At 37.7% G+C, this 51856-nt stretch carries 59 protein-coding genes, 1 tRNA gene and 1 pseudogene; 10 read left to right on the top strand and 51 right to left on the bottom strand.

What is annotated here, in order from left to right:
• Positions 1-518: 518 nt before the first annotated feature.
• The 7 genes from PQ474_RS19785 to PQ474_RS19760 all read right to left on the bottom strand — a co-directional run bounded on the left by PQ474_RS19785 (position 519) and on the right by PQ474_RS19760 (position 5179).
• A complete protein-coding gene (locus tag PQ474_RS19785; RefSeq protein ID WP_273847098.1) occupies positions 519-734 on the bottom strand; it encodes a DUF3231 family protein in 216 nt (71 codons plus the stop codon).
• Between the two features lie 49 nt (positions 735-783).
• Positions 784-906 carry a hypothetical protein gene (locus tag PQ474_RS19780; RefSeq protein ID WP_273847093.1) on the bottom strand — a complete coding sequence of 41 codons (123 nt, stop codon included), beginning with the start codon at positions 904-906 and terminating at the stop codon, positions 784-786.
• A gap of 266 nt (positions 907-1172) precedes the next feature.
• The gene (locus tag PQ474_RS19775) at positions 1173-1478 is read right to left on the bottom strand and encodes a HesB/YadR/YfhF family protein (RefSeq protein WP_273847092.1); all 306 of its coding nucleotides are present in this window, start codon (positions 1476-1478) and stop codon (positions 1173-1175) included.
• A 347-nt stretch (positions 1479-1825) separates the two neighbouring features.
• Positions 1826-2740, bottom strand: coding sequence for a chemotaxis protein (locus tag PQ474_RS19770; protein ID WP_273847090.1), 915 nt, complete (start codon positions 2738-2740; stop codon positions 1826-1828).
• A gap of 168 nt (positions 2741-2908) precedes the next feature.
• Complete coding sequence (locus PQ474_RS19765; RefSeq protein WP_273847088.1) at positions 2909-3655, bottom strand: SurA N-terminal domain-containing protein; 747 nt, start codon at positions 3653-3655, stop codon at positions 2909-2911.
• 247 nt (positions 3656-3902) lie between these two features.
• Positions 3903-4187, bottom strand: a complete 285-nt coding sequence (locus tag PQ474_RS26770) for an iron-sulfur cluster assembly accessory protein (RefSeq protein WP_446685389.1) — start codon at positions 4185-4187, stop codon at positions 3903-3905.
• A gap of 53 nt (positions 4188-4240) precedes the next feature.
• The gene (locus tag PQ474_RS19760) at positions 4241-5179 is read right to left on the bottom strand and encodes a dipeptidase (RefSeq protein WP_273847086.1); all 939 of its coding nucleotides are present in this window, start codon (positions 5177-5179) and stop codon (positions 4241-4243) included.
• Between the two features lie 99 nt (positions 5180-5278).
• Between PQ474_RS19760 and PQ474_RS19755 the strand changes: the two genes are divergently transcribed.
• Positions 5279-5713, top strand: coding sequence for an Hsp20/alpha crystallin family protein (locus PQ474_RS19755; RefSeq protein WP_273847084.1), 435 nt, complete (start codon positions 5279-5281; stop codon positions 5711-5713).
• A 14-nt stretch (positions 5714-5727) separates the two neighbouring features.
• Entirely contained in the window at positions 5728-6066 is a 339-nt protein-coding gene (locus PQ474_RS19750) for a YppG family protein (RefSeq protein WP_273847082.1), read from the top strand.
• Between the two features lie 2 nt (positions 6067-6068).
• Here PQ474_RS19750 and PQ474_RS19745 read toward each other — a convergent pair whose 3' ends face one another.
• From PQ474_RS19745 to metA, 5 genes are all read right to left on the bottom strand, one after another.
• Positions 6069-6272 carry a hypothetical protein gene (locus tag PQ474_RS19745; RefSeq protein ID WP_273847080.1) on the bottom strand — a complete coding sequence of 68 codons (204 nt, stop codon included), beginning with the start codon at positions 6270-6272 and terminating at the stop codon, positions 6069-6071.
• 147 nt (positions 6273-6419) lie between these two features.
• Entirely contained in the window at positions 6420-7586 is a 1167-nt protein-coding gene (locus PQ474_RS19740; protein WP_273847077.1) for an MFS transporter, read from the bottom strand.
• 16 nt (positions 7587-7602) lie between these two features.
• Complete coding sequence (locus PQ474_RS19735; RefSeq protein ID WP_273847075.1) at positions 7603-7731, bottom strand: hypothetical protein; 129 nt, start codon at positions 7729-7731, stop codon at positions 7603-7605.
• On the bottom strand, positions 7728-8945 hold the full coding sequence (locus PQ474_RS19730) for an EAL domain-containing protein (protein ID WP_273847073.1): 1218 nt from the start codon (positions 8943-8945) through the stop codon (positions 7728-7730). The genes PQ474_RS19735 and PQ474_RS19730 overlap by 4 nt, the downstream gene beginning before the upstream one ends.
• A 328-nt stretch (positions 8946-9273) precedes the next feature.
• Positions 9274-10197, bottom strand: a complete 924-nt coding sequence (gene metA, locus PQ474_RS19725; RefSeq protein ID WP_273847070.1) for a homoserine O-acetyltransferase MetA — start codon at positions 10195-10197, stop codon at positions 9274-9276.
• A 185-nt stretch (positions 10198-10382) separates the two neighbouring features.
• On the opposite strand from metA, the gene PQ474_RS19720 reads away from it, so the two are divergent.
• Positions 10383-11042, top strand: coding sequence for a reverse transcriptase-like protein (locus PQ474_RS19720; protein WP_273847069.1), 660 nt, complete (start codon positions 10383-10385; stop codon positions 11040-11042).
• 307 nt (positions 11043-11349) lie between these two features.
• On the opposite strand, the gene PQ474_RS19715 is transcribed toward PQ474_RS19720, so the two are convergent.
• From PQ474_RS19715 to PQ474_RS19660, 12 genes are all read right to left on the bottom strand, one after another.
• Positions 11350-11448 (bottom strand): MerR family transcriptional regulator, encoded by a 99-nt coding sequence (locus PQ474_RS19715; RefSeq protein ID WP_273847096.1) that lies wholly within the window; start codon positions 11446-11448, stop codon positions 11350-11352.
• Between the two features lie 367 nt (positions 11449-11815).
• Entirely contained in the window at positions 11816-12307 is a 492-nt protein-coding gene (locus tag PQ474_RS19710) for a YajQ family cyclic di-GMP-binding protein (protein ID WP_273847067.1), read from the bottom strand.
• Between the two features lie 447 nt (positions 12308-12754).
• Entirely contained in the window at positions 12755-13603 is an 849-nt protein-coding gene (locus PQ474_RS19705) for a PHP domain-containing protein (protein WP_273847064.1), read from the bottom strand.
• Between the two features lie 8 nt (positions 13604-13611).
• Positions 13612-14100, bottom strand: coding sequence for a DUF4352 domain-containing protein (locus PQ474_RS19700; RefSeq protein WP_273847062.1), 489 nt, complete (start codon positions 14098-14100; stop codon positions 13612-13614).
• A 103-nt stretch (positions 14101-14203) separates the two neighbouring features.
• Complete coding sequence (nadE, locus tag PQ474_RS19695) at positions 14204-15052, bottom strand: ammonia-dependent NAD(+) synthetase (protein WP_273847060.1); 849 nt, start codon at positions 15050-15052, stop codon at positions 14204-14206.
• Positions 15053-15083: 31 nt separating this feature from the next.
• Entirely contained in the window at positions 15084-15395 is a 312-nt protein-coding gene (locus PQ474_RS19690) for a hypothetical protein (protein WP_273847058.1), read from the bottom strand.
• A gap of 157 nt (positions 15396-15552) precedes the next feature.
• Positions 15553-15789 (bottom strand): small acid-soluble spore protein Tlp, encoded by a 237-nt coding sequence (gene tlp / locus PQ474_RS19685; RefSeq protein WP_273847057.1) that lies wholly within the window; start codon positions 15787-15789, stop codon positions 15553-15555.
• Positions 15790-15851: 62 nt separating this feature from the next.
• Entirely contained in the window at positions 15852-16283 is a 432-nt protein-coding gene (locus PQ474_RS19680) for an acyl-CoA thioesterase (RefSeq protein WP_273847054.1), read from the bottom strand.
• 11 nt (positions 16284-16294) lie between these two features.
• Positions 16295-18628: an AAA family ATPase gene (locus tag PQ474_RS19675; RefSeq protein WP_273847051.1), complete on the bottom strand. Its 2334-nt coding sequence runs from the start codon at positions 18626-18628 to the stop codon at positions 16295-16297.
• 44 nt (positions 18629-18672) lie between these two features.
• Positions 18673-19602 carry a DMT family transporter gene (locus PQ474_RS19670; protein WP_273847049.1) on the bottom strand — a complete coding sequence of 310 codons (930 nt, stop codon included), beginning with the start codon at positions 19600-19602 and terminating at the stop codon, positions 18673-18675.
• 63 nt (positions 19603-19665) lie between these two features.
• Entirely contained in the window at positions 19666-21267 is a 1602-nt protein-coding gene (locus PQ474_RS19665; RefSeq protein WP_273847048.1) for a copper resistance D family protein, read from the bottom strand.
• Positions 21267-21833 carry a copper resistance CopC family protein gene (locus PQ474_RS19660; protein ID WP_273847046.1) on the bottom strand — a complete coding sequence of 189 codons (567 nt, stop codon included), beginning with the start codon at positions 21831-21833 and terminating at the stop codon, positions 21267-21269. The genes PQ474_RS19665 and PQ474_RS19660 overlap by 1 nt, the downstream gene beginning before the upstream one ends.
• A gap of 163 nt (positions 21834-21996) precedes the next feature.
• Here PQ474_RS19660 and PQ474_RS19655 point away from each other — a divergent pair, with 163 nt between their 5' ends.
• Positions 21997-22638, top strand: a complete 642-nt coding sequence (locus PQ474_RS19655) for a TVP38/TMEM64 family protein (RefSeq protein WP_273847045.1) — start codon at positions 21997-21999, stop codon at positions 22636-22638.
• A 24-nt stretch (positions 22639-22662) separates the two neighbouring features.
• On the opposite strand, the gene PQ474_RS19650 is transcribed toward PQ474_RS19655, so the two are convergent.
• The 6 genes from PQ474_RS19650 to acnA all read right to left on the bottom strand — a co-directional run bounded on the left by PQ474_RS19650 (position 22663) and on the right by acnA (position 27505).
• A complete protein-coding gene (locus PQ474_RS19650) occupies positions 22663-23121 on the bottom strand; it encodes a VanZ family protein (RefSeq protein ID WP_273847043.1) in 459 nt (152 codons plus the stop codon).
• Positions 23122-23308: 187 nt separating this feature from the next.
• Positions 23309-23455 carry an acid-soluble spore protein N gene (locus tag PQ474_RS19645; protein WP_273847040.1) on the bottom strand — a complete coding sequence of 49 codons (147 nt, stop codon included), beginning with the start codon at positions 23453-23455 and terminating at the stop codon, positions 23309-23311.
• A 47-nt stretch (positions 23456-23502) separates the two neighbouring features.
• On the bottom strand, positions 23503-23643 hold the full coding sequence (locus tag PQ474_RS19640; protein WP_273847038.1) for an FbpB family small basic protein: 141 nt from the start codon (positions 23641-23643) through the stop codon (positions 23503-23505).
• 57 nt (positions 23644-23700) lie between these two features.
• Positions 23701-24402 carry a DUF421 domain-containing protein gene (locus PQ474_RS19635; RefSeq protein ID WP_273847035.1) on the bottom strand — a complete coding sequence of 234 codons (702 nt, stop codon included), beginning with the start codon at positions 24400-24402 and terminating at the stop codon, positions 23701-23703.
• A 78-nt stretch (positions 24403-24480) separates the two neighbouring features.
• On the bottom strand, positions 24481-24624 hold the full coding sequence (locus PQ474_RS19630) for a hypothetical protein (RefSeq protein ID WP_227936062.1): 144 nt from the start codon (positions 24622-24624) through the stop codon (positions 24481-24483).
• A gap of 163 nt (positions 24625-24787) precedes the next feature.
• A complete protein-coding gene (gene acnA / locus PQ474_RS19625) occupies positions 24788-27505 on the bottom strand; it encodes an aconitate hydratase AcnA (RefSeq protein WP_273847032.1) in 2718 nt (905 codons plus the stop codon).
• 285 nt (positions 27506-27790) lie between these two features.
• Here acnA and sspO point away from each other — a divergent pair, with 285 nt between their 5' ends.
• Entirely contained in the window at positions 27791-27922 is a 132-nt protein-coding gene (gene sspO, locus PQ474_RS19620; RefSeq protein WP_273847030.1) for a small acid-soluble spore protein O, read from the top strand.
• Positions 27923-27981: 59 nt separating this feature from the next.
• Here sspO and PQ474_RS19615 read toward each other — a convergent pair whose 3' ends face one another.
• Positions 27982-28107 (bottom strand): hypothetical protein, encoded by a 126-nt coding sequence (locus tag PQ474_RS19615; protein WP_273847028.1) that lies wholly within the window; start codon positions 28105-28107, stop codon positions 27982-27984.
• Positions 28108-28216: 109 nt separating this feature from the next.
• Between PQ474_RS19615 and PQ474_RS19610 the strand changes: the two genes are divergently transcribed.
• A complete protein-coding gene (locus tag PQ474_RS19610) occupies positions 28217-28354 on the top strand; it encodes a small acid-soluble spore protein P (RefSeq protein ID WP_273847026.1) in 138 nt (45 codons plus the stop codon).
• A 259-nt stretch (positions 28355-28613) separates the two neighbouring features.
• On the opposite strand, the gene PQ474_RS19605 is transcribed toward PQ474_RS19610, so the two are convergent.
• The 3 genes and pseudogenes from PQ474_RS19605 to PQ474_RS26425 form a co-directional block, all read right to left on the bottom strand.
• The gene (locus PQ474_RS19605; protein WP_273847024.1) at positions 28614-29105 is read right to left on the bottom strand and encodes an acyl-CoA thioesterase; all 492 of its coding nucleotides are present in this window, start codon (positions 29103-29105) and stop codon (positions 28614-28616) included.
• 3 nt (positions 29106-29108) lie between these two features.
• Positions 29109-30515: an L-seryl-tRNA(Sec) selenium transferase gene (selA, locus tag PQ474_RS19600; protein WP_273847022.1), complete on the bottom strand. Its 1407-nt coding sequence runs from the start codon at positions 30513-30515 to the stop codon at positions 29109-29111.
• 87 nt (positions 30516-30602) lie between these two features.
• Positions 30603-30794: pseudogene (locus PQ474_RS26425) on the bottom strand (Rdx family protein); the annotation flags it as partial.
• Positions 30795-30971: 177 nt separating this feature from the next.
• On the opposite strand from PQ474_RS26425, the gene selD reads away from it, so the two are divergent.
• Positions 30972-32021, top strand: coding sequence for a selenide, water dikinase SelD (selD, locus tag PQ474_RS19595; protein ID WP_390186786.1), 1050 nt, complete (start codon positions 30972-30974; stop codon positions 32019-32021).
• 41 nt (positions 32022-32062) lie between these two features.
• Here the strand turns inward: selD and PQ474_RS19590 are convergent, their stop codons facing one another.
• The gene (locus PQ474_RS19590; protein ID WP_273847017.1) at positions 32063-32788 is read right to left on the bottom strand and encodes a hypothetical protein; all 726 of its coding nucleotides are present in this window, start codon (positions 32786-32788) and stop codon (positions 32063-32065) included.
• 576 nt (positions 32789-33364) lie between these two features.
• On the opposite strand from PQ474_RS19590, the gene PQ474_RS19585 reads away from it, so the two are divergent.
• Positions 33365-33838 (top strand): hypothetical protein, encoded by a 474-nt coding sequence (locus PQ474_RS19585; RefSeq protein WP_273846991.1) that lies wholly within the window; start codon positions 33365-33367, stop codon positions 33836-33838.
• A gap of 689 nt (positions 33839-34527) precedes the next feature.
• Here the strand turns inward: PQ474_RS19585 and phnC are convergent.
• From phnC to selB, 5 genes are all read right to left on the bottom strand, one after another.
• Complete coding sequence (gene phnC, locus PQ474_RS19580) at positions 34528-35262, bottom strand: phosphonate ABC transporter ATP-binding protein (RefSeq protein WP_273846987.1); 735 nt, start codon at positions 35260-35262, stop codon at positions 34528-34530.
• Positions 35263-35276: 14 nt separating this feature from the next.
• Positions 35277-36038, bottom strand: coding sequence for a phosphonate ABC transporter, permease protein PhnE (gene phnE / locus PQ474_RS19575; RefSeq protein WP_273846983.1), 762 nt, complete (start codon positions 36036-36038; stop codon positions 35277-35279).
• 13 nt (positions 36039-36051) lie between these two features.
• Entirely contained in the window at positions 36052-36999 is a 948-nt protein-coding gene (gene phnD, locus PQ474_RS19570; RefSeq protein ID WP_273846981.1) for a phosphate/phosphite/phosphonate ABC transporter substrate-binding protein, read from the bottom strand.
• A gap of 80 nt (positions 37000-37079) precedes the next feature.
• Positions 37080-38132, bottom strand: a complete 1053-nt coding sequence (locus tag PQ474_RS19565) for a glycosyltransferase (protein WP_273846978.1) — start codon at positions 38130-38132, stop codon at positions 37080-37082.
• Positions 38098-40011 (bottom strand): selenocysteine-specific translation elongation factor, encoded by a 1914-nt coding sequence (gene selB / locus PQ474_RS19560; RefSeq protein WP_273846976.1) that lies wholly within the window; start codon positions 40009-40011, stop codon positions 38098-38100. Before selB ends, PQ474_RS19565 begins: the two co-directional genes overlap by 35 nt.
• A 514-nt stretch (positions 40012-40525) precedes the next feature.
• Here selB and PQ474_RS19555 point away from each other — a divergent pair.
• Positions 40526-40843 carry a hypothetical protein gene (locus PQ474_RS19555; RefSeq protein ID WP_273846974.1) on the top strand — a complete coding sequence of 106 codons (318 nt, stop codon included), beginning with the start codon at positions 40526-40528 and terminating at the stop codon, positions 40841-40843.
• Positions 40844-40881: 38 nt separating this feature from the next.
• Here the strand turns inward: PQ474_RS19555 and PQ474_RS19550 are convergent, their stop codons facing one another.
• The 8 genes from PQ474_RS19550 to PQ474_RS26655 form a co-directional block, all read right to left on the bottom strand.
• Positions 40882-41106 (bottom strand): hypothetical protein, encoded by a 225-nt coding sequence (locus PQ474_RS19550; protein ID WP_273846972.1) that lies wholly within the window; start codon positions 41104-41106, stop codon positions 40882-40884.
• A 214-nt stretch (positions 41107-41320) separates the two neighbouring features.
• Positions 41321-41461, bottom strand: a complete 141-nt coding sequence (locus PQ474_RS19545) for a hypothetical protein (RefSeq protein WP_273846971.1) — start codon at positions 41459-41461, stop codon at positions 41321-41323.
• Between the two features lie 123 nt (positions 41462-41584).
• A complete protein-coding gene (gene hutG, locus PQ474_RS19540) occupies positions 41585-42541 on the bottom strand; it encodes a formimidoylglutamase (protein ID WP_273846969.1) in 957 nt (318 codons plus the stop codon).
• Positions 42513-43796, bottom strand: coding sequence for an imidazolonepropionase (gene hutI, locus PQ474_RS19535; RefSeq protein WP_273846967.1), 1284 nt, complete (start codon positions 43794-43796; stop codon positions 42513-42515). The genes hutG and hutI overlap by 29 nt, the downstream gene beginning before the upstream one ends.
• A gap of 12 nt (positions 43797-43808) precedes the next feature.
• The gene (gene hutU / locus PQ474_RS19530) at positions 43809-45476 is read right to left on the bottom strand and encodes a urocanate hydratase (protein ID WP_273846965.1); all 1668 of its coding nucleotides are present in this window, start codon (positions 45474-45476) and stop codon (positions 43809-43811) included.
• Between the two features lie 14 nt (positions 45477-45490).
• Positions 45491-47011, bottom strand: a complete 1521-nt coding sequence (gene hutH / locus PQ474_RS19525; protein WP_273846963.1) for a histidine ammonia-lyase — start codon at positions 47009-47011, stop codon at positions 45491-45493.
• 122 nt (positions 47012-47133) lie between these two features.
• Entirely contained in the window at positions 47134-47577 is a 444-nt protein-coding gene (gene hutP, locus PQ474_RS19520) for a hut operon transcriptional regulator HutP (RefSeq protein ID WP_273846961.1), read from the bottom strand.
• A 462-nt stretch (positions 47578-48039) separates the two neighbouring features.
• Positions 48040-48561, bottom strand: coding sequence for a CBO0543 family protein (locus PQ474_RS26655; RefSeq protein WP_390186778.1), 522 nt, complete (start codon positions 48559-48561; stop codon positions 48040-48042).
• Positions 48562-48973: 412 nt separating this feature from the next.
• Between PQ474_RS26655 and PQ474_RS19515 the strand changes: the two genes are divergently transcribed.
• Positions 48974-49070: transfer RNA gene (locus PQ474_RS19515), tRNA-Sec, on the top strand.
• A 100-nt stretch (positions 49071-49170) separates the two neighbouring features.
• Here PQ474_RS19515 and PQ474_RS19510 read toward each other — a convergent pair.
• The 3 genes from PQ474_RS19510 to PQ474_RS19500 all read right to left on the bottom strand — a co-directional run bounded on the left by PQ474_RS19510 (position 49171) and on the right by PQ474_RS19500 (position 51174).
• Positions 49171-50289, bottom strand: coding sequence for a tyrosine-type recombinase/integrase (locus tag PQ474_RS19510; protein ID WP_273846959.1), 1119 nt, complete (start codon positions 50287-50289; stop codon positions 49171-49173).
• A gap of 113 nt (positions 50290-50402) precedes the next feature.
• On the bottom strand, positions 50403-50582 hold the full coding sequence (locus PQ474_RS19505; RefSeq protein WP_273846958.1) for a helix-turn-helix domain-containing protein: 180 nt from the start codon (positions 50580-50582) through the stop codon (positions 50403-50405).
• 346 nt (positions 50583-50928) lie between these two features.
• Entirely contained in the window at positions 50929-51174 is a 246-nt protein-coding gene (locus PQ474_RS19500) for a hypothetical protein (RefSeq protein ID WP_273846956.1), read from the bottom strand.
• Positions 51175-51856 lie beyond the last annotated feature (682 nt).

Raw genomic sequence — 51856 nt, 5'->3', positions numbered from 1 at the left:
GTATTTACTTTTTTGGCTCTAAACAGGAAGAACTTTAAAACTGAAAATTCAGTTAGTTTTTATGCAACACTAGTGATATTTTGCAAATACTAAACAAAGTGTTACCATACACTAAAACTTCAATGTGGAGGGATTTACTTTGAATATTCTTTATCGCTAATTCCCAACCTTCTTTTTTATCGCTATTAAAGCGGCTTCACTCGTTTACAATCCGGTAATCAAATTAAGAAGTTTGTCGAGCCTGCCTTCGATGGCTTAAGTATGATTATTCTTAGTAATACCTAAATCTCATTGATGTAATCAAAAAGGCAAGCATGACCAATATGCTTTTGGTTACAAATTAATGCTTGTTAGCTAGTTTTTACGATCGTCAAAAGTAGGTGGCTGTTCTAACCAACCAGTATGGTCTACGTGCCCCAAATCAACCAGTTAAAAAGCTTTGTTTCTCAACAAAATCCACTTCCTTTGGCGCGTTAATATTGGGGGCCTACTAACAATCCCTTTATGGACCATTGACTCTAATATTCTTCTGTACAATCAATTTGATCAGTACGTATCGAAGTGCTAACAGCACCAGCATATCCAGTCAAACCATGAATCGTCATAATGTGCATATAAATAAGCATATAAGTATCTGAAAATAATGGCAGAGCATCCAGATTAACATCATTCTCTGAAAATCCCTTTGGAACAGGAAAATTTTCTTGCGTCAAAAAAAAATTGATTTTTTCAATATGAGATTGCGATAACTGTAAGGAAAACTCAAGAATTGAACGAGTGTCTTTATCTTGGCAGTTTTAACAAATGTCTTAGGACACAAATAGCCATACTATCGTTAAGATATTGAGACCAAAGATTTGCAATTTCAGCTGAGGTTAAACGAACATGATGGCTAACTTCTCTCATACAATACTCCTCCAATTATCTAAGCAGTTTCAATTAGTTTATATTTAAGCTCTAATATTATTCAGTTTACAAATTGAACTTTCTCTAGTTAAAAGTCTGTTTATACAATCAGTTCAGAAATTCGATAGTTGTTATGTACTTATCTCCTCAAGAAAATTTGTTTCAACATAAATATGAAAAGGACGAAATCTATGCGATTTCATCCTCTATTTGTAACAATTAAATTTTGTTATTTCCACCTTTAATCAAAACAATAATAGTCTGTTTTAATTTTGTTCATCATAAATAAATTCAATTTCTTCATTCTTACGGCTATACTTTACCTTAAGGTCGTACCCTTTGAAATACCAAATATCTTCTTCCGCAATAAAAAAGACAAGCCCCTCTACTTCCTCTTTTGCTCCAACTGAGACAGGAACTTCTTCCTCGTGACTGATGCCTAAAGAAAAACCACTTTGAATGGAACCACACCCGCCGTATCTTGCAAAGAATCGAACATATTCCCCTTCACCTTTTAAGTTTAATTCATCCTTGAACCACTGAATCGCTGGCTTTGTTACTTGTATATTCAACGCAATTCACTCCTTTTTTTGACCTTACCATCATATCAATTTTTTAAAAGGTTTGTCTATGAAAGGTAATTCTACATTTCCGCAATCCACCAAAAAAGTTTCTCCTTGTCAACATTTTTATATTTATGCATATTATGTAGAAAAGCTAAAGGAGAGAGTCCAATGAGTATCACTAAAAAAACAATCTATTATGCACAACTTTTTGAAAAGATAGGGATATTGTCCGAGCAACAAAAGGAAGACCTATTAAAAGCAATAAATGAAAAACAAAAATAAAAAAAGTCTGACCTTAAGACATTAACGAGATCATCCCTGTCGATCTTCAGTCTTTTAGGTCAGGCTTTTGCTTAATTTACAAATTGATCAATCGTTTCAACAAGCTTAACAATTTCCGGTTTACTTATTTGAGCATCTGCTCCTACTCTTTCACCTTTATGAAATAAATCATTTGTTATAAGCGAAGAGAAGATAAGAACAGGAATATGTGATAAAACTTGATTCTCTTTTATTTTCACAGTTAAGTGATGTCCATCCATTTGTGGCATTTCTATATCTGTAATGATGACATCAATACGTCTATTTACCTCATCTATTCCCTCTTCAGCGAGAAATTCAAGGTATTCCCAAGCACTCTTTCCATTTTCAAAAAACTGTAAGCTTTCGTAGCCCGCTTCCGCTAACGTATCATGTAGGAGTTTCCGTAGGATAGCAGAGTCTTCTGCGATTAAAATGCGTTTAGTCGAACGTTGTCTCAGTCCTAATGCTTTAACCTGATCTATAGATAACCCTGATTCTGGATTAATATCAACAACAATCTTTTCGAAATCTAATAGCAAAGCCATCAACTCATCCATTTTGACGATTCCAATCATTGCACTTAAACTACCTTGCGAGAGTTCACTTGGCTTTTCAATTTGTTCCCAGGAAATACGATGAATTCGAGAAACACCATGAACATGGAAAGCTACCTTTGTTTGATTCAGTTCAGAGATAATAAACTTATCTTGCACTGGGTTTTTCGATTCAGGTAATTTTAATACTTTTGCTAAATTCACAACTGGAATCACTTCTTGTCGTAAGTGAATGATCCCCTCCACATGCTCATGGCCGTTTGGCGTTGCTGTAATAAGCATTGGGTTTATGATTTCTCTTACTTTTAATACATTAATTCCAAATGTACTGCTCCCAACTGAAAACATAACGATTTCAAGTTCATTTGTTCCACTCTCTAATAAAATGTTGCTATGTTTTATATCGATCATGTTTCTTCCTCCAATAATCGGCATACTCATAATTAACCAATACCAATCACCTATATTCTATAGTCGAATTCTTAAATCAGCAAGAGAATTTTAAAAATCAAAAAAAGATGGCCTATAGCCCCTAATCCCCGTTTAGGAATAAGTTGCTTATAAGCCATCTACTTCAGATTAGATATGAATCGTAACCTCACCATCTTCACGTAACTCTTCTAACAATTGAGCCGTTTGTGCTTGTTCTTGCTCTTTCAGTAAACTAGATTCTAACTCTTCTCTGTAATCCTCAAACTCAGGAACTTCAGACTCATCTTCAACCATTGTTAACAATTCATCATAAGCTGCTTGAAGTTCTTCTTCAGTAATATCTGTTACATTAATATTTTGTTGAATGTATTTATCACGTTTTACATATTCCACAACGTCATCGCGAAGTTCATCCATTGTTACACCTTGTTGCTCTATTAGCTCTTGAAGCTCTTCTTCAGACTCTAATTGAAATTCAGTAAGAATTGAAGCAATTTCTTGTTCAATCTCTTCCTCAGTTACTTCAAGATTTGCTTCATTCGCTGCTTGTACAATTAACTTTTCATTAACAAGCTGCTGTAGCGTGCTTTCCTCAATCATTTCTAAGTAACTTCTGCCTTCTTCGCTATTTAAATCAATGCCCTGCATCATCATTTGAGTAGCTTGTTGCTGTAAATAAGAAACATAAACTTCCTTTTCAATATCTTCACCATTTACGGTAGCAATAACATCAGGAATATTTTCAGTATCAATGATAGAATTCAAATCCTGCTCTGCAGGTGCTGATTCTTCTGGTGCAGCTACTGCTTCTTCCTGCTCCGTTTCATCTCCACCGCAAGCAGCTAGTCCAAATGCTAATGCTAAAATTCCAAAACTCATTGTTATTTTTTTCAATCTAATCAATCCCCTTCCTTTTCTCTAAAAACCTTTCGCTATTGTAACATATATAAACATTTATTTCATAAAGATAAGCCTTCTCTCAATTGCAAGAACCTGAAACTAAGCGAAATGTGAAAGAGTGTTTGAAGTCTTACCTTGATCTAGCAGCACTTTTATCACATGGTAGACGACTATATCAAAAATCTTGTAAAAAGAATAAGAGTGACTAATTAGATAGTCACTCTCTCCTTCTTTGTTCTTATTAGCAACAATCTTGACCTCCACCAAGCATAACAAGACCTGGTTGACCTTCTGTTTCTTGGTAATCCAAAGTTAAATCTGTCACATGTGGGACAACATCTTTCTCTATCGCAACATTAATACCATTAATAACTTCTTGTTGATCCGATTCTGCTGGCTCATCCAGAGCTAGCCCTAATTTTGGACCACCTCAACCCATACCAGTAAAAACGACACGTACTGTATTTAATCCGTGTTCGTTCATCGTCTCTTGAAGAAATGTTTTAGCGCGATCTGTAATATTCATATCATTCACCTCGCTTTTCTACTTAACCATTATACCGAAATTAAAAATTAATTTCATGTAAGACGTTGAATTAGTTGTTGAAAATTCAAACTCAAGAATCGTTGAACCTGCGAGGCTGAGTAATGCTTTAATAACTCGTTCACAAGATTTTGATATTCTCCGCTATCATTTAAACCCACTACTTTTTCAGTAATGCCATCAAAATCAGATCCAAACCCAATGTATTGTTCTGCCCCAAGTGAACACATGTAATCAAGATGATTTAGAACATCTTGTATGGTAGAAAGACCTTCATTAGACGTGACAAAAGTAGGGCAAAAGACAAGACCGATATACCCTTTTTTCTCTACGAGCGCTTGGATTTGGTCGTCATATAAATTTCTCGGATGTTCACAAAGGCGTCTTGCATTTGAATGAGAGGCAATCGGAAACTCCGCCAATTCTATCACATCCCAAAAACCATTAATACTTAAATGTGATACATCTGTTAAGACCTGATTTTGATTATTCATTCGTACAAGATCTTTTCCTAATAACGTGAGACCGGCTCCTCTAGGCTCACCGACACCATCTGCTGCCAGATTTGCTTGATTCCATGTTAAGCCAACAGAAATAACACCTAGCTGATAAAGAATGGAGAGTTTGGACAAATCATCACCAATAGCATCAACACCCTCGAGAGATAAGACTGCCCCAATCTCATTCTCTTTAAGGTCTTTTAAATCAGACCACTTACGGATATGCCTGAACGCAGAGCTTGAATTGAGAACCCTTTTATAGAATAAATCAATTTGCTCTAATACAACTTGAAACTTTTGATCTTGCTTCACATAAGGTTCAACAAAAATAGCAAAGACCTGAACCCTTACATCACCAGCAATTAACCGATTTACATTTGCATCGATTTCCTCTGATGCTACAAAATCGCGGTTAGGATCATCCCAAAGCTTAAGTAATGCATCACAATGAGTGTCAATTATTCCTAATCTCACAACTCTTTCCTCCTCTAAACTAAGCTTTAGACCTTGCACATATATAAGCAATCATTCATACATATATACTAATTAATGATGTAAAAGAGGTGACACCAAATGTCTGATCAACAGCCTTGGTTAAATAAATTACCAAAAGGATATCAAGACATTTTAAAATCCATAGACAATTTCTTTCAGCAAACGTATGACAATATCCAAGACAATTCTTTGTTTCTACCACCTATCCCAGTCCATGTGTTTGAAGATGAGAAAACATTTGTTATTGAAGCAGAATTACCTGGGGTAGATAAAAAACAAATAGCATTAGATATTTATCGACAAGCCATCCGCATTCAGGTATCACAAGATGAACAATCTGAGATTATAGATGAAACAACAGGTATTACCGAACGCAGAGGCCATACTCAGGTTAGACAGCGTGTCATTCCAGTCCCTTTTGTCATAAGAGAACAAGATGTAAAAGCAAGTTATAAGAATGGGTTACTTCGCATCTTAGTTCCAAGTAATCGTAAGCAAATCCCAATTGAGTAAGGAGGTAGATTAGAATGTTTCAACCTAATCCACACAGACCTATGAATCTTCATTATCCTTATCATCAAGGACCTTTTTACAAGCAACAGTACCCGCAACACCCTATGCAAATGAATGGCTATATGCCTAAGCAACAGAATACACCATTTTCTCCACCAAATATGGGAATGAATCAATCACAACCACCTGGATATACTCCTAGCAAAGCTTCTTTCTTTAAAGCTGCTTTTACAAATGAAAGTGGTAACTTTGACATGGGAAAAACCGTCAATACGGTTGACCAAGTGATGAAAACAGTAAACCAAGTTTCTCCTCTTGTAAAACAGGTAAGTAGTTTCTTTATTAAAAAATAACGCTAGACCGTTTTCATCTGAAGGGCGTATGCAAGTGTTTGATTGGCATTTATCAGTTTAAGACCTTGTGATGGGACAAAATCAATTTTTACAAATACACCTATTTCCTCTTCTGCTTTACGATCATAAACAAACAATAAATCATGTAATCTCACTTGCGAATCCATTTTCCTCGGCTCATCCAGAGCGAGGTCGTACTCAACCATCGTGCTTCATTCAAATGTGTCTATCGCTCTAATACGAACCGCTTTTTGTAGAACATCTAAACTTTTAAGATAGTTAACTCCACGGTCTGTTATAATAATTTCCATGTTGCACTTCCTTTCTACTAGCTAATATAAGAGAATAAGAGGCTAATTTTGATTAGCCTCTTTTTCATGGCTTTTTCTCATTTTCTGAAAAAAGAACAGGCTGATCGTACCAAATAGTGCACTTCCTCCAAGAATAAAATAAAGCGTTGAGATTGAAGTTAATTCTATAATATTTCCACCTAAAAGGGAACCAATGATACCTGCAACTCCAAAAATAACGGTTATAAATAGGACATGACCAGTAGCTTGTAGATGTTCAGGAATTAATTTATTTATGTACTGAAAAGCAGCTAAATAAAAGATTCCAAAAGTAAGACCATGCAATATCTGAAGAGGCAAAATAAACCAAGGATCTAAAATAAATCCCATTAAAACCCAGCGAACGGTATAGAAACATCCAGCCAATACGATAAGCGAAAGGGATGACCAGCGTTTCAAGAAAAAGGCCCCCATTGCAAATATACCTGCTTCTGCAGTAACTCCAATAAACCATGCCCATCCAATCATTGCTTCAGGCCCACCCAGCTCTACCACATAAAGACCTAAATAAATGTCATTAGCTCGGTGTGGAACAGAAATAAATAAAATAAATAAGAAAAATAACAATAATGAAGGGTTAATTCCGAGTTTCAGGGCATCTATTACGGTAACAGGTTTGTTTACTCCAGGAACATCTTTAATCGTTAAGGCCACGATAAAAGCTATAAGAGACATGAATAACATAGGAAACATTATGTACTCAATCCCAACCGCGGTTAATACATAGCCTACGACGAGTGAAGTAACTGCAAATCCTAGTGATCCCCATAATCGTATTCGACCAAAACTTATGCTCTTTTGAATAGCTGTTTTTTGAGAAAGCGAATCCCCTAGTGCAGTTGTAGGAGAGATGAAAAAAAACAAACTAAACATGATTAGTAAATAAGCAAAGTAAGAGTGAACAAATATAAAAGCCGTCACTGTTAAGACAACACCTATCAAAGCAACGAGGATCATCTTCTTAATACTTTGATATTTATCACTCAAATATCCCCACATTGGTTGACCTAAAATCGTGGCAAACGGACCAATTGCCATTAACATTCCGACTTGCGAACCATTCAGCCCTTGCTCTTTAAAGAAAACGGGTATATACCCATTAATAATGGTTATCGTCGAATGGGCAAAAAATAGATAGGCCATTAAACGATAAACAGATTTATTTTTCATAGATGTCTCCCTTGTTTTAAATTCTTTTTCTACCTTTAATTGAGTATTCCACACGTCTCGCTTTTGCTAGTTCTAATACCCACTTTAAATCAAAAGGTCTGATCTCTTTTGGATTGTCTCCAACTAGGATCAGACCGGTAATCAAAGTAAACCTTCTTGTTCAAATAAATATTCATATGGAATATCAAGAAATAAGAATAAATGCTCACTAATAGGATAAGAGTACGTTCGAATTCGTTCATCACGCTCAATATCGGTATAGAGATCTGATAAAAAGCCTCGTTTTTCAATAGTCATCCGAACAATATTTTCTAGAAAATAGGGACGCCAACTCCAGTTTTTAAAGCGTCCTTCTTTCATTAATTCCCACTCATTTTCAGTGTTTTTTTCCAAGTTAGATGACTGTTGAAATCCCTCTGCATCGCAAACATAAATACGAAAAGCAAAACGATCCAAATCCTGAGCGACTTTCTTAATTACCTCATCATAAGGATCTTCAGGACTTATTTGCTTCATGGTCTGTTTTAGTTGGAGGTTCAAATTGTTCGTTAACGTAAATTGAGCCTCCATTTTTTTTCGTTCGTATACAATGAAATGATGAAAGACCTTTTGCATTTTTTCTTTACAGCAGTCCGCATCTACAAACGTTGGACTAGGCTTTTCAAGATAGAAACCTTGATAATAACGACCACCATTTCTCCATGAATAATTCAGTTGATTAAATGTAGCAACTCCTTCAAAAAGCAGTGTTGCCCCAATTTTCCTGGAAAGCATTGATAACGATTGATGTACTTCAGAGTATAAATGAGGCAATTCCTCATCTTCCATAAATGTCACATCGACCTTCACGATGTTCGGCTTTAGCTTAGCAATTAAGTCTAAATTGCTACCATTATGGCCAACGTCATCAATCGCTAATCTAAGCCCGAGACTCTGAATGTAATAAAAAAGATGCCTGTGCTCATCTACATATTCAATTAAATCTTCTTCTTTTAATTCCAATACAATCTGATGTAGTTTTAATCCCTTTTTTTGATATGGTTCAATTAGCTTTAAAAAGGTTTCTCCATTATCCTTGATTAAAAGCGATGCATCATAATTAAAGAATAGATAAGTAGATTGATCCGTTTCTATATATGCATCAAGCGCTAACTTCTGAATATGCTCATCTAATTCCAATCGATATTCGTCAGGAATGCTTTTATCTTGAAAAAACCAACCTAAGCTTTTCACACCTTCAGCCGTTTTCATCCTTGCGAGAACCTCATAACCAACCACCAGTTGCTTATCAGCGCTAAAAATAGGTTGAAAATATGGGATAACTTGATCTTTATTCATCATGACGTCTAAAGGATCCATTGCTCCACCTCCTACTGACATAGACATGAACGTCTCAGCTGTCTAACAGTAGCAAAACCGTTCATTATAGCCATCTCATTATATCATAGCTTACTAAAAATGAAGAGATGCGTCAGTCTATTATTTAATCATTCTTTAATGTAATCTGTCCATCTAGTAGACTCATCACATAAAAAAAGTCCCACCACAGTGAAAAATGATTGTCGAATGGAATGAAGAGCAAAACAGCGTAGCTTCAGAGCTAGAACAGATCTCATAACAAGAATAAAACGTTTGGTCTATTTGACCAAACGTTTTATTCTTTCTACCCAAATGAACTCGAAGAACTCTAACGTTGCGAATGGTTACCAAGATCATAAGGTGTTTCTTGGTATACATAATAATTTAACCAATTTGAAAATAAAAGATTGGAATGTGCTCTCCACCTTAATCGCGGTGGCAGCTTGTCATTGTTTTTCGGGAAGTAATTATGTGGCAAGTTAACATCCAACCCTTTTTCTAGATCTCTTTCATATTCATCTTGCAATGTACATACATCATACTCTGAATGACCTGTTACAAAAATCTGCTTACCGTTTCTTGAAGCGACAATATAGACACCTGCTTCATCAGACATACTAAGAATTTCAAGGTCATTCACTTGCTCAATGTCTTCTTTTCGGACATCTGTATGGCGGGAATGAGGCGCTAAAAAGTCATCATCAAAACCTCTAAGTAATTTCACATTTTGTTTTTCGATGGTGTGATTAAAAACACCAAAAATCTTTCCACCAACAAAATGCTTGTTAATTCCGTAATGATGATACAAACCAGCTTGAGCACCCCAACAAATGTGCAAAGTAGAGGTTACGTTTTGGACGCTCCAATCCATAATCTCTTTCAACTCTTCCCAGTAAGTAACTGCTTCAAACTCAAGCATCTCAATCGGAGCTCCTGTAATGATCATTCCATCAAACTTTCTCGTTTTCACCTCATCAAAAGTCTTATAAAAACTATGTAAATGCTCATGTGATGTATTCTTTGAAACATGCGTACTCGGATACAAAAATGATACTTCTACTTGTAAGGGACTATTCCCTAATAAGCGTAATAGTTGAGTTTCGGTCGTTTCTTTTATCGGCATCAGATTTAAAATGACGATTTTCAATGGTCGAATGTCTTGGGAATAAGCTCTGCTTTCGTCCATTACAAATATATTCTCAGCATTCAAAATTTCTTTTGCGGGTAAGTGATCTGGGATTTTAATGGGCATATAACATTAACTCCTTTGTAAGTTTCAAACATTGTATGTAAAGGCCATGATGTCACCATACTAACATATGATATGATTAATATGATCAAACACACCTTGTAAAATAACATAACATTTCGATAATTTAACTTATCATGAATTAAACAATTCTGCAATTATTTTATCCTAAAAAAGGATGGGTGAATATGAAAATAAGGTTAGAATGGCAATATCATGTTCCGAAAACGAAACAGTCTTTTTTTATGAAATCTGAATGGATGTCAGTCGCTCAAGCACTTATGCTTAGTGATGATCTGGAAAAAACCGGACGACTAAAAAATATTGAGTTTTATGATGACCAAGACACTACGTGGACGAAGAAAGAACTAACGAAGTTCTTAAAACAATTTGAAACAGAACCTCATGATGTTAAAGCTTATATTGATGGAGGCTACAATAAAGAGACCAAAAATGCAGGAATCGGCCTGGCTATATACTATAAGCAAAACCATAAAAATTGGCGCCTCAGGTTCAATGATACACTCGATCTACTTGAGGATAATAATGAAGCTGAGTATGCAGCTCTCTACCTTCTACTTAGACAATTAGAAGAATTAGATGTTCATCACCAAACAATCAGTGTGTATTCTGACTCTATGCTTGTCGTTAACCAAGCCTCTGGTGAATGGCCGTGTTATGAAGAACATTACTTACAATGGTTTAATCGAATTGATCAACTAACTCATAAATTAGGATTAACACTTCAATATGAGTTAATTGACCGTAGTCTTAATAAAGAAGCTGATCAACTCGCAACTCAGGCTCTAGAAGGAACAAAGATTGAAGCGATTATCGAAAAACAATAAAGGAAACAAGCGCTCAACATAACCTTGAGTGCTCTTTTTCTACTTTTCGGTTGATTCACTTTGATCCGCCAAAATACCCATTGCCTCTGTTATTCATGTAGCTAAACCCTCTCTACATCTATCGATATTTTGAGTGCTAAAATCAAACCCGAAAACTTTTCTTTATTTGACATAAATAATTATCCCTTTTGAATCGTTTGATCCACCATTCTAATCATTCGGTTCAGACGATCGCGTTTCACCATTAACACGTTCCGGTGCACCTCTAAAGAATTTGCTGATAAAGTTGGACTATAGTTGATGTCTTTTATTTTTTTAGAGAAAAACCTAGTTCCTTAAAAAACAAAATTTGTTGTAACGCTTCTAAATCATTAGAATAGTACACCCGATAATCTGAGTGAGACACTTTCTCAGGTACTAACAACCCTATCTCATCGTAATGATGTAGGGTACGAACATAAATAAGAGAAGATCCGACGCGACCAGCGTTGGATCTTCTCTTATTTTTTGCTATAAGATAACTGGACTATGACTTGCTAACATTTCATCATATAACCGTGATTTTTAAGAAAAAACTTGTTTTAGTCTATTGATTATTTCAAGCTTATCATTATTCTTTGCAAAATCGTAACTTTGATAAGATTCGTACATTTGATTATAAGCAATTTTACTTTATGCACCACTTACGCCAACTTATTCGTCAATTTCAAAAGCAAGTATTTCCGCTTTTTTAAATCTTATTAAATGTCGCATGTAATATGTATAGCTAAACCTTAACGATAATTAATAAACTGAACATCAATCGACAAGTTCGCTCCTCTTATCGCAGCTATTATCGCCTGTAGGTCATCTCTATTCTTACCAGTCACACGAACTTGGTCGTCTTGGATTTGGCTTTTTACTTTTACTCCGCTATTTTTAATAATAGTGTTAATCTTTTTCGCGTTTTCTTTATCAATGCCTTGAATTAATTTAGCACGTTGGCGTACTGTTCCGCCTGATGCCCCTTCAATTTTTCCATAGTCTAAGTTTTTAATGGATACATCCCGTTTAATTAGTTTACTAATTAACACATCTTTCAACTGCTCCAATTTATACTCATCATCAGAAACTAATACAAGCTCTTCGTTATCGAACGTAATGGTACTTTTACTCCCTTTAAAATCATAGCGCGTCGTGATTTCTTTCGTAGCCATCGTAACAGCATTTGTTACTTCTGACATATCAATCTTTGATACTATATCAAATGAACTCTCTTTTGCCATTTATAACCCTCCATTTTTTGATTTCTTTTTATTATAGGTAAAAAAGACGAACGCTTCAACTAATCCCGTTAACCTAATACGCTACCTTACCAAAACAACGTCTCGCACCTATCTATTCTCTACTCTTTAAACAAAAGTAATGACTTTACCTTCATTATTGATGATTCTTGTGCTCTAAACCTTTAACCAATTTTATAAACCAGAATAAAAAAATCCACGGTAAAATGAATGTTGTAATCCACTCAAACGCCAAAATAATAGTACTAGATTGGTAGCCAAAATACTGCAAAAAAAAACAAAAGTACGATGAAAAATAGGCCTGCTATAATTATTAAAGCTATAACTCACCTCCCATATGCACTAATCAAATAGTAACATAAACAAATGGAAAAAATCCCCTTTGAAAATAATTATATAAAAATGCTCAGTCCTAAGACTAAGCATCACTCAACTCTCTAACAATTGATTCGCCAACTGATTGGAAACTCTCGTGACCCCTAATGGTTCTCGAACTCGTCCATAATCTTCGTGGTGAAAATCGGAGCCTCCTGTTCGATACAAAGTTCTTCCTAACTCCTTTTCAATAGAATCAGCGATCGTTTCATAACGTTTCACCGCTTCTTCATTATGATCACGATGATAGACCTCGATTCCATCAAGACCCCAATCCTTTACCCAATTTATTAACTCATCATCCACGTCATAATAGTCAGGGTGTGCAACAATCGCAATCCCGTTTGTTTGGTGAACCCAGTTAATCGCTTCTTCAACAGACATTTCTTGTGATTTTTCTACATACCCAGGTTTTCCTTCAGCTAAGTAAAGTTCAAAGGCTTCTGCGACATCTTTTACGTAACCGGCTTCTATTAAAGCCTTTGCCACATGAGGTCGGCCAATACTGCCTCCATCTGTATGCTTTAACACCTGGTCAGGTTTAATCTTTAAATCTATACGATCTAGTTTTTCAATAATTGTATCTAAACGGTCTCTCCGAAGTTGTTTTTGCTTTTTAAGCATGACTTGTAATTTTTCATTTTTATAATCAAATTGATAACCTAAAATATGTACACTCTTTCCTTTGTATTTCGTTGAAAATTCAATACCTGGAATAACCTGAATCCCCAGTTTCTCGCCGCTTAGAATCGCTTCTTCGATTCCATCAACACTATCATGATCTGTTAGTGAAACGATCTCAAGTTGAACCTCATTGCACTTTTTCATTAATTCAGACGGTGAATAACCACCGTCTGATGCAGTAGAGTGCATATGAAGATCACTGTTCTTATTTTCAGTCATTTAACTTCTCATCCCTTATCTACTGATACTTGCCACGTAACTTGTCCTGTCCTCAGATGATCTGTATACACAAGCTCATATTCTGTTCCAATAGGAACAACGAAAGCTATTTCACCACGGTTTGTTCTCCCTGGATGAAGTTGCCCTCCGAGAATCCCTTTTGTTACAATCGATGTGTTCATTCCGTGAGCAAAACCATCTTCATCCACTAACGTGAGCTTATATGAAGAGAACTCATATACCGTTTCTCTCATGTTTTCAATTCCTATATCAACAATCAACACTTGATTTCCTTCTTCTTCCATAACGGACTCCACACGAACTCCGTTTAGGGTCATTTCAATCCCATTTATTTCACGAACTTCATCATTTGTTAAATTCTTTACTACTGTTTTTGCTTGAGAAGTCTCTGTTTCAAAATAATGAGAAACAGTGTATCCAGCAAGAACAATCAAACATATGCTTAAACCTACTAATATAACCAATTTCCCTTTCATCATACTCTCTCCTTAACCAGTGATAAGCCCTGTATTTTTATGAGCATACTTAGAAGACACTCGAATTAAGTTATGATGCTAGCAGGCTGTTTAGAACTAAAAATTATTTCCACCAAGAATCATAAATCGTAACAGGGGTTTGTCGTTTGTGCTCTGTATTAACATATCGCGATTCAATCTTCTCTGCAATCGCAGGGTCAACGTTTTTTCCTTCAAGATAATCATCTAGTTGCTCATACGTCATGCCTAATGCGACTTCATCTGGCAAACCAGGCTTGCTATCTTCCAAATCAGCTGTTGGGACTTTTGTGTAAAGGTGTTCAGGTGCACCAAGTTCCATAAGCAAAGATTTTCCTTGCCTTTTAGTTAATCCAAATAAAGGAGCTAAATCACATGCCCCGTCTCCATGCTTAGTAAAAAAGCCCGTAATTGCTTCAGCTGCATGATCTGTTCCAATAACAAGACAGCCAAAATGTGCCGCTAAATCATATTGAGCCTTCATACGTTCCCGAGCTTTCGTATTTCCTTTATTAAAATCAGATAGTTGCTCTCCATCTGTTGCTTCACAAAATGCCTCAACAGATGCATCAACAGCTCCCTTAATGTTTACCGTTATTGCTCGTGTTGGTTCAATAAATCGAATCGCATCTTGAGCATCTGCTTCATCTTTTTGCTCACCATATGGCAACCTCACAGCATAAAATGAAAACGTCTTTTCATGGTTTTCCTCATTTAATTCATTAACAGCTGTCTGTGCCAACTTTCCAGCCAATGTAGAATCTTGTCCACCAGATATGCCTAATACGTACCCATTCGCACTAGTATGTAGTAAATAGTTTTTTAGAAAATCAACACGTTGACGAATTTCCTGTTTAGGATCAACAGATGATTTCGTATTTAGATCTGAGATAATAGAATTTTGATTTGTTAACAATGTTATTTCCTCCCTCATATTCAATATCCTTATTATAACAAGAAAAAGGTTATCCGTGGAAGCGACGAACTAGATTCGTAAGTTGCTCCAATTTCCCTTCCTTCGTTAAAATGTTCTCCTGCCATTCTCCAAGCAGGTCAAAATGAGGATACCCCTTTCTTTCATGAATCCATTCAGGCTTCAAGCCATATTTCTGTCCCCACCTGACTAACTTATCCCGATCAGAACAGGCAACTTTTGTAACCGTCGTACAATCCGGGAAACGCTCATCGAGCCAGTAATGAGTTAAAAAGGCAATGTCTCCTTGTTCGGCCACTGCCTTCCACTCGTTTAGCATCGACTTATTTATACCAAATGCCATTCCAATCCCCCGCCAATTTTCATTTGTTCGATTATAGCATAGGTTGTCGCTTATTTAAATTTACTGGCCTATACCTAAGTGGTCTCTTTCTCCTTAACCATTTCTTAAAAAGTATAAACTAAAAGCTGTTGAGATTTTAACTCTCAACAGCTTTCGTTTATTTTTCGTCTTGATAACCATTTTTACGAGCTTGCATTTCATCAGCAATCTCAGCTTCAAACCCGCGAATGCTTTCAACACGCTGTTTGTTCTTTTGCTTTATTTGTTGCTTTTGTTCATCTTTCATGTTCGTATGAGCTAATGATTCCTCTGCAGCTTCAATGTTATGTTCCGTGTTCTCTTTCATTTGTTGTAGCTTTTCTACATTGTCATTACGATTATCTGGCTTTGCCATCTCCATTACCCCTTTGTAAAAAATTCGCTTACGCAAACTTAGTATGGTTAACGAATCAGGGGTTATTCGCAAAAAATATTTTTCTTTATTTCTTCATATTTTTGGAACCACTCAGGGAAAGCCTTCTTAAATGCAGTCGGTTTAAATGTTTCTTTTTTCACAATGATATGAGTTGTTGTTCCTTCTACACAAATTTCATCTAGATGATTGATGATTTGGTAGCCGTACACCGTTTTAATTCCATCATTTAATTCAACCCATGTTTTTACAAAAGCCGATTCGCCATAACGAACTGGTTTTCTGTAAGTGGCTTGTACATCATAAACGGGCGCATAATATCCTGCATTTTCCATCTCTATATAACTATAACCCACATCTTCAATAAACCCACCTCGGCCTAGCTCAAAATATTTCAAATAGTTTGCGTGGTAGATGACACCCATCATATCTGTATCTGCATATAAAATTTGAATCTCTCTTGTTGAAATGATCATATTTACCCCCCTTAGCTTTTTTTTGTATCTAATTCCTGAATATCTTCATTTTCAATCATAACTAATTGTTCAGGTCCTACTTCTTTGTATTTAGCTAAGCGAAATGCTTGAATTTGAATGAGTTCGTCAAAGAGGTCCACTGCAAAACGTCCATTCGCCTTATGACCTGATTCTGAGATCCCTTGCATTAATCCCTCTTTTGCTTCAGGTGTAAACCGATATCCTGATTGATCTGCTCGCTTATCGATTATTTCAATTAGTTCTTGCTTCGAGTAATCTTCAAATTGAATATGTTTTTTAAAACGCGAGTGAAGTCCAGGATTGCTATTAAGTAATTCATTCATTTCTTTACTATATCCCGCTAAAATAACAACCAAATTTTCTTCATGTTCAGTCATTTGTTGTACGAGTGTATCAATAACTTCCTTTCCAAAATCTCCTACACCGCTAGATAATAGGGAATACGCCTCATCAATGAACAAGACTCCACCTAAAGCATCCTTCACTTTTTCCTTTGTTTTCTGTGCGGTTTGACCAACGTACCCAGCTACTAAATCTGCCCTACTAACAACAACTAAGTGCCCTCTTTTTAACAAGCCAATCTCTTTTAAAGACTTTGCATACAACTTAGCCACCGTTGTCTTGCCAGTGCCTGGGTTTCCTGTAAAAACAGAGTGGACTTGGATGGGAAGTGTTTGTAACCCGTTCTCTCGCCGTAATTGCTGAATCCATATGAATGAAGTAAGTTGAGAAATTTGTTCCTTTACTTGTTCAAGACCAATCAAACTAGCCAGTTCACTTCTAGCCGTTTTTTCTTCTATTAGTTGATTCGTTTCTTTAAAATCATTTGCTTCTAATAAAACAAAATCATCAGCTTCGGCATCTTTAAGTGACATTCGTGCCCCTTTTTGAAAAATAGCATCAAGAATGATGTTCTTTGCTGCACGTGCATTTCCAAACGACTGGTCAACCTTCGCATCGTCAATTCGCTTCAAAAATTCTACTTTTGCATCTGTAGTTAATAAATAATCATTTTCAAGCGCAACTAATTCACCGATTTCAAGTAATTCTTCAACAGAATAGTTGTTCATTTCAATATGATTCTGTTCGGGAAAACGACTTCTAAGTCCAGGGTTCGCTCGTAAAAAAGTACTCATTTCTTCTGGATAGCCAGCGAGAATTACGGCAAAGGTACCCGCATGCTGACCACTGGTCATCGCTGAAACAAGTGTGTCAATGACAGTTTGACCATAGTCATTGCCTGCCTCACCAGCCCTCCGTAAACTATAGGCTTCATCAATGAACAAGACTCCACCTTTTGCTCGTTCAATCGCCTTTAACGTATTTTCTTCTGTTTGACCAACGAAAGCACCTACTAGCTGCGACCGGTCTACCTCATAAACTTCATCCCGTACTAACAAACCCAATTCAAAATATATCTTTGCCATTAAGCGTGCGAGATGTGTTTTTCCAGTACCGGGATTCCCCTTTAAAATCATATGTAATGCAATGCCATCTTTCGTATGAAAACCCTGTTTAACTCGTTCTTGTTGATAATGAAGAAACTGATAAAGCTTCTCTATTCTAGCCTTTACCTTTTCAAGACCGACCATGCTTTGTAATTCATCTATAGCCGAAGCACTTTCACTCTTCGCAAAAGTAGAAAAAACCTCCAGGTTCCATCTCTTCATTAATTGCTCGATCAGCCTCGTCGATTTCGCAATTTCCTGGAACTGGGATGCTGAATAATACACGCCTGTTAATGAACGGGCATATTCCTTTGTGGCACTTAGAATGGTTTTGAATGGTTCCTGAAATTGTTCCATTAAGCTTGATACCGTCTCAATGGTTTGGCACTGAACAGGATCTTCGATATACGGAAGTGATAATTCTACAGCTCTCCAGAGGTTTTCATATGTGTGCACAAAATCAAAAAATTGTTCAGCGATTTGTTCATACTTACTAGCCGTTTTCTTTTTCTCTGAACCATGGTCCGTTTCACGAATTGGAGGAAATTTATCCGGGATTGGAATTTGCTTAAGAACATGAATAAACTGCTCGACTTTCAATTGATGAGCTAGAGCATTAGAAGGGTCTAATTGTAACGCCTCATTTAACCATCGTTCTACTAAATGATCGACTTTATTGACTCTTTCCAACCGCGCTTTTGCAAGCATAGATAACAGCATCGGTTTATACGACACGATCTCATTATCCAGGTCTTCCCTTTGCTCTAACTGTGCGAGACATTCCCACGCCTTGCCTTCTTGGAAACATTCCTCTTTAGCCGCAACCTTTCGCAACCATAATTCAATATTCTCAACTGTCCATTTTTCTTGTAACATACTGACCCCCCTTTCCAACGATCACGTTCCTCATTCTACCATGCTTACCCTGTCTTGGCATGCGCAGTCGCTAAATCTTTTTGACGCTTTACGGTTGTGCCAACATAGACCCCAGTAACAACAAAAATAGCTCCAACCATCGTTGTAAACGTTAGCGTTTCACCTAGAAAAATCGTTGCCATTACTACAGCAGAAACCGGCATCACATTAATAAAAATCGATGCCTTTGCCACTCCAATTTTTTGTATCCCATAATAATAAAGAATAAATCCAATAACAGTCACAAATACACTCATATGAGCGATTGCTAACCATGCTGGTAGTGTACTAGACCCAAAGTTCTCCCACGGCTTCTCATATAGTGAAAACGGCAATAAGAAAAGTGTTCCAAAGCCTACTGCGTATGTGGTCGATACAATCGAGCTAAATTTTTGTAAAACTGCACGACCTATTACACTATACAATGCCCAAGAAACAAGTGCTCCAAGTAAAATGAAGTCAATTAGCTCAAATTGAAGTGTAAATAACACCATCATATTCCCTTCAGTTATGATGGTCACAGCACCAGAAAAAGCAAGTAAAAGTCCAATAACATTTCTTTTTGTAATCGTTTCTTTAAGTAATAAACCCGATAAAAGCATGATTAACATCGGATTGGCTCCAATAAACAACGAACTTTTAATAACTGGTGCATATTTGCTCGCCAAAAAGAAACAGATGTTATAAATAGCAATACCGGTCAATCCTAAGAGCGCAAATAATGCCCAATCCTTTTTGGTGATTTTAGGGATATTCTTTTCTACTATCCACATAATCGGAAACAATAATAGCGCTGCACCCCAAAAACGTAAAAAAGAGATTGTTGCTGGATCGAAGCTCTCAATTGCAATCTTCCCCGCAATAAAAGCACTTCCCCACGTACTTGTAGCAAGAGTTAACATCCCATAAATCATCCATCGTTTTTTTCTGTCCACTTGAAACCCTCCTTTATATTTCGATTTACGAAATAGCTTCAAAAGAGAAGAGGAGTTTCTACCTTAATGGCAGTATACTCCTTCCTCCATTACATTTCTTGCATAGGTTTCTATGACCTGACCGCTGTCGGCAAGAAAATCAATCGGATGTTGATCAGCCCACTCCTCATGACTTGAGACGACATTAATAAATGTATGGTCTTCAAGCTGAGCAATGTAAGACCCGCCCTCGTAGTGAATCTGAACACGAGCAACATCAAATGGGTCACTAATCACCCCAAATGTAACATAGGTATATTCATAATCTTCATTATGCCAATTACCACTTTTCACACGAAATGTTCGAATTTTTTGTCGCTCATCAATCACTGCTGTACCGCCAATCGTCAGCATAGCAGCTGGTAATCTCATATAACCGCCTTCCACTTCTATCAGTTTTTCAGCGACTAGTTCAGCGGAGTCAATGGTATAAACGACATATACTTCTTCTTCTTGATAATCTGTTTTTAAAATGTCAATTTCTACTGATGAATCGTATGTTTGGTAGACGGCTTCATCAATCGTTCCATAAACCGTTTCGTCACGTTCACCTAACCCTATTTCAATACTGAACATTGCTCCAAAATAAACGACCAAGACACTAAAAAGAAATAAAACACTCGCTTTGATTAGTTGATGTGAACGTGTCAACGTCCACATGGCTGCGCTAAATAATGTAATAGCTATAACGGCCATACAAACACTGAAGACCGAGATGGGTAAATCGATCAAGCCACTCGTGGCTCCGATAAACAACTGCATCAACCACGAAATGTTTTCCGTTTGTAACGTTTGAGCCACCTCATGTGGAGGTGTTTGCTCTGTCATGACTGCTGATATAAAGAAAATCAATAAAGCGATAAATGATTCAATTCGAAACGAACGCTTCACCCTTTCCAATTTGAATTGATTATTTTGAAATCCTAGTAATAGATGGTGGAATCCAAATCCTAAAAGAGGAAAGAATAGTAAATGTTTAATAAATAATAGCTGTCCGTAACTAAGTAACCACGCTTGAACATAGTCGGGCACAATGACAGCCATTAGCATAAAACCAGAACCTACAATGGTCATTACTGATGCAACTGCAGTGACTGAAAACCACTGAAAAAAAGTCTTAGACTCCTTCCACTCTAGCGAGAACCAAGCAACTACTGATAGGGTCCCTAGCCAAACCGCGACTGCCAATAAATGAAGGAAATTGCCTAGAAAACCAAACCATCCAGCAACAGATGCTCCATGACTAGACCAACTTGCCATAAATATAAGGAGAACTATATGAGCAAGGGCAATCTCATTCATCCATCTCTGATTAGACTTTAGACAGATTAGCAATCCTATTACTAGAATGACTGCAACTAAAAATGCTTGCCCTGTAGAATAATCAAAAAAAACCATCCGGATAGATTGTAGTAATGGAACTGAAAATCCAGAATAAAGCGTCCATATGACTCGTACCACAGGGACTAATAATAAAATCGGGATCATTGTAATTAACCCTTTAATTAGTTGAACCGATATATGAATAGTTGGCCGTTTTCCCTCAGGTATATTTCTTAGTAATAGGTAGCCCGTTACTATAGAAAAACAAATATAGAGAATTAAGTTTGCTAATGATGACAACATTAACGAATCCTCTTAATCATATATTTCACTAAGAAAACCAACGCAATTGCTCCTGTAATAAGAATAGGTAGTATGAATCGACCTAGTGAAGGTTCTACCGTATCTTCTTCTACAACCGGTCTTTCTTCATATACATCTGTTTGTTCACTGTTCTCTTCAATATCAACTGGTTCTTCCTCTACATTTGAACCTTCTTCTATCGCATCTTCTAATTCGTATGCTAATACATCAAATGAAAAACTTCCTTCTGTTAGATGGGTATCTTCTCCAAGCGCCTTCCACTTCACCGTATAGCTTCCAGGTATCAACGGGGCTACTAAACCAATTTTTAGAACTGGACTTTCTACCTCAATTGACTCAATTGCAACCTCTTCACGCTTGTCATTATAAACGGTGGCTGTACTGACAGACTCAATTCCTGCATTAAAGGTAAGCACCATTTCATCAAGAGCTTCTTCGACTACAGCACCTTCAGCTGGGTTAGAATCAATTACATAAGAGTGCGCACCAACAGGTACGGGTAATAACAACAAAAATATCAATATAAAAGCTACATACTTATTCATCTGATCACCTTTTTCCTACCTATCCACTTTGTTTTATTATTTTAACAGATAACCCTATGTACGAAAAGTTTAACTCTCTATTTCTTCATAAAAGTGACGCAAAGTCGGTAGGACAACTTCGCAAATGTATGAGAGAATAATACTTGGAGAAAGGAAGGATCCAATGAAGAAAGGTCTAGTATTACTCAGTTACTTATTTATAGCTCTCTTTATGTATCTCTACGGAGAGTCCTTATTAAATTGGATACACCAAGGCGGTACTGATTATATGGTGGTAACTGCCACTTTAGCCACATTTTTTGCTTTATTTCCGATTATTCCATATCCAATCATTGGTGGTGTTCTCGGAGCCGCTTACGGACCCTTTTCAGGTAGTATGATCACATGGCTAGGCTCATCATTGGCCTCCATACTCATGTTTGCTTTTGTTCGTTATGGCTATCAGGATTGGGGCAAGAGATGGTTGTATAAATATGACCGACTTTCTAAAATCACAAAAATGTTTGAACAAAATGCGTTTATGACCATTTTTATCACACGACTGATTCCAGTCATTCCTTCAATCATTGTTAATATCTATTCGGCTTTAAGTCGCGTCTCTTTTATCCGCTACACCGTTGCCTCGTCACTCGGTAAAATTCCAGCAATGATTTTGTTTGCAACAGTTGGTAATTCAATCGTTAACAATCCACGAGATTTACTTTTTCTTTCGTTCTTTTACGGTGCCTTCTTATTAATTGTTTACTTGGCATACAAGCTGTTTAATCGTTACTTGTTGATAAACAACAAAGAGGGATCTCTTTAATGAGATCCCTCTTCTCGTTCGGTTCTATGTACGAATATATACGATTCGTTTTTTGGCCCAAAAACAAATAGAGAATAACATATATCCAATGACTGCACCGAGTGTATTTAAAATGACATCATCCACATTTGCTACTCGTTGAGTAAATAAAAATTGACTCATCTCAATCAAAAAAGACAGCGAAAAGCCAACTGCCATTATATAAGCAACCCGCCTTAATTTTACCCAAATTGACGGTATCAGAAAACCTAAAGGCATAAATAGAACCACATTGCCAAGCAGAATACGAATAGGGTCGTTTATAGTTGGACTAAACACCGCTATCCGGTAAATACTGCGAAAAGGAATAAGGTTATAATTTCTCCCACCTGGACCAACTGGGCCAAGTGAAGCTCCGTAATTCCAAGCTAATAAAGTCACATAAAATAACGCAATTAAGTAAGTCACAAACAAAGCTCTTCGGAATAATTGTCGATGTCCCATGTTCCCCTACCTCCTCATGCATGACATCATCTTTCTTTATTATTCCGTTTATCTCCATGCATGACAAGCATTTTATATCGACAACTTTTTATAAAATGTTCCATTTTCTAATGATAGCGTTTTTATAAAATCTCGAAAAATACAAGTAAGCCCTGAAGCACGTTTTACTTCAGGGCTTTAGATTTAATTAACCTTTAGGAGGTACGTAATCAGGTTGTTCGTTACTTTTTTGTGCCATTTTCTTTCCGTTATTAGCCTTTGATTTGACTGGCTGTGTCCCAAGGTGGTCCGGACGGAATTGAGCGAAATTTGACTTTGTGCTGTTGCTTTTCATAAGTAACCCCTCCCTAATAATAGGTTACCTCTAAAAAGCATTCTTATTCACATTTCCACTCTGTTTACAGACGACCTTCTTTGTTCCCACCGTTCTTCTAGTCGATCTAGGGCTTCTTTATCATTCATTAACTTTTCTCTGTTTTCTTTAACTAATTCCTCAAATGATAATTTTCTGACTCTTCTCATGACAAAACACTCCTTTACTTTTAAACCATTTTGGTCATAAAGAAGTGTTTTTATACATTATTTAGGACTTACGTAAATTTGACCTGATTCATCAATGGTCATAACAAAAATTTCCTTTGGGTTTGCAAACCCCTTTATTTGAATCTGTTCTCTTAACCAATCGAGCGTACCAAACTTTTTTACGTTTGCTTCTATGATTCGACCATCTTCAATTAATACAGATGTATAGCCTTTTGATGGTACATTTTTTTCTAAATCATTTAATGTTACACTCTCATAATTGGATTTTTTTATTACACTGATAGCACCATTCATCTCTAAGATGGCATAATCCACTTCCGATAAATCATATGCATTATTTTGTCTAAGGTCCATAAGAAAAGCTTCGAGTGTAATCTTTGCTTTCCTTAATTCTTTATGCAAAATTTTACCATGTTTCATTAAAATAATGGGTTCATCCTCAATTACTCGACGAAAACGAGGGGTTTTTAAAGCTATAACAGATAAAGAATAATGAAGTGCCGCTGTCATTGCTGCTGCTGCTGCTGGACCTGCTAATGGTAATTCTCCATCTGTTAATGGTTCTCCGAGAATATCGCCAATAACTACACCAAAAATAAAATCAAGCGCATCAATGGAACTCATCGAGCGTTGCCCTAACACTTTAACAATTAGAAAAATATAAAGGTAGACAATGACTGCTCGAATCATATACCCATAAACAGGTAAACCTTCAGCACCTTGCCAGAAATCAAACAAGTTGATCCCTCCGTTCTGCCTTCTTCTCAAACAATTAACCAAGTCTAAATAAATTAGACCTGGTCTTTTGCACTTTTTTTATGAATGTTGGTTTCGGTTCATCTTTTCAGCTTCGCGCTCTGCGTATGATTCAAATCCAGTCTCTGGATGATTATCTTTACCTTGTTTTTTGGCATTGTTATTTCTTTGAGCATTCGCATTCCCTTTTTTCTGTCTTCCCATTTAAAGTCCTCCTTTTCCTTTTTAATCTGTTTTAGGATGTGCAACTTTTATTTCAATATAAGTTTTTATTACAAATAAATTCGGTATGTGAAATTTATCGAAACATTTGATAGTAAAACACAAAAAAACCTTCATCCTAATAAGGATGAAGGCCTTACTTAACTTATTTATTAGCAAGTTTGTTACGAAGTACCATTTGTAAGATACCACCGTGACGGTAGTAGTCCATTTCCACTTCACTATCAAAGCGAACAAGAACTTCAAATTTCGTTTGCTTGCCATCTTTATCTGTTGCTGTAACTTCAACCATTTCACGAGGTTGAACATCATTTGTAATCGCAACAGAGAATGACTCTTCTCCAGTTAATCCAAGTGTTTCAGCGCTATCGCCATCCTTGAATTGAAGTGGAAGAACACCCATAAGAACAAGGTTACTACGGTGGATACGCTCATAGCTTTCTGCGATAACTGTTTTAATGCCAAGAAGGTTCGTACCTTTGGCAGCCCAGTCACGTGAGCTTCCCATACCGTAATCTTTACCAGCTAAAATAGCTAGGCCAGTTTCTTGCTCTTTGTACTTCATTGCAGCATCGTAAATTGACATAACTTCGCCTGTAGGCCAGTAAGTTGTGAATCCACCTTCTGTACCTGGAGCAATTTGGTTACGGATACGAATATTTGCAAACGTACCTCGCATCATTACTTCGTGGTTACCACGACGAGAACCGTATGAGTTAAAGTCTTTTGGCTCTACTCCTTTAGAGATTAAGTATTTACCTGCAGGAGTGTCTTTACCGATTGCACCAGCTGGTGAAATATGGTCAGTCGTAACCGTGTCACCAAACTTACCAATTACGCGAAGCTCAGATAATGGCTTGATATCTTCCGGATCTGGAGATAAGTTCTCAAAGAAAGTAGGGTTTGCAATGTAAGTTGATTCAGAATCCCACTTATAAAGAGCATCGTCCGTTGTTTCAATTTCGTTCCAACGTGGGTTGCTACTGAATACATTTTCGTATTCACGACGGAACAACTCAGGTGTTACAGTTTCAGAAACAACTTTAGAAATTTCATCTGCAGTTGGCCAGATATCAGCAAAGAATACATCCTTACCGTCTTTATCTTGACCGATTGGATCATTTTGAAGATCAATATCCACAGTACCAGCAAGAGAGTAAGCAACTACTAACGGTGGTGATGCTAGATAGTTTGCTTTCACTAATGGGTGAATACGTCCTTCAAAGTTACGGTTACCGGAAAGAACTGAAGTTACGGTTAAATCGTTAGCAGCAATTGCTTCTTCAATTTCATCTTCTAGAGGACCTGAGTTACCGATACATGTTGTACAGCCGTAACCAACTAAGTTGTAACCAAGCTTCTCTAAGTATGGAAGAAGGCCAGAATCAGTAAGGTAACCCGTAACAACTTTTGAACCTGGAGCTAAAGATGTCTTAACGAATTCAGGTACTTCAAGTCCTAATTCAACTGCTTTTTTCGCAACAAGACCAGCACCAATTAAAACGTACGGGTTTGATGTGTTTGTACAGCTTGTAATAGCTGCAATTGCAATTGAACCAGTTTCCATAACTGTTTCGCGACCATCTTTAAAGTTAACTGTTACTTTCTTATCAAATTCCGCTTCAGTAAGACCTAGACCTTGAGTTCCCTGTGGTGCAAGAACTGCGTCACGGAATGATTTTTGCATATCTGAAAGGCGAACTAAATCTTGTGGACGTTTAGGACCAGATAGGTTTGCTTCGATTTCGCTAAGGTCTACTTCAACTGTATCCGTGTAAGTCGGATCAGGTGTTTCACCAGCTACGTAGAACAATCCATTTGCTCGGCAATAAGCTTCTACAAGTTTAATTTGCTCTTCAGAACGACCCGTTAAACGCATGTAGTTAAGTGCCTCAACATCAACTGGGAAGAAACCACATGTTGCGCCGTATTCTGGAGCCATGTTTGAGATCGTTGCACGGTCAGCAAGTGGCATTTCTGCAAGCCCAGGACCAAAGAACTCAACAAATTTACCAACTACTTTTTTCTCACGTAGAACTTGCGTTACTTTTAATGCGATGTCAGTAGCCGTTGTTCCGCTTGGAAGTGAACCAGTAAGTTTCACACCAATTACTTCTGGTACAGGGAAGTAAGAAGGTTGTCCAAGCATTCCAGCTTCTGCTTCAATACCACCTACACCCCATCCAAGAACACCAATACCGTTGATCATTGTTGTATGTGAGTCAGTACCAACTAATGTATCAGGGAAAGCAACTGTTTCGCCTTCTTGCTCAACTGCGTGAACAACATTAGCAATATGCTCTAAGTTAACTTGGTGAACGATACCTGTTGCTGGTGGAACAGCGCGGTAGTTATCGAACGCTTTCTTTGCCCAGCTAAGGAATTGATAACGCTCTTCGTTACGTTGGAATTCTAAGTTCATGTTGAAATCTAATGAGTCCATTGTACCCGCTTTATCAACTTGTACAGAGTGGTCAATAACTAGATCAACAGGGATTTCAGGATTAATTTGATCCGGGTTTCCACCAAGGTCAGCCATTGCTTTACGTAATGAAGCAAGGTCAACTACTGCAGGAACTCCAGTGAAATCTTGAAGAATAACACGAGATGGTTTAAATGGAACATCGATTTCTTTTAGTTCATCTGTTCCCCACTTCGCTAAGTTTTCCACATGTTCTTCTTTGATGACGTAACCATCATATTGACGAAGAACGGATTCTAGTAACACCTTAATTGAATATGGTAGTTTTGATACATTACCTAATCCTGCATCCTCTAAAGCCTTTAAAGAGTAATAGTTAATTGTTTTCCCATCCAGAGAAAAGGATGAACGTGCCTTAAATACATCGTTTTTCTTTGACATATGTAAACCCTCCTTCACAAGACTAATGATACCTTAAACTGTCGAAATTGTCTAAACAGACCGACTAGCCCGTCGATCTCCGCCATTCTAGAAAGCGCTTAAATCATCGACAAAAACAGTCCCTTTAATAGAATATCAAAAGTTATGTAAAGAATAAATATATTTTTTTATTCCTTTCGATAAACTTTTCGTAAATATGATCGTAATCACTGCAACAACAGCTTATTTAAATTTTGCATAATCCGAGTAATTGGGACAAAAAGTATGAAATGGGAGGTGTTAATGATGGCAAAACAAAGATCACACGAAAAAGATAAGCGAGTTTTAGAAGGTGAGCAATTCCAAGAAGGAACGGTTAATGAACCATTAACGGAAATGGAACGTCAGCATAATAAAAAAACAAAAAAACGTCAGTAACGAAACAGAGAGGATACGGAGCAAGGGATCATCCTATTTATTCCGTACCCTCTCATTTATCATTTAGACCTTTCCTTTGCTTGCGGGTCCGCCTCATGAAAATTAATATTCCCTACAGCTTTTCGAGCTTCCTCAACTGCTTGTCTGGCTACTTGAATGGACTTCTTTTTATCAGAACTTGGCACTACGTCCCCCCCTTGTATAAGCGCCATTTCATCATGTGTTTCACGACTTGAAATATGCGTATACTCCCTGTATTTACTGCCATACTACAAGCGAGGAGGGATGGCTAAAATGACTGAACATAATACATCCAAAGACCAACGCAGAAACCAACCAAAAAATGCACAATCAGGACAACCAGAACCTTTAAGTGGGTCTAAAAAAGTGAAAAAACGCAACCAAGTGGGGCAAACAGACGGAGAAGGATAACTTTTAGCCTTCAATGAGGATTTAATGCAACCGCAGTGGACGACGTCCAATTCGGTTGCATCTCTTTACTTCGATCTCTTTTAACTATTTTTTGGCGCCCAAACCTTGAATTTAACGCATAACTAGGTAAATCCATTTAGATTGGGATTTCTTAGCTAAGAAGTTAACATATTCGTGAATCCTTATTAGTACGCAGAGTCCTAATTTTAAAAACGACCACTTCACAATAAAAAAGAACAAAATTAGGCGAATTTTTAACTTACTTGTTACGTTCCCTTTCCACACGTTGATCTCTTCTTTTCTTTCTTTGTTGAAAACGTTCCTCCGCACCTTCAAAATGCCATACTTCATCTTCTGTTTCTGGAATCACTGGTGGGACTGCCGTTGGTTTCCCTTGATTATCAAGGGCAACGAAGGTTAAATACGAAGTAGCAGTTAAACGATGTTCTCCAGTCAGAAGGTCTTCCGCTTCTACCTTCACAAAAATCTCCATCGACGTCTTTCGAGTGTATGAAACATACCCCTCCACACAAATGGCTTCGCCAGTTCTTATAGGAGAAATAAAATCTAGACTATCACTTGACGCAGTGACCACCATTGTTCGCGCATGTCTCATTGCTGCAATGCTCGCAACTTTATCAATGTAAGCCATGACGTTCCCCCCGAAAATAGTTCCGTGATAATTCGTGTCCGGAGGTAGAACAAGGTCTGTTAAAACAGTCCTTGATTCCGATGCTTTTTTTCCAATCATCCTTTATCTCATCTCCTGTTCAAGTTCTTGAAGTCTCTTATGTAAGTCACTAAACTCACTTTCTTCAATGGTTCGAAAATCAAGAGCGATTTTCTCATCAATGATCCGTGAAACAACGGCAGGTACACCAATTCTTAATTTTTCATGCATCGTTTGTGCTTTTATTTTAGAATTGGATAGCAATAAAATTTTAGTATCTAGCTCAACTTCCGGCATCGTTCCCCCACCTACTTGAGATACCTCATCTCTTAGCTCAGTCACCCAAACTGGAGATAATGGAGCAAGAAAATTTTCTATTTTATGTTTGATTTCCTCTTTTGATAAAAGAATAGCACGTAAGGTCGGGAGCTTCTCTCTCACAGTTTCCTCATTCACGTATTCTTTTAATGTTGCCTCTAGTGCAGCTAACGTCATTTTATCAACGCGTAACACCCGAGCTAACTGATGCTTTTTCAAACGGTCAATCCATTTTTTCTTCCCTGCAATAATGCCAGCTTGTGGTCCACCTAAAAGTTTATCCCCACTAAACGTGACAAGATCCGCACCATTTTGCAGTGCTTCAGAAACAGTTGGCTCTTGACCAATGCCATCCCTTTTCAGATCATAAATCGCCCCACTACCTAGATCCTCATATAGAATGATCTCTTGTTCGTTCCCTAATGGTTTTAACTCAGAAATTGAAACGTCTTTAGTAAAACCAATGATTTTAAAGTTACTAGTATGGACTTTCATAATCATAGCCGTTTCTTCGGTAATCGCTTGCTCGTAATCATAAAAATGGGTCTTATTCGTTGTCCCTACTTCTTTTAATTTCGCACCGCTCTCTTCCATAATTGACGAAACACGAAAGGAACCCCCGATCTCGACTAATTCTCCGCGCGAAACAATCACTTCTTTTTGCTTAGCCAAAGCTTTTAAAACGAGATAAACGGCCGCAGCGTTGTTATTCACAACCATAGCCGCTTCTGCTCCCGTGGTCTCCTTCACTAGCTCTTCAATCAGTTCATGACGTGAGCCTCTTTTGCCTTGTTCTAAATGATATTCTAAATTTGAATAGGAATAGGCCGTCTCCGTTGCTTGTTGGATTGCTTTTTCACCTAGCCTTGCTCGCCCCAAATTCGTGTGTAACACGGTGCCTGTGCCATTAATAACTCGTCTCAACTTGTACGTGCAGTGATGGCTAATACGCTCTGATACGGTTGAAAAAATGGCCTCCTCCATGCCAACTACTTTTAAGTTATCTAAATCAATCATTTGCGTAAGGATTCCCTGCCTAATATCAGAAACCGCCTCTTGCAACCACTCCGTCAGCTTGTCCAATGAAACCTGTTTTTGCTCTAGTAAATTTATAAATCGTTGATCCTGCTTTAACTCATGAATTGCAGGTAGTTGTCTTAATACATGATTCACTTGCTTGACCACCCTTCTATTCATAAAGAGGGTGATGTAACCTGACCTAGCTTGTTACGAAGCTAGGCCAGCAATAAGTCACCCTCATTATCCATTCATTTGTTCCATTTTCGAAATCAGACTTTTAGAACTAGGGAATTTCCCTGTTTCTTTTTTCGAATAAATCTTCTCACCATTGACAGTAACTTCAAATACGCCACCCTTACTCGTAACAAGGGTTACTTCTTTCACTTTCCCGCGAAAGTGATCGAGTATCTCATCCGTGACACTCACGGCTTTTGGAGCGTAGTTTCACATCATGCAAAATTCAACAGATACTTTATATTCCATGGCAAATCAATCTCCTTTACAAGGTTTTCACTTATATTGTAGGATAAGACCAGGCATGATGCAAAAAATTTGTATCAATAGGCAAACTATAGATGTTCGCTATGTAAGAAATAGGAGGTGTCCGTGTTGGACAAAAAAGAAGAAATTCGCTTGACTTCATTCTCAACAAAAGCTGGTTGAGGATGCAAAATTGGTCCTGAAGACCTGGCGCAAGTTTTGCGTCACTTACCTAAACAAAATCATGATCCCAACTTACTTGTAGGATTAGATACATCAGATGATGCAGGTGCTTATCGTCTGACTGATGACATAGCTATGATTCAAACTGTTGATTATTTCACTCCTGTTGTTGATAATGCTTATATGTTCGGTCAAATTGCCGCTGCTAACGCCCTAAGCGATGTGTATGCAATGGGCGGAAAGCCAACAACTGTCATGAATATTGTAGGTTTTCCCATTAAAAAGTTACCTCCAGAAATTCTAGCTGATATTTTACGAGGAGCTGCTGACAAAACAAAAGAAGCCGGTGCTATTATCGTTGGCGGTCACTCCATTGATGACCAAGAACCTAAGTTCGGTTTATCTGTTACAGGACTTGCTCATCCAGATCGAATCTTTAAAAACGTTGGAGCAAAGCCAGGTGACCTGCTTGTTCTAACGAAGCCGATTGGTGTTGGAATTTTAACAACTGGAATTAAGCGAGAAGCTGTAACACCAGAACAAGAGCAAGCTGTTACTGAAACTATGGCTCTTTTAAATAAACAAGCCGCTGAAAAACTGGAGGGTTTACATCCAACTGCAGTGACTGATGTAACAGGATTTGGCCTGCTTGGTCATAGTTATGAAATGGCTAAAGGAAGCGACGTTACTTTTGAAATTCAAATGAATAACGTACCGATGCTTGATGGTACCCGTGAATTAGCTGAACAAGGCATTGTTCCAGGAGGTTCGAAAGCGAACGAACGTTGGCTTGATGGTTGTGTGGATTATGCCGAGGCGATTACGGACGTTGAGAAAAGCATCTTATGTGATGCGATTACATCAGGTGGTCTACTTGTCAGCCTACCGCCTGATGAGGCCAATCAATATGTTGCTTCGATGCATCAAGTTAGTGCTCACGCAACGATTATTGGAAGTGTAAGTGAAAAATTAGACAAGCCAATCGTTGTAAAATAAAAAACCGCTTAGGTCAAATGACCTAAGCGGTTTTTCGCCATTCATTCTGAGTCTTTTTGCATAGTCTTCAGCAATGCCTTATAACCGGAGCGAGTTAAATTATAATCCTCATCAACATAATTGCCTTTAACTAATGCTTCAATGGTGTTTTCTGATAGTGTTGAAGAAATAACTGCTTTAACTTTTTTATTCAGCATCACAATCGATGCCTCTTCAATATTTTCGGCTTCAATGGTAGCAGCTAGTTCCTTCATCGGATCTGTTTTTACAAAGTACTTCTTCGTTTCATACACAGCTTGTTGTAACTTCCCTTTCACAATCATTAAATCTTGCATGATAGAGGAGCGCTCCGATTCTTTTTGCTTAATGCGTTCGCGGTAGGTTTGTTTTTCTCGTTCATCTAGCTCTGCTTTTGAGAATAGTTCTTCAAGCAGTTGCGTACGATCTAAGTCAATTTTTTCTAGTTGCTCTTCCTTCTCGGTTACCGTCTTCTCAAAGATACGTGTATGTTGATTCTCCATCTCTATAGCCGGTGAAACATCCTCTTCCTTAGCATTTACTTTTAACTCATTAACCTTTTTATTTAAAACGAAGGCTGTTCCTAGTAAAAATAAAACAACAAATAATCTAAACCATACCTCGGATTGGACAACCGTGTATACCACCACCACACCAATAAGTAGACTCACCCCTTTAAGAGCTATATTTATTGGTGCTCTCGTCTTAACGACTTTATTTAATTTTGTTCGAAGCTGTTTTTGTCGCATCGTTTTTCTCCTCTCCCTCTCAACTAGGGAAGTTATAATCAATCGATATTTTAACATATTCCCGCTATGACAAAGGATCTATTTTTCCCCGAAGTCATACACATTGTAGTTTCCTTATCGTTGAGAAACACAAAAAATAACCTATCAATAGGTGCCTATCACGTATAGTGGTTTAGGCTTTACTAATCCTTGTTATATAAACAATTCTTGAGACTTTAACATGTGAGAGCGTATAGCAAATAACACACTAAATCGTTATAAAGAAAATTGTGATTTTATGTTAAAGTACTTTTAGAATTTGTGATGAAGTGTACTTAAACTGTGGAGTAGTTACTGTAATAAGAGAAAAGTTACATACAAACAACGCAACTTGGACGGTTAGATTGAAGTGCTAAAGTTATCAGCTTTATCAAAAAAATAGAGAGGTATTAAACAAATGATAGAGGTACGGAATTTCCCGAAATATATTAACAAAATCTGTTAATCAAGAACAAAGTGAAAGAAGTTAAAATATATGGGGTTTAATGTTTTTTTACGGTTATTCTAAAAAGACTATGGCCGAAATGGAGGGAGTTAATGGTACTTTCTATCTATATCATGATTACATGGTTTACAATAACGTCATTTGCATTGTATGCACGAAAGCTTTCTATTTTAGAAAATCTCTTTATATATATCATCGTGTCAATGATTGTTATTAATAAAGCAACCCTTGTCTCTCTTAATTTTGGATATGTTGAAATAACAAAAGATACTGTATTGTATCTATGTCATTTATTGTCTCGTAACGTCGTGATTCCATTAACGCTGCTTCTTTTTTGTAATATATTCTATATAGCCAAAAAACAGATAATAAAATATGCCTCCATTTTTATTACGCTAACCTTGTTAATTTCTTTAGAGTATTTAGCTATTTATTTTGGTATATATACGTACAAAAATTGGAGCCCATTTATTGAATTACTTTCTTTGCTCCTTTATATCCTTCTTACTCTTCTTTGTGCTAAATGGTTTAGAAAACGTTTAAAGAAGGATGGGATATTTATATGAATACTATTTATTATGATTATCAGTTTAATCAAAACGAATTGTTTATATTAGCTATATTATTCATTACAATAACGGTCATTTTTCTTTTGCCAAAACGATTTCCCTTATCACTTTCTATTATGTATTTTTTAGTAGGTGTATTTTTAGGAACTTTGTTTGATCATACCATTAGCATTGAACCTTTTGATTACTATGACGTAAACGACTCATCCAATTTTGAGTTATTTGACTTTATATCTTATATCATGTACGGACCATTTACGTATTTGATTATTTATTTTTATGATAAGTTAAAAATAAAGGGATACATGAATATTATTTACATCATTTTTTTTACATGCTTTGGAATAGTAATGGAGTGGATATGTGTTAAAATGGGTATTTTTCATTATAAAAATGGATACCAAATTTTCTTTTCAATCCCTATTTATTTGTTTGTTAATAGTCTTTATCTTATCTATTATCATCTTACTAAAAAGTACCTGCAAGTAAAAAATTTATTAGGAACGTGAGCTTTAATTAGAATAGACTAATTAATACGCTTGGATTTCATTCATTTAATCCAAGCGTTTTTTGTACTAATTCTATTGTGATTTCAATATGCTATTTCTGATGTGATTTCCAATGTTTTTTACCCTTCTATTTTACATTTTCTTCACAGTATCGGAACTAATTAATTTTACTGTTTTTTATTGATAAATCTTAGCAAACATACGCTCATCCACTTCTTCCGGTTTCCCATCAAAAATCAATTTCCCATCACGAAAGGCAATGATTCTAGTTGCAAACTCTTTCGCTAATTGAACATCATGAACATTAATAATTGACAACAATTCGCGTTCTTCATGAATTCTTTTCATGAGTTCAAAAATTCTTCTAGAAGTGGATGGGTCTAAGCTTGCAACTGGCTCATCACCGAGCAACAGTTTAGGATCTTGCAGCAAGGCTCTCGCAATACCTACTCGTTGCTTCTGCCCCCCGCTTAATGCTTCTACTCGCTTATTGGCATGTCTTTCTAAACCCACTTCTTCAAGAGCTAGAAAGCCGCGTTTCTTTTCTTGTTCAGAAAAGATACCAAATAAATTCTTATACGGGGCTCTTCTGCCAAATGCACCTGTTAACGTATTTTGGAAAACGGTCATCCGAGGAATCAAATTAAAATGCTGAAAAATCATTACCATTTCAGAACGTACCCGTCTCATTTTCGCTTCAGATAGTTTGGTTAAGTCAGTTCCTTCCCATTTGATGGTACCAGAAGTTGGCCGTTGGAGACGGTTAATGGACCGAATAAAAGTCGATTTACCCGCACCACTTTTTCCTAATACACAAACAAACTCGCCTTTTTCTAATGTTACGTTTAAATGATCGATTGCATGTTCTTCTGTTTTTGGATATTGAACAACTAAATCTTGAATCGTCAGCATGTGTGTAACCCCCTTTATATCACCCTTGCGCGAATTCGCCCACCGATAAAATCGACGAAAATGACGAGAATCATAATCAGGACAATATCAAGCGCGACTGCGGTATAATAAAAGCTCTGAAAATGGTTAAAGAGCTGCTGACCAATTCCTCCTCCGCCAATAAAACCTAGAATAAGGGATGTACGGATCGCCACCTCAAATCGGTAGAAATATTGTGAAAGAACATTCGGCCAGATTTGGGGCAAGATCGAAAATAAATGCCCAACCCACTTGGTTGCCCCAACTGAACGCATCGCCTCTTGAGGTCCGTTCTCAGCCGCTTCAATTAGCTCCGAGATTAATTTTCCCAATACTCCAATATTGTGAAGAATAATCGCTAAAACAGCTGCAAACGGTCCAAGTCCAAAAGCGGACACAAAAATTAAACCAAACACGATTTCTGGAATAGAACGAAGAGCGCTTAACCCCCCTCTTACCGTTCCATACATAGCCACCGATCCACTTGTATTTTTCGCAGCAAGAAAACTAAGAGGCAAGGCAACGAGTAAGGCCAAGAACGTCCCTAGAAACGCCATAGCCAGTGTCACTAAACTGTGATACGCCATTCTCGGAAAAAGGGACCACTCAATTGGAAAAAAACGAGTGGTCACCATGTGATAAATATTTCCGATTTGCGTAAGCTTTCTCCATTCAAAACCAGTCATATCCATACTCCACCAGAGTGCAACTAGAATGAGAAGGATATAAACGATGTAGCGCCTACGAAACCAAACCATATCAAGTAAACTCCTATTGTAACGTCAGCATATCGAATTCACGAGCTGCTTCTAACACATCCGCGTATTGACTATCGTCCGCTTCAACAAAGCGCGTTGCACCACCAAAAATGCGCAGAATTTCTTCGTCTTCAATCTGTGCATAAGCTTCTTGCAATTCAGCAATTAGCTCATCACTCGTCTGTGCAGGAACCACCCATGGATATTGATAAAGTTGTTCAGACTGCCAAAGAACCTTTATATCTTCACGTAGACTACCACCGTTCGCCTCATCTTCTTTCATAAGCGCTTCTAAGATGGCACTATCAACTGCACCGGCATCAACGGTTTGATCTTGAACGAGGGTCGTTACAATATCATGAGAACCAGCAAATTGAATTTGATTAAACGCATGTTCATCTTCACTATCGTAATAACCTAATTGACGTAGGTGAAGACCCGGAATTAAATGACCTGAAGTAGAAGAAATACTTGCAAAGGCAAAATCAACTTCTGCTCTATCTTCAAGCATATCGTCTAAATTTTCCCACTCACGATCTGCATGAGTAATGATATACGAATAATAATAGGGACTACCATCGACTTCTTGAGTGATAATCGCTTGCGCTCCACTTTGTTCATGTGCAATCAGGTACGTTAACGGTCCTAAAAAAGCAAGATCAATATGATTGTAGTTGATTGCTTCCACAACCGCGTTGTAATTTGGGTATTGCTCAACCACTACATCACGCCCGAGACTCTCTGATAGATGTACCTCTAGATTATCAAGTCCTGTTTGCATTTCTCCCATTGATTGGGAAGGGATAACAGCCACAATAAACTCACTATCATCATGTTCTGTTGCTGGTGCCTCTGTTTCTTCATCTACTGTTGGTGATTGTACGACCTCATCGGGCTCGTCCGCTGCACCGCAAGCTGTTAAGGCAAAAACAAGACCCACTGTTAATAACCATTTCTTCATGTTCTCTCCACCTTTTTCTATTAGAATTGCATTGTAAAATTTACCACCAAGCTAGTTAGATGTAAAGTATTTAGCCTCGGCTAGCTAGAGTACACTTTTGTTAAACAGTGGGTGTACACTTCTAAAAATTGCATCATTTCCTTGTCTAAGGAATGATGCTGATCAATATACGTCTTGGCCTTTTCTCTAATTTCCGCTTGTTTTTCTTTTGAATGAAATAATTCGGTCACTTTTTGATGAAATTCAGCTGGTGTATGAAAAAGAAAACCGGTCTTCCCCTCTTTGATAACACTCGCATTTCCAGAATTATTTCGCGCAAAAACAATCTTCCCAATTGACAACGCTTCTAGAACAGCTGCTGATTGTCCCTCTGAAATAGACGAATTTAAAACAATATCCACTTTCTCATAGATCGATTTCATCTGATCAATCGGAACAGCATCATAATAGTGAAACCAGTCATTTTCTTTTTCTCGCTCTACGACTTCTTGGTGCACCTTTTTATCAAGCACTGGTCCAAGGATATTAAAGGAGAGAGATGGCCAAGTTACACGCATTTTTTTAAGCTCATCAAATAAGTAAAACACATCTTTAATCGGCCTTAGCCCAGCAGGAAGTAAAAATACTGGATCTCCACTAAACTCTACACTCGTTACTTGCCCAACCGGTAATTCCACACTTTGTGGTATGACGTAAATCCGATCAGCGAGGACCGGATTGGCCCTTACAATCTTCTCTTTCCCATCCTCACTAAAGACCGTTATCCCACATGACTGATCCGCTACTGCATTCATGAGCCTAGCTGCATTAGCATCTTTTAAGTCTTCATTCACATCAGTCCCCCCAGAAGTTAATATATAGGGTTTACTAATTTCTAAGTGAGAATACCGTTTAAACCATTCGGCAAATCGTTTTAAATGAATGACATGGTAAATATCAGCTTCATGGAAATATGATTCCCATTCTGCATCCCACGATTGCTCCTCATAAGCAAACACTCGAATAGAAGCGCCCCACGTTGTTAAGCCCTTTACAATACGCTTAGCCGTTGTCGCATTCCCACGATTTTGTTCATAGTAAGGAGTGAAGAACAAAATTTTAGGATTCGTTATCGAGCCAATTTTCAACTTCACTCACTCTCCATTTCCGTTCTTGCTCTTGACGTAATGTCAAATCAAGCTTATCAAGCTTTTCCACAAACGGAACTAAATACTTCCGAGACAAACCAGTTACTTCTTTTGCGTCTTGAAGAGTAAATGCAGTGTCTGTTTGCTTGAATAATGTTTCAACCGCTTTTTTAAATGGTTCTCTATGAATGGAGAGTTTTTCATCAATTTGAAAGAGGATTTGTTGTTGATGAAAATAGTAAATTAACTCGTCATGCAACCCTTGAGGAATCTGCTGAGCTGATAAATGAGTTTGAATAGGCGTCACTTGTAACTCTTCTTTTTTAATCGCTGCTAAAACATGATCCACTCGCTTTCCCCATTGCTCTGGTGGATGAGGTTCATGTTCCTTTAGTGAGACAAATGGTCCTCGAATCGTAAACGAACTCGTTCTTGTTCCTTCTTCTAAAGTCCAATCAACCAATCGTTTCGGATAAGTTTTTTGATAACCTTGGATTATTTCTGCTTTCTTAATCCCCTCACGTAAAGGAAATTCACTATGGTAACGCTCCAATTCAGTTTCAATAGAACCTGATAATGTCCTCATAACCGATTCACTCGTTAGTTCTCCACTTGGCAAACTTAAGAGAGATTCATTCTGAGAAAGCTGTTCTTTCACTTCCTCCTCAGGTACATTTAACTCTTTGCTTACATCTTTTACCGTTAGCATTTTCTTATCCAATAAAAGCTGAAATAAACGTTCCTCAGGAGTTGCCGCCATCTTTTCTTTTAGTGCATCGATCGTTTCTACACCAAACCGATATTTCCCACCATGTGCATCAATGATTTTTCCCCCACCAATCGTTTCCGTCGGCGTTGGTCTCCTTAAAATAAACCGATCTCCACGTCTTGTGACAACAGGTTCTTCTAATCGAATCTGACACACTAGCTCTTCATTTCCCTCTACTAATTCATTACGGTCAAAGAAAACAATCTTCCCGTACACTTCAGCTGTACCTATATGTAATTTAATGACTCCGCGTTGCTTCAGCGAAAATTGCAGTTCTGCTACGGTCGTTAGCGCCACATCGATCGTTTCTGTCGTTTCATAATGGCCTCTCGAGACTAGCACATCACCACGTCTTATTTCCTCTTTGGACACACCACCTACATTAATTGCGACACGCTGCCCTGCTCGCCCAAGCTCTCGGGGTTGATGATGAACCTGAAGCTGCCTTGCTCTCACCGGAATCCTCTTCGGCAAAAGTTCTAGCACATCCCCTTCTTGCACTAACCCCTCGTAGACCGTCCCTCGCACGACTGTTCCTTGACCATGAACCGTAAACACCTGATCAATCGGTAAACGAAAGGCTCCACTTGCATCACGACTAGAATGAATAACTAATTTTTGTGCAATGCCTTCTTTTAACTTCTCAACTCCCTCACCATTCACACTATCTACAAAAAAGAGAGGACTTTCCTCTAAAAACGTACCTTCCACACTTTCTCTAATATCTAATTCAACTAATTCACGCATTTCTTCATCAATGCGATCTATTTTCGTGACAACGATTAGGCCATTTTCAATACCAAGTAAACGAAGAATATCCATGTGTTCACGCGTTTGAGGCATCATTCCTTCATCACCAGCCACCACAAGCATGACTAGATCTATTCCGGCGACCCCTGCAATCATTTGACGGATAAAACGCTCATGACCTGGTACATCAATGAGTGATACCTCCATCTCCTCATTTAATGTTAATGGAGCATAGCCAAGCTCGATTGAAATATTTCGCTCCTTCTCTTCTTTTAAACGATCTGTATCAATATTCGTTAATGCTTTCGTTAATGTTGTTTTACCATGATCAATATGACCCGCCATCCCAACTGTAAAATGTTTCATAACAATATTCCCCTTCTTTAATAACCATTTATGCATGTTGTATTATCATACTATATACATCATTCTGAAACAAAGAAAAGGACACGTCGAAGACCGAATCTCTCTTTTATTAATTCAGGTCTTATCGAGTATATTTTTTGAAAATAGTATAGAAATTAGAGAGTAGTACTATAAATGAGTAATTTTATTGATCAGATTTACGTTTTCAGGATTTAAAGAGTGGTTTAGGTACCTGTATGTTTAGTATTTGAATTTTGACGTACCTAAAGAGTCATTTAGGGACCTCTATTTTTAGTGTTTGCCATTTGACATACCTAAACAGTTTAATGACATATGATATCAACCGTAATATCTCAATGGTCCTTAAATTAATCTCTTCCTGTTATCAGCGGTCGGTTTATTTGGTTATAATCACTATATTTTCTACTCCCACATTCGTCCTTAAGATGACTAAAATAAGTAAAACAACAACACACTAAAGATAAGAGATTAGAAAGAGAAATGGAGGACAGTTATGGATAAACAAGAGATAGTAGAGAAAATTCAGCATGTACAAAATTCAGATGTGCCATATGAGATTTTCATACATCATCATCCACCTGAAGAATTTGGCGATGCGGTAAAACTTTATTTTAATGAGGATAAAACATTCAAAGCGGTTGTGTTTGACCCTGACACAAAGGAAGTTTTTTCTGAAGAGGTATTAAAAGATGTAGATCGAACTCTTACCTTTATATGTAAAGCACTAGCCCCCCCAAAAGGTCAAGTTCATCCTGAAAGAGATTACATTGACTTAGATCAAACGGAGCCAAAAGGGACACTTGAAAACTAAAATTCATGTAGAGATACGATGAGTACGCGCCAAGTCAGCTAGATGTGCTGGCTTGGTACACATCGCCCAAAAGAAATCATCGCTTGCATCATGCAGCCAAACAAACTAATAACAAATGAATAAAACAAATCTTGCACCGTTCCAAATCCATCTTTGTAAATGGAAATCGTAATAAGCGGCGAGGCAGCGTATAGTTCATTAATGATGAATTCAACCTGATTGCTCCCTTCTACCTCAGCAATCATCTCATCAGAAAATTCCATTCTCTCATCCGTTTAATGAATTACTCCACAAAGACTTGATTGGCTGTCCCTCTCTTACCTTCACCTGCTGAACTAAGCTCACGAGCAAATCCAATCCCTTGATGCGAGAATTTAAATCTACTTAGTCCTACACAAAAATTAAAAAAATCGCTAGGGAGTGATTGTCCCTAGCGATAGATGTTCTGATGTAACAGTAAAATGTGAACCAGTTCAATCAAGACCCATTCTTTAAATTTCTTAATACCATAGGCATTTTCTTCTCTTCTTCTTTCATTTTTTTCTCTTGTCTTTTACCTTCTGGGTGGTTAGCTGATTTAAATCTTGCTGCATCCATTCCATCGATTATATTGGTCATTGTTACTCCTCCTTTCCTCATGTATTTTCCCTTTAAAAAACAATTTCAGTCTTCTAATTTTAATTTCAAACAAAACAAGCAAACCAACTCAAAGAGAATGGTTTGCTTTGTTGTTTATTACTGTTAAATCTCAACACTTTTACGTTTCCCCTTTAAAAAATGCAAAATGACATGGGCAGCCACTCGACTCGTCATATCACGAAAATCAACCGTTGGATCGACTTCTACGATCTCAAGTCCTTCTACAATCGATTGTTCTCCTAAATAAGAAACCGCTTCAAACAAATCTTGTGTGTCCATTCCCCCTGGACCAATGGCCGGGCACCCAGGTGCTTGTGATTGATCCACCACATCCATATCAACAGACACGTAAATAGAATCAACCTCGTCCTTTAATTTATCGAGTGATTTCCTCATGATGTCTACCATTTTTTTCTGGCGGACATCTTTCATTGTATACACAGTAACCCCTTTGTTGTTTACATAATCAAAATATGGTTTACTATTCGAAAAATCTCGTATACCAATCTGAATTAAATGGTTACCACTAATTGTTCCTGTTTCAATTAAGCTGCGAAAAGGTGTCCCATTAGTAGGTCCGCCATCTTGGAAATTTCGCACATCATGATGGGCATCAAATTGGATCACGCCGACTTTCCCCTTTGCTTTAGAGAAGCCCTTTACACTTGGATACGTAATGGAATTATCCCCTCCAAGTACGATCGGGAGCCAAAGAGGATTCTCTTCAAATACACGAAAAATCGTTTCATACACTCGATTTTGAGACTGTAAAACATCCGTCACATGCATCGCAATATCGCCTAAATCACGAATCATACAACTCGCTAAATCAATGTTTTCTTCAATGGAATAAGTCGAAAACGCAGAGAAAGCTTTTCGAATCGTCCCAGGTGCAAAGCAAGCTCCTGAATGACTGATGGAGGATTTGGACAGTGGAGCCCCAATGATACCAACCCCACTAAAAGATTCACCACCCCATTCTTGAATGAGATCTGAGGCCCTCGTTACATGGCGATCAAGAAATGCGGCATTAGCTTTTTGTAGATAAGGTATCTTCAATGATGTCCCTCCTCTTTGAGACAATCTTTCCCCTTTTAAAGACGGAATTTACGTGATTCACTCCGTAATGGTACGGAAGGTATAAATAATTAGGCGCATCCCAAATGACGATATCTGCCTCTCGACCCACGACAAGTTGCCCTGCAGTATCTCCTCGACCAATCGCATAAGCTGCGTTCACTGTCATCGCATTCCAAATTTCTTCTGGAGTCATCTTTAATTTCAGGGCAGCGAATGTCATGATTAAATGAATATTTTCAGTCGGACAGCTTCCTGGATTAAAATCTGTCGCTAACGCAACGGTTACTCCTTCATCAATCATCTTACGCGCTCTTGCAAATGTTTCTTTTCCAAGATAAAAGGTGGTGCCAGGGAGGAGTACGGCAATCGTACCTGATTTTGCTAGCATCTCGATTCCTTTATCTGATGCTCCGACTAAATGATCCGCTGAAATCGCACCTAATTCAGCAGCAAGCTCTGTCCCCCCTAACGGATCAATTTCATCTGCATGAATTTTAAGATCGAATCCTTTCAACTTTGCTTCTGCCAAATAATCTCTTGACTGCTCAACGGTGAACACGCCTGTTTCTGTAAAAATATCAACAAATTCAGCAAGTTCTTCTTCTTTTATATGATCTAGCATGGCAAGCATTTCTTTTAAGAACGCTTCTGGATTATTTTTATACTCATAAGGAATGGCATGAGCTCCTAAAAAGGTTGAAACAAGATCAATCGGATGACTTTCGTGGAGACGCTTCGCTACCTTTAACTGCTTCAACTCCGTTTCAACATCTAGTCCATACCCACTTTTCGCCTCTACTGTGGTTACCCCATATGAAAGCATGCGGTCAAGGTGAAAACGAGCTTTCTCGTATAATTGATCCTCTGACGCCTCGCGCGTTTGTTTTACGGTAGAGAGAATTCCACCACCTTGCTTTAGAATCTCAAGATATGGAACTCCCTGCTGCTTTAAGGCCATTTCATGTTCGCGTGATCCACCGAAGACCACGTGTGTATGAGGATCTACTAAACCGGGTGTAACAAGCTTTCCTTGGCAGTCGATGATCTTTTCTGATTTAAATGGTTCTGCCGATTCGGAAGTACCAATAAAGGCAATTTTCCCGTTTGCTATGGCCACGGTTGCATCTTCAATCACGGTTAACTGTTGCATCTCTTTTCCGGCTCTTGGCCCTGTTGACTCCATCGTTAATAACTGTCCGATATTTATTAATAGCACATCCACATGCTGATTCATCATCATTCCTCCTCATTCCTTGCTTTCATCCATTGGAATCACAACATCTTTCTCTTTTGCCACGTCTTTTGCCAACTGGTAACCCGCGTCTGCATGACGGATCACACCCATACCAGGGTCCGTCGTTAACACTCGTTCCAATCGTTGTTCGGCTAACTCTGTTCCGTCTGCCACGACAACCATTCCCGCATGTAAGGAGTATCCCATTCCCACACCACCACCATGGTGAACGGAAACCCAGCTCGCCCCAGCAGATGTATTAATTAGCGCATTTAAAATCGCCCAATCCCCAACTGCATCACTGCCATCAAGCATCGCTTCTGTCTCACGGTTTGGGGAAGCAACTGAACCACAATCTAAATGATCACGTCCAATCACGATTGGTGCTTTTAATTCACCTGTTCGAACAAGTTCATTGATCGCTAGACCCATTTTCTTGCGTTCCCCGTATCCTAACCAACAAATGCGTGAAGGTAATCCTTGAAACGCCACTTTCTCTTGTGCCATGTCAATCCAACGGCAAAGAGCTTCGTTTTCAGGGAACAACTCTTTAATCAAACGGTCTGTACGGTAAATATCTTCAGGATCTCCTGATAACGCAACCCAGCGGAATGGGCCTTTCCCTTCACAAAATAAAGGACGAATATAAGCTGAGACAAATCCAGGAAAATCAAATGCTTCTACTAGTCCCTCATCTTTTGCTACTTGGCGAATGTTGTTTCCATAATCAAATACAATGGAACCTCTTTTTTGGAATTCAAGCATCGCTTCCACATGTTTTCTCATGCTAACATTCGCTAGTTTTACATATCTAGTAGAATCGTTTTCACGTAGCTCTCTTGCTTCTACTAGAGAAAACCCTTCTGGCACATAGCCATTGAGTGGATCATGAGCAGACGTTTGATCCGTGACAATATCAATGTGAACGCCACGCGCAATGATTTCATGGTGAACGGCAGCTGCATTTCCTACTAAACCGACTGATAGAGGCTCTCCTTTTTCTTTTGCATCTACTACCCACTCAAGTGCTTCGTCTAGTGAATGAGTCATTCGATCACAATACTTTGTATCGATTCGTTTTTGAATACGCTCACAGTCGACGTCCACAGCTAGAACAACCCCATCATTCATCGTAACGGCGAGTGGTTGCGCCCCACCCATTCCTCCAAGACCCGCAGTTAAGGTTAACGTACCTCTTAAACTATTAGAAAAATGTTGTCTCGCAATCTCTGCAAACGTCTCATAAGTTCCTTGCAAGATTCCTTGTGTCCCAATGTAGATCCAGCTCCCTGCTGTCATTTGCCCGTACATCATTAAACCTTCCTTTTCAAGCTTATTAAAATGCTCCCAATTCGCCCATTTCGGAACTAATACCGAGTTTGATAGCAACACTCTCGGCGCATGCGGGTGAGTTCTAAACATGCCGACCGGTTTTCCAGATTGAATGAGTAACGTCTCATCAGCTTCTAATTGCTTTAAAGACCGAACAATCGCATCAAACGATTCCCAGTTTCTTGCCGCCTTACCGATGCCACCATATACAATTAAATCCTCTGGCTTTTCTGCTACTTCAGGATCCAAATTGTTGTATAGCATACGTAAAACCGCTTCTTGCTCCCAGCCCTTACATTCTCTCTCTACACCTGTTTTCGCTCGAATGATTCGTTTTTTGGTTGTCATTTTTACCTCTCCTTTTACGAATGAATTTTGTTTGTAGTTTGTTTATCAAAATGAAATTCACTGTCTTTTAACCATGCATTAATTACTTCAATATCTTTGGAGAACACTCGGTCTTTTGTAATTGAAGGAACAAGTTCTCTCCCCTTCGTTAGAAACTGTCTTGTTGTTTGGGCCATTTGATCGATTCCTCTTATTTCTGTTGCCTGCATCGCACAAATAGCCTCAATGGAAAGCACACGACGTGCATTCGTAATCACCAGATACGCATGTCTTGATCCAATCGTCCCCATGCTGACATGGTCTTCTTGATTGGCAGACGACGGAATGGAGTCAACACTAGCTGGATGAGCCAACGTTTTATTTTCTGATACTAGAGATGCTGCTGCATATTGCATAATCATGGCCCCTGATTGTAATCCCGGCTCAGGACTTAAAAATGGCGGTAAATCATTTAATTGCGGATTCACTAAACGTTCAATTCGTCGTTCTGAAATGTTAGCTAGTTCCGCCATCGCAATGCTTAAGAAATCCATTGCAAACGCAATCGGCTGACCGTGAAAATTCCCTCCTGATAACACCTTTTCTCCATCATTAAAAATAAGGGGATTATCTGTGGCCGCATTCATTTCAATTTCTAATTTTTCTTTGACATAGTTTAGTGTCTGCCACGTCGCTCCATGTACTTGCGGGATGCAACGAATGGAGTACGCATCTTGAACTCGTATCTCCCCCTGTTTCGTTGTTAACCTACTATCTACTAAATGATGGCGCATTCTCTCTGCTACTTGCACTTGCTCCTTGTAGCCCCGAGCTAAGTGAATGTCTTCATCAAACGCGCATGTAATCCCGCGTAAGCCTTCAATCGTCAGCGCAGCAATCAGTTCTGACTGGTAGGCTAATTTCTCCGCTTCTAAATAAGCAACAACCCCCATTGCTGTCATCGCTTGAGTTCCGTTAATTAAAGCCAGACCTTCTTTTGCGGTTAACGTAATAGGAAAAATTCCTTCCTTCGTTAACGCATCAATCCCTGGCATTCTCTCTCCTTTATAAAAGACCTCACCTTCGCCAATTAATACGAGAGCTAAATGAGAGAGTGGAGCCAAATCTCCACTGGCACCGAGCGAGCCTTGCTGTGGGATGACCGGATGAATCCCTTTATTAACCAAATCTAATAACCTCTCAATAACCACTGGACGCACACCAGAGTACCCTTTAAGTAGAGCATTGGCCCGAAGAAGCACCATCGCCCTTGAAACAACTTCTGGAAAAGGCTCCCCTATCCCACATGCATGTGACCTTATTAAATTCAGCTGTAAGGCCTCGACATCCTCTTTACCTATAAACACATCACTAAACTTTCCAAAGCCGGTCGTAATCCCGTAGACGGTTTTCCCCTCATCTACAATTCTTTCAACAGCCTTTCGACTAGCCTGCACCTTCTTAACACTTTCCTCAGAAGCCGTGACTTGCTCTCTATCAAAAAGCACACGCCTCACCTCTGGAAACGTGAGGGTTTGACCATTTAATGTAACCATATTACTCTCTCCCTTCATCTCTTTACCATAGTAAAGAAGCAATAGAAAAGGGGGCTATATCATTGAAATCATTTTTTGATTTCAAGATATAGCCCCCTATTAACTAAAATAACTATGGGCAGTTATATGTGATTAATTCCTAAGCCAATCGTCTCATGCTCCGATCCCTTAACCGGTGCACCAATCGTACCGTATAAAGAAACCGCAATCCAATCTCCTTCTTGCTCGCTGTCATACGGATTCCCCCTCAAAACAGCAAAGCTTAGACCAACTGTTCTAAGGACTGATCCTAACTGAACTTGGCCTCGCGTCACACCATGCAGAGCTTCAATAATCGCATGATAAAGCGCGTGAGATTCACGATACACATTTGATTCGATAATTCCATTTTTCTTAGCTGCTGTTTCAATGGCCGCCACTACTTTATGCGCCTCCATCGAACCAACTTTCCCTGTACACCCCTTCCAATTCGATTGCTCCAGCTTAGCAAGCTGTTGAGCTGAATCATCAGAAAGCAACAGAAGAATTGCATGTCGACCAATTCGACGGTCTTTATTCAATCCCATTAAACAACAACTCTTTCACTTTAACTATGAAACACTAATGTCTATTAACTACCTTTAGTGTAAGCGTTTAAACGGATAGTGTCAACAAAAAAATTACCAAATAATTACGGTAAGTGAAAATATATGTGCGTACCTATTTGCTTTCAAGGCTTTATCTCCCCTTCAAAAAGTGAATTAAAAAAATCGTTTTTCCTAATTAATCTAAGGTGATTGAATGACATTCATATTATTATTAGCAAATGTTTTACATCCATTTATCTACTTTTAGGTATCGAAGAAGTGAAAACAAACAAGATTGTATATTGGTTTAATGGTTGGTGGCTTTTTATGGTTACAATTACAAACTGAATATTTAATTTATCGAATATATAAAACGACTCACAAGAATGTGAAAGTGATACAGAACAACACTCCATACCAAGTTTCAGAAACCGTTGTATAACAACCCCCTAGTCACCCATATCACTTGAAATAAAGATACAAATCAAACTTGAACACTATCAGTACAATAATCAGGAAACTAATAGCCCAAGCTAATAGAGGTTTTTTATAATGGATTGGAAATAAAATAAACATCATCATAACAAATAATATTGAGTGCCACATTTCCCAACCATTGTGATGAGAAAATAAACCTACCTGGAGGTTAATAAACTCAGAAAAAATGTATATGAGAACCCATAACACATAATGAAAAGCTCTTTTTCTCCATTTATCTGCTCTAAAGAAATATTTCAGATAGATCAAAATCGTCACAGGATACATAAACAGCAAATACAATAATGAGATAGTTGTATGATTCAGAAGTAATTGAGGAAATAAGTTTTCATGGTATATCCATAAAGGATGATTATAAGCAAAAAAATTATGTAGTAGGTCACATAAAATAAGAAAAAGTATTGTTGGATAATACTTTTTCCAATTTCTCCAATCTCCCCAACGCCAACCTGCTAATATATACAAAAGATTATAAATGATATGCATAACATTCTCTTTTCCTTTTTGAGTATTAAAGTATTTACTTCACTTACTACCAAAAATACCTATTATGCATTTATGCTTCCCTAAAATAATCAATTATATGAACGTTTTGTATTTAATAATTCTAACCTATCTTTCAGATTAATGTGGAAAATTCCTCTCTTCACCTTACCCTTTAATAAAAATTTTTCAGGCATCTATACCTTTCGAACCATTCCAGAAAACCGTCCATAACAAGAAGGACTTGTAAAACTTTGTTAATCTGTTATAATTCAGAATCCCTCTAGCAATTTAGTACCTTTAACCGTTCTACTTGACGAAATCAACTATGTATTACATAATAGAATGCGTGACTTTAAGAGTAAAACCTTGTGAGTAAGTACACGATAAAAATGTTGATATATCAATACTTCATGGGGCTGGCTGTGACACTGGTGTTCGCCACGGTCTTCAAAACCGCTTGGGAGGCGCGTGCCGTCTCCGGTAGGTTCGATTCCTACACAGTCCCGCCAAACCTTACATATCAAGGGGTTGAAGGCTTTTTCCTAGAACAAAACTAAAGCCTTCACATCAGAGAATCTCATCCCGGGTGCCATTTGGGTGCCAAATGCTTTATTCATCTTCATCAAACACATGAGCTGCCTCTTCTTGAAGAGAAGATGTGGCGTGACTATAGATTTCTAATGTAATACTTGGTTTAGAGTGGCCTAAACGCTCACTGACTATTTTCGGATGTACATTCTTTGTCAGTAAGACCGTTGCGTGTGAATGACGCAAATCATGAAATCGTGCATCTTTAAGACCTGCTCGTTTAATGGCATTCTTATACGCTCGATGTAATTCGCGCGGTTTAATATAGTCACCCATAGCATTGAAAAAAACAAGGTAGTTTGGATTGAACGTATCCCCTAGTAGCGTTTTCATTTCTTGATACCGTTCGAAGTGAGTCTTTAGAAACACCATCAGACTTTTACCAATTATAATGGTACGGTCTTTTTTGCCTTTAGTTAAATCTCGAATTTGGGTCTTTCCGTCTTTATCCATATAAGCAGACTTATTAATAGACACTTTACGTGCATTGAAGTCTATATCTTCCCATTGTAAAGCTCTCAATTCACCCAAACGCGCTCCTGTATGTCCTCCCGTAAAAATAATCGGATGGTACACGGTACTTGCTGTTGCTGCCTCAAACAGTCGATTCAATTCCTCTTTAGAATAAAAGGTCGGGTTAAATCTCTCTGGTTTGGGAGGCTTGGCTTTCAGTGCCACATTCTTGGTCAGAAATTCCCAATCAATTGCATCGTTTAACATTTTACATAACAATCGATGATGGTGTTTGACAGATTGGGCGGATACTTGTTCTAATTTATCAGTATAATAATCTTGAATTTGAATTACCGTTAACTCATGAAGCTTAATATGTCCAAGATCAGGTTTCAAATGTACACGGATAATCCCTTCATAACCTCTAAATGTGTTAGGCGCGGTGCTTGACTTGGCATAGGTTTTAAGCCAGTAATCGAAATAACCGTTTAAAGTCCACTCCTTCCTAGATTCCTTACCATGCTCTTCTTTTCGAAGTTCCGCCATGGCAATTTCTAAAGCACTTTTAGCTTCCGTTTTTGTTTTGAAGTTCTTTTTAACTTTCCTTTTGCGACTTTCTTTTGTGCCAATTTCAATTGTATAGTAATACTTGTTTGTCTTTTTATCCTTGGTTATGCGACCAGTCATTGACCTTCCTCCTTTAATTGACTGGGCACCTAAACTTAAATCACCATTATCAGTATGACTTAGTGTTAAAAGTATTAAACATAGATGGCTTGAGTTTAAGAGCCGTATAATCCTTAATCGTCTCCTTCTAACCATTTCTGGATAGACTTTTTAGGTATGAGTATCCTAGTACCGACTTTAACTGTATGAAATTCCCCTGAATGAACCAACTCATAAGCTTTTGCCCTACTGATTCCTAAAAACAGTGTGATATCTTTTACAGTTAGTACTTCCTTTAAGTCCTCATATTGCATTTCCTTTCCTCCTTTTATTAATTTGAAGGTAATAAAATATCTAATAATTGTTTTTTAGTTAAAAGGAGATTGCCTTACGAAAGTATAGAGAGGCTCCGTTACTTAATTTTCTTCCTTTTACCCATATCATTTTTCACTAATCTTTCCTCCACTTATCTAAACCTATTTTCGCGTACCTTCGCTAATTTATTTGACTTGTTTCTTTCTATAGTAAAAGAGCCTCCTATTTTACTTAGGAGGCTCCCCAACAAATTGGAAAATTCAATATCGGTAAAAATTATCGATACACCCCCCTAGAACTAATTATTTTGCATGCTAGAAGGTTTTCTAATTAGAAAATTCATATTCACCATTTCACTTTTTTAAAACAATAACTTCCTTCACCAATAATGCGAGTGAATTTTCTTTTGCTCATTGTAGAAATATAATTAATCATTTCTTCAGGGTCTTCTTCATCAGATGTTTTTAAAACATAGATCACCTTTTTAGTTTTTCGAAGTATCACTGGAGTTACAATAATACATCGTACAATATCTCGGATACCGTAATGAATAAAATCATGTATTTCTTCTTTTTCATGGTTAAGCCCCATTGTTTCCACTATTATAAAATTGGAGAAAGAAATCACTTTAACAAATATATATCCTTCATATCCTTCACTTATAAAATACTCCTGATTTATTTTAATTTTGAAAAACTTTACAATATTTGGTTCAATATTTAATTCAGATATTAATTCTATTAATGAAATTGTTTTAACATAATTATATTCAACAAATGATCGTCGACTCGTATCACAAGAATTAAACCTTATATCCCAATAGGGAGCTTCTAACAATCTAGCTAGAGGTACGAGAAGGTTTTCCTTTGAATCATTTTCTTCTTTATAATCAAGAATTCTAGTCAGTAGACTCGGTGAACAATCTAAATGTGCTGCTAATTCAATTCTCTGATAATGTTGGATTGCAGCTAAAAGATTTCTCCTGATTTTAAAAGGTAAGCTCTTGAGTACTTTATCAGTAAGTTCTACGTCTCGGATTAGAAAATCAACTTCCTCCCAATCCTCTATTCTCCAGCCATGATTCTTTATAAAATCATCAAATTTTATGTAGTTATTTGCAAATTTATATACATTATATCATTAGCATTGCATAAATAAGTATCTCTATTGTCAATCGAATTGTTTCGTTGAAGGTAAAATCAGAAAGAATATTCTGATTTTACCGTAGTGGACCTAAGTGAAAAACGGACAACACTGATGTGTGCGGTAGTCC

The sequence above is a fragment of the Halalkalibacter alkalisediminis genome (assembly GCF_028610705.1).
Classification (GTDB): Bacteria; Bacillota; Bacilli; order Bacillales; family Bacillaceae_D; genus Halalkalibacter; species Halalkalibacter alkalisediminis.
Note: the sequence above shows the minus strand (reverse complement) of the source record. Positions and strands in the feature narration are given on the sequence as shown.

What these genes read in the sequence shown, in the direction of transcription:
- phnC (WP_273846987.1), bottom strand. Translation starts at nt 35,262, where the DNA reads ATGCTGACGATTCAAGATTTAGTTGTTCAATATCCAAAAACAGAAGAA.
- hutU (WP_273846965.1), bottom strand. Translation starts at nt 45,476, where the DNA reads ATGACAACCAAAAAACGAATCATTCGAGCGAAAACAGGTGTAGAGAGA.
- hutH (WP_273846963.1), bottom strand. Translation starts at nt 47,011, where the DNA reads ATGGTTACATTAAATGGTCAAACCCTCACGTTTCCAGAGGTGAGGCGT.
- phnE (WP_273846983.1), bottom strand. Translation starts at nt 36,038, where the DNA reads ATGGTTTGGTTTCGTAGGCGCTACATCGTTTATATCCTTCTCATTCTA.
- PQ474_RS19700 (WP_273847062.1), bottom strand. Translation starts at nt 14,100, where the DNA reads ATGAAAGGGAAATTGGTTATATTAGTAGGTTTAAGCATATGTTTGATT.
- PQ474_RS19690 (WP_273847058.1), bottom strand. Translation starts at nt 15,395, where the DNA reads ATGGCATTTGGTATAAATAAGTCGATGCTAAACGAGTGGAAGGCAGTG.
- PQ474_RS19645 (WP_273847040.1), bottom strand. Translation starts at nt 23,455, where the DNA reads ATGAAAAGCAACAGCACAAAGTCAAATTTCGCTCAATTCCGTCCGGAC.
- PQ474_RS19660 (WP_273847046.1), bottom strand. Translation starts at nt 21,833, where the DNA reads ATGAATAAGTATGTAGCTTTTATATTGATATTTTTGTTGTTATTACCC.
- PQ474_RS19545 (WP_273846971.1), bottom strand. Translation starts at nt 41,461, where the DNA reads ATGACCAATATAATCGATGGAATGGATGCAGCAAGATTTAAATCAGCT.
- phnD (WP_273846981.1), bottom strand. Translation starts at nt 36,999, where the DNA reads ATGAAGAAATGGTTATTAACAGTGGGTCTTGTTTTTGCCTTAACAGCT.
- selB (WP_273846976.1), bottom strand. Translation starts at nt 40,011, where the DNA reads ATGAAACATTTTACAGTTGGGATGGCGGGTCATATTGATCATGGTAAA.
- PQ474_RS19720 (WP_273847069.1), top strand. Translation starts at nt 10,383, where the DNA reads ATGAAAATAAGGTTAGAATGGCAATATCATGTTCCGAAAACGAAACAG.
- nadE (WP_273847060.1), bottom strand. Translation starts at nt 15,052, where the DNA reads ATGAGGGAGGAAATAACATTGTTAACAAATCAAAATTCTATTATCTCA.
- PQ474_RS19665 (WP_273847048.1), bottom strand. Translation starts at nt 21,267, where the DNA reads ATGTTGTCATCATTAGCAAACTTAATTCTCTATATTTGTTTTTCTATA.
- metA (WP_273847070.1), bottom strand. Translation starts at nt 10,197, where the DNA reads ATGCCCATTAAAATCCCAGATCACTTACCCGCAAAAGAAATTTTGAAT.
- PQ474_RS19770 (WP_273847090.1), bottom strand. Translation starts at nt 2,740, where the DNA reads ATGATCGATATAAAACATAGCAACATTTTATTAGAGAGTGGAACAAAT.
- PQ474_RS19505 (WP_273846958.1), bottom strand. Translation starts at nt 50,582, where the DNA reads ATGCAATATGAGGACTTAAAGGAAGTACTAACTGTAAAAGATATCACA.
- hutI (WP_273846967.1), bottom strand. Translation starts at nt 43,796, where the DNA reads ATGAATCAGCATGTGGATGTGCTATTAATAAATATCGGACAGTTATTA.
- PQ474_RS19640 (WP_273847038.1), bottom strand. Translation starts at nt 23,643, where the DNA reads ATGAGAAGAGTCAGAAAATTATCATTTGAGGAATTAGTTAAAGAAAAC.
- PQ474_RS19680 (WP_273847054.1), bottom strand. Translation starts at nt 16,283, where the DNA reads ATGATCATTTCAACAAGAGAGATTCAAATTTTATATGCAGATACAGAT.
- PQ474_RS19650 (WP_273847043.1), bottom strand. Translation starts at nt 23,121, where the DNA reads ATGGGACATCGACAATTATTCCGAAGAGCTTTGTTTGTGACTTACTTA.
- PQ474_RS19780 (WP_273847093.1), bottom strand. Translation starts at nt 906, where the DNA reads ATGAGAGAAGTTAGCCATCATGTTCGTTTAACCTCAGCTGAAATTGCA.
- PQ474_RS19750 (WP_273847082.1), top strand. Translation starts at nt 5,728, where the DNA reads ATGTTTCAACCTAATCCACACAGACCTATGAATCTTCATTATCCTTAT.
- PQ474_RS19655 (WP_273847045.1), top strand. Translation starts at nt 21,997, where the DNA reads ATGAAGAAAGGTCTAGTATTACTCAGTTACTTATTTATAGCTCTCTTT.
- PQ474_RS19500 (WP_273846956.1), bottom strand. Translation starts at nt 51,174, where the DNA reads ATGGGGCTTAACCATGAAAAAGAAGAAATACATGATTTTATTCATTAC.
- PQ474_RS26655 (WP_390186778.1), bottom strand. Translation starts at nt 48,561, where the DNA reads ATGCATATCATTTATAATCTTTTGTATATATTAGCAGGTTGGCGTTGG.
- acnA (WP_273847032.1), bottom strand. Translation starts at nt 27,505, where the DNA reads ATGTCAAAGAAAAACGATGTATTTAAGGCACGTTCATCCTTTTCTCTG.
- PQ474_RS19585 (WP_273846991.1), top strand. Translation starts at nt 33,365, where the DNA reads ATGGTACTTTCTATCTATATCATGATTACATGGTTTACAATAACGTCA.
- PQ474_RS19590 (WP_273847017.1), bottom strand. Translation starts at nt 32,788, where the DNA reads ATGCGACAAAAACAGCTTCGAACAAAATTAAATAAAGTCGTTAAGACG.
- PQ474_RS19675 (WP_273847051.1), bottom strand. Translation starts at nt 18,628, where the DNA reads ATGTTACAAGAAAAATGGACAGTTGAGAATATTGAATTATGGTTGCGA.
- PQ474_RS19755 (WP_273847084.1), top strand. Translation starts at nt 5,279, where the DNA reads ATGTCTGATCAACAGCCTTGGTTAAATAAATTACCAAAAGGATATCAA.
- sspO (WP_273847030.1), top strand. Translation starts at nt 27,791, where the DNA reads ATGGCAAAACAAAGATCACACGAAAAAGATAAGCGAGTTTTAGAAGGT.
- PQ474_RS19610 (WP_273847026.1), top strand. Translation starts at nt 28,217, where the DNA reads ATGACTGAACATAATACATCCAAAGACCAACGCAGAAACCAACCAAAA.
- PQ474_RS19630 (WP_227936062.1), bottom strand. Translation starts at nt 24,624, where the DNA reads ATGGGAAGACAGAAAAAAGGGAATGCGAATGCTCAAAGAAATAACAAT.
- PQ474_RS19705 (WP_273847064.1), bottom strand. Translation starts at nt 13,603, where the DNA reads ATGACTGAAAATAAGAACAGTGATCTTCATATGCACTCTACTGCATCA.
- PQ474_RS19555 (WP_273846974.1), top strand. Translation starts at nt 40,526, where the DNA reads ATGGATAAACAAGAGATAGTAGAGAAAATTCAGCATGTACAAAATTCA.
- PQ474_RS19550 (WP_273846972.1), bottom strand. Translation starts at nt 41,106, where the DNA reads ATGGAATTTTCTGATGAGATGATTGCTGAGGTAGAAGGGAGCAATCAG.
- PQ474_RS19745 (WP_273847080.1), bottom strand. Translation starts at nt 6,272, where the DNA reads ATGGTTGAGTACGACCTCGCTCTGGATGAGCCGAGGAAAATGGATTCG.
- hutP (WP_273846961.1), bottom strand. Translation starts at nt 47,577, where the DNA reads ATGGGATTGAATAAAGACCGTCGAATTGGTCGACATGCAATTCTTCTG.
- PQ474_RS19730 (WP_273847073.1), bottom strand. Translation starts at nt 8,945, where the DNA reads ATGGATCCTTTAGACGTCATGATGAATAAAGATCAAGTTATCCCATAT.
- PQ474_RS19740 (WP_273847077.1), bottom strand. Translation starts at nt 7,586, where the DNA reads ATGAAAAATAAATCTGTTTATCGTTTAATGGCCTATCTATTTTTTGCC.
- tlp (WP_273847057.1), bottom strand. Translation starts at nt 15,789, where the DNA reads ATGGCAAAGCCAGATAATCGTAATGACAATGTAGAAAAGCTACAACAA.
- PQ474_RS19605 (WP_273847024.1), bottom strand. Translation starts at nt 29,105, where the DNA reads ATGATTGGAAAAAAAGCATCGGAATCAAGGACTGTTTTAACAGACCTT.
- PQ474_RS19510 (WP_273846959.1), bottom strand. Translation starts at nt 50,289, where the DNA reads ATGACTGGTCGCATAACCAAGGATAAAAAGACAAACAAGTATTACTAT.
- PQ474_RS19710 (WP_273847067.1), bottom strand. Translation starts at nt 12,307, where the DNA reads ATGGCAAAAGAGAGTTCATTTGATATAGTATCAAAGATTGATATGTCA.